A 55,407-nucleotide genomic window follows, 5' to 3' on the forward strand; every position below is an offset into this window, starting at 1 on the left:
GGCCCGCGCCGCGTGGGATCGCGCGGCCGGCCGGTTGCCCGGGGACGCGCCGTTGCCGCACACCCCGGCTCGTAACCTGCCGCCCGTCGAGCACCGGCACAACGGGATGCATTACAGCCCCGACGTCTGACTCAGCGCCGACAGCTGGCTCTGAGCGTGGCAGCGGTCACCGGCTACGGTGGAACCATGTTCGCCCCCGAGTTGCTCGGCGGCCGCTATGAGCTGCGGGGCATCCTCGGCCGTGGTGGCATGGCCGAGGTCCGCGAGGGCTGGGATGTCCAGACCGGGCAACCCGTCGCGATAAAGCTGCTCTATCCGGGCTACAACACCCATCCCGACTACCTGCGGCGGTTCTGGGGGGAAGCCCAATCCGCGGCATCCTTGCGACACCCCAACATCGTCACCGTGTACGGCAGCGGGCAGCACCACGGCACGCCCTTCATCGTGATGGAGCGGCTGCCCGGACGCAGCCTCGCCGACCTGATCGCGCAAGGACCCGTGGCGCCGGAGGCGGTGCGCACGATGCTCGACAATGTGCTCGACGCGCTGGCCACCGCGCATGCGACAGGCATCCTGCATCGCGATGTCAAACCGGCGAACATCCTGTTCTCGGCCGCCGGTGACGCGCAGGTCGCCGATTTCGGACTCGCCAAGGGGCCCGACACCCACCGCACCGAGACCGGTCAGATCATGGGCACGATGGCCTATATGAGCCCGGAGCGGCTCGCCGGCCGTGACGCCACCATCGCCGACGACCTCTACGCGGTCGGTGTGGTCGGGTACGAGGCACTCACCGGACGGCGTGCTTTCCCGGAGGAGAACCTGGTGGCGCTGGCACAGGCGATCACCGTGAACCCGCCGCCTCCGGTGTCGGTGCTGCGCCCGGATATCGATCCGCAGCTGACTGCCCTGGTGGACCGTGCGATGGCACGGGAAGCGGCGTCGCGGTTCGACGACGCCGAAACGATGCGTGCCGAACTGAACGATGTCGGTGGTGATCCGGTGACCGAACCGCTGCCGATCGCGCGACCGTCGGTTGCGGCGGTGCTGCCGCCGGTCTCGCCGCCGGTTTCGCCGGCGCCGATGCCGATGCCGCCGCTGACAGTGCCGCGCCGCCGCCGATCGGGTGCCACGGTGCTGCTCCTGGCATTTGTGGTGTCATTCCTGGTTGCGCTGTTGGTGGCCGCAGGTGCGTTCCTGGTCGGTGCCGCCACGCAGCGGTCGCAGGGCGATGCCGGGCTGTTCCCGGCATCGTTGCACGACACCTCCGGTTAGCTCAGCGGGCAGCCCAGACGTTGCTGCGTCAGTTCGATTGCGGTGTGCCCGATATCGATCCCGATCCAGGATCTGTCGAGCTGATCGGCGGCCAGCAGCGTTGTGCCACACCCGCAGAACGGATCGAGCACGACGTCGCCGGGGTTGCTCGAAGCGGTGATCACGCGTTCGAGCAGGGTCAGCGGCTTCTGGGTCGGATATCCCAGCGCTTCGGGCTGGTTACCGCGGATCGCGTCGATGGTCCAGACATCACGCAGCCCGACCAGCGTGTAGTGCCGGGAATCCGGCGCCGGCTCCTGATGGATCTCGACATTCTTGAAGCCGTACTTGTGGCTCAGGTAGGACTTTTCCTTGCCCGGGTTGAAAGTGTGTGCGGCAGTGTCTTTCACGTACAACAGCAGGGTGTCGTGTTTACGGCTGAACCATCGCTTGCTGGTGCCGCCGGTGCGGTAGCTCCAGACGATCTCGTTGAGGAAGCCGCCACGGTCCTCGGCGAACACCGCATCCAGCAGGATCTTGACGTAGTGGCTCATCGTCGGGTCGCAGTGCAGATACAGCGACCCGGTGGGCTTGAGCACCCGGTGCAGTTCGATCAGTCGCGGTAGCAACGTGACCAGATAGGCCATCGCCGCGCCGGGACCCAGCAGCGTCTGAAAGGCGGTCACGGTCTGCGCCAGCCGCGCCGGCAAGGCGTCGACGAGCTCGGTGCAGGCACGTTCGGTTTCGGCGGTCCAACGCCAGGTGTCGACAAATGTCGCGTAGTCGCGGTTGGAGTTGAACGGTGGGTCGGCGTACACCAGGTCCACCGAGGCATCGGCGACGTGACGTCGCAGGATCGTCAGGTTGTCGCCCTGGTAGAGGGCCCGCAGCCGCTCGGGTGCCACGGTGTCGGGGGCCTACCGCCCGATGATGGTGGCGTACTGCGGGCAGTAGAGGTTCACCGCGGCGCGCATGACTGGGACCGCCTGGCCCTTCTTCAGGCCGTTGTTGGTCAGAGTGCTCACCACGCCGCGCACCACCGGTACCGGGTTGGGGCCCGACGCGCCGCCATGGGTGAGTAGGACGCAGATGTCGTTGCCGAGCTTGACGGCCTGTTCCGGGGACTCGACGGGGATGCCGAGCGCCGCGACGACCTTGGTGAACTGTTCGTCTTGTGCGGTGGTGGCGGCCGCTGTCCCGGCGCCTACCAGCGCGGTAGCGCCCAGCACGACGGCGGCGATGGCCGAGGCGGTGGTACGGGCGGTGTGGCGGCTGGACATCGGGGCTCCTCGGGGTGCGGCGGCTGGAGTTGAGGATAGTGGGCGTGTGACGGGTGTCTCTCGGTGAGTATCGAGAACGGCTGACGTGTCGTTACTCGCGCCTCACCTGCCCGTCGTGTCACGCGCGGTGTCACGCGCGGTGTCACGCGCGACACCGCCGGTTCTGCCAGGTGGCATCGACGAGGAGCTGCAGCGTCCGGCGTCCTCGGAGTAAGTAGGAGCAGGGGGCGACGGGCTGCTGTCCAGGTGGCGCTCTGGCCGATTCTGTTGTGCAAAAAGGTGAGTCGGTGACCACGCAAGCGCGGTTGGTCGGCAGAGCCCGGCGCCCGGAGTGCAGACACTCGATTCGGTTCGGCCGAGCGACCAGCTCGCCGCTGCGGTGCTGGGGTCGGAAGAAGTTGTCGACGAGGCCGGTTTTGCTGGAAATCAGCTCGGCTACAGCAGATTACCGCTAGCTGTGACCGACCCCTGGTGGCGGCGTGATCGTGGTGGCTGTCACGGAACCCGATTCGCTCCCGGGTGTTGGGTGGCCGGCTCGGCACGCCTGAATGTCCGTGCATTTATGCACGTCCATCTGCAGTACTGTCCGTTGACGCACCACTACCGGTCGGTTGAGATGTAACTAACCTCACTTGATGAGAGGTCGTGCCGCAGTCCAGTGTGTGTTCGGCCACTCGAGGACTCCGGCCTTGGATGACGCACGCCGTGGCAGCGTGCATTTCGCCTCCGCCCATGGCGGTGGTGAGAAAGGGAGTCACACAACGAGCTTCAGCAATTACTTTCGGGGCCCTGCCACAAGCCTCGATGACCAGATAGAGAGCTACGCGACCACGCGAGTCCCCGACAGTCAGCGATGGCGGCGGCCGGCGATCCTGCTCGTTCTCACCGGGAACGTGACTGCGATGTTCTGGTTTGCCCTCGGTGGCCAAATGGGCTTCCTGGTGGGATGGCCGATGGTGCTCGTGCCGATCGCCTACATGGTCATCGGCGCCACCATCGTCGGCGCGCTGGTGATGAGAATCGCGAGCCAAGAGGGCCTTTCATTGCCGCTGCTCTCGCGCGGCCTCGGGTTCGGCGGGCGGGGCTCTGCGATCGCCTCGTTTGTCTACGCCGTCAACTACGTTTTCTACTTCATCTTCGAAGGCAGTATCGTCTCGCACGGTCTCAGCGAGATCGCCGGAATATCAATCAATTCGGCGGGCGCCAGTGTGGTGTTCGCAATCGTCGCCCTCGTTGCACTCTATTGTTCTTGGCGCGGTATGCATTCCATGAATCTCCTGCAGAAATACGGGATGCCGATATTCCTGGTCTTGTTTGTCATCGGCATGGTGATGCTGGCCAACGGCTACGTGCTGGTTGGGCCGGGGGAGTGGGTCGTTCAGGACGGGGTGTCCGCCACCGCGATGTGGCAGGCGTTGAGCCTGGCCAACGGGCAGGTCGTGTTCCAGGCTTTGATCGCCACCGACTACGGGCGCTTCGTGAAGCGATCTGTTTCGTATGTCGGCACCGGCGGAGTGATGCTTGTCGAGCTGCTGATGATCGCTGTGGTGATGATCATCGGCGTGTTCCTCGGTTTCACCATGATCTCCCATTTCGACGGCACCAGGGCTGAACAAGAACTTGCAGCCACCGATCCGGGCCTCATATTCGCGATTGTGATGGGAGTCCTGGGCGTCATATTCGCGGTCCTTACGCAGGTCCGGATCAATGTGATGAACCTCTACTCGGGTTCGTTGGCATTGGCGAACGCCTGGGATGTGCTGTCCGTCAAACGTGTTGGGCGACAATGGTGGATGGTCCTGCTGGTAGGGCTCGGCATCTTGCTGTACCCGATCAACGTCCTGCAGTACACCGACAAATTCCTTGCTGTCACGGGCGTCATGACCAACACGTGGATCTTCATCCTGCTCAGTGACTACTTCATCTGTCGTAAATTGCTGAAGCTGGCCCCGGGAAGCAACATCGAATACCGCGAGGGCCGGGTCAAGGATTGGAACCTGTGTGGCATGACGGCGCTGGCCGTCGGCGTGGCCATCGGGGCACTCGGAGTTCTGGGTGTCTACCCGATGCACTTCGCTTCGTTCGCCGCGATGGTGGTGGGGCCGCTGGTGTACATCCCGCTCACCATCATGACCAAGGGCTCGCAGTACGGTTCCTACACGGGGGCTGCTGACGACGACGCCCCTGATGACCAGGCCGGGTTGGCGGAAGCAGCCGACGGACGTGCGTGAAACATTTTTCCTGATAGGGAGATTGACGACATGACTGATGAGAACTCGGCAAACGACCTGCAGTACCGGGAGATCAGCGAGGTGGTCGACCTGCTGGCCGGCGGCGACGTCACCTCGCAGGGGCTCACCGAATTGATGTTGGACCGGATCTCCACGGTGGGTGAGCGCCTTGGGGCGTTCGCCTTCGTGGCCGGTGAGCAAGCGATGGCCCAGGCTGAACAATCCGACGCACGACGTCGCGCCGGGGCGGCACGTGGCCCCCTCGACGGAGTGCCTCTGGCGATCAAGGACATTTTCGACAAGGCCGGGTGGCGCACCGAGGCCGGTATGGCGGCCCGCGTCGGGCAGGTGGCGACGACGTCCGCGACGGTGGTGGACCGGCTCGAGGAGGCCGGCGCCGTCATCGTGGGCAAGGTGCACACCACCGAGGGGGTCTACACCGAGCACACGCCCCCGTTCCGGGCGCCCCTGAACCCCTGGGATGCCGACCGTTGGGTGGGTGTCTCCTCGAGTGGTAGTGGGGTGGCTCCGGTCGCCGGGTTGTGCTTCGGGGCTCTCGGCTCCGACACGGGCGGCTCGATCCGGATGCCGTCGGCCTCCAATGGCGCAACGGGTCTGAAGCCGACCTGGGGCCGGGTCAGCCGGGCCGGTGCCGTCGAACTCGCGGCAACGCTGGACCATATCGGGCCCATCTGTCGATCCGCGGTGGATGCCGGCCTGGTGCTGGCCGCGATCGCCGGCGCGGATCCCCGGGATCCCACGGCGTCATTGCGCCCGGTACCGGAATTCGGTACTCGAGCCCCGGTGTCGCTGAAGGGGATTCGGATCGGCATCGACCCGGAATGGAGCTATCGTGAGGTCAGCTCTGACGTGGAGAAGGCGCATCGGGAGGCCGAGCAGACGCTGCGCGACCTGGGTGCTGAGCTGACACCCATCCGTCTGCCTGATCCGACCGAGGCCATCACCGATTGGTTCGGTGTGTGTGCAGTGCAGACGGCACGTGCGCACCGCGATCTGTACCCCGCGCACAAGGACACCTACGGACCCGCCCTCGCCGAACTCATCGAGCTCGGGATCGCGATGTCGGGCATCGACTACGACGTGCTGCTGCAGCGCCGGCTGGCGTTCAAGGCGCAGATGGAAGCGGCAATTGCTCAGGTGGACGGGACGCTGATCCCGGCGATGTCGTTCATCGCGCCGCCTGTCGAGAAGATGATTCGTATGGACGACGAGACGACGGCAGGGGTGCACCGCTTCACTGTTCCCTTCACCCTCTCTCAACTCCCGACCATCACCTTCCCCGGTGGCTTCACCACCACGGAGGCAGGACTGCCGTTCCCGGTCGGGCTGCAGATGGTCGGCAGCGCGTTCGACGAGCATCGGCTTGTCGACATCGTGGGTGCGTTCCAGGCGGCGACGCCGTGGAACAAACGACACCCCGCGCTGTGAGGTCGGCTACCAGCCCTGCGTGAGGTACGGGCTGGAAGTCGCCAACGAGCGAAGGAACTGCGCGACGGCGCGGACTCGCCCGACTTGCTGGAGTTCCCGCGGGATCACCAGCCAGTAGCTGCGACGCACCGAGAATGATTCCGGCAGAACAACTCTCAATGATTCATCTGGTTCACCCACGTACTCCGGCAGCGGGGCTATGCCCAGCCCGCTCCGGGCTGCGGTCCAGTGACCGGCGATGTTGTTGGTTTGGATGGCGACTCGTTGCTTGTGGGGCAGCTGGTCGAGGATCCGCAGCGGGGCCACATCGAGCAGGGCGTCGATGTACCAGATCAGGGTGTGGTCTTTGAGGTCCGCGAGTTCCGATACCGGTGGTGCCGCGGACAGATAGTCGTCGGAGGCGTACAGCCGCAGGTGGTAGCTGGCCAGCTGCTGGACGTGCACGGACCGTGGCGGCGGCTCTTCGAGTGTGACGGCGACGTCGAAGTGGCGGGCCGACAGCGAGCCGTGTTCGGTGGCGGTGACCAGTTCGATCTCGAGGTGGGGGTGCTGGCGTCGGAGTTCGACCAGATGTGGCGCGACCACAAAGGCGCCGAAGCCGTCGGTGGTGGCGACGCGGACGGTGCCGGTCAGCGGTCCCAGTTTCGACGTGCGGGACGCGTATGCGGCCAGCACCGCTGACTCCACCGATTCCGCGCGCGGAAGCAGGGCCGCGCCGGCCTCGGTCAGCAGCCACCCGCCGGGGGAGCGGTCGAACAACCGCTCTCCCAGGGTTTTCTCGAGTGTGGTGATCCGCCGCCCCACCGTGGTGTGATCCACCGCCAGATTTCGGGCGGCTTCGTTGAGTCGCCCGGTACGGGCAACTTCGAGGAAGAAGCGCAGGTTGTCGGCACTGACCATGCCTACAACTTACATGTGCAAATTTGCACGTCATAGTGCGGTATTCGTCATTGACCGGTGCAGAAACGAGATCGATCATATGGATATGACTGAAGTCACTCAAAGCAATCGTGTCGTCCCCATCTCCCATTGGCGCAACAATGTGGTCTTCCCGGGTACCAGCGGTGCGACCGCTCCGGTGACCAATCCCGCCACCGGCGAGGTCACCGGGGACGTGGCACTGGCCAGCGTCGCCGATGCCCAAGCGGTCATCGATGCGGCGGCCGAGGCGTTCCCGGCCTGGCGGGACACCAGCTTGGCCAAGCGAGTCCAGATCCTGTTCAAGTTCCGCGAGTTGCTCAACGAGCGTAAGGGCGAGCTTGCCGCGATCATCACCGCCGAGCACGGCAAGGTGCTCTCAGATGCTCTCGGTGAGGTCAGCCGCGGCCAGGAAGTTGTCGAGTTCGCCTGCGGTATCCCGCATCTGCTCAAGGGCGGGATGACCGAGAACGCTTCGACCAACGTCGACGTCTACTCGATTCGCCAGCCGCTCGGTGTTGTCGGCGTCATCTCCCCGTTCAACTTCCCGGCCATGGTGCCGATGTGGTTCTTCCCGATCGCCATCGCCACGGGTAACACCGTGATCCTCAAGCCGTCGGAGAAAGACCCGTCGGCGGCGCTGTGGATGGCAGAACTGTGGGCCGAGGCCGGCCTGCCCGCCGGAGTGTTCAACGTGCTGCAGGGGGACAAGGTCGCCGTCGACGAGCTGCTCACCAACACGAAGGTGCAGTCCGTCAGCTTTGTCGGATCCACCCCGATCGCGCAGTACGTCTATGCCACCGGGACTGCCGCGGGCAAGCGTGTTCAGGCCCTCGGCGGCGCCAAGAACCATGCGGTGATCCTGCCCGACGCCGACCTGGATCTGGCCGCCGACGCGATGGTCAACGCCGGCTTCGGTTCCGCCGGGGAACGCTGTATGGCGATCTCCGTCTGCGTGGCCGTCGGCCCCATCGCCGACGAGCTGGTCGCCAAGATCGCCGAACGCACCACGACCCTGAAAATCGGTGACGGCACCAAGGATTCGGACATGGGTCCGCTGGTGACCAAGGCGCACCGGGACAAGGTGGCCTCCTATGTCGACGCCGGCGAGGAGGTCGGCGCCAAGATCGTCGTCGACGGCCGCAACGTCACGGCCGACGGCGGCCAGGACGGTTTCTGGCTGGGCCCGACGCTCATCGACAACGTGACACCGGAGATGAGCATCTACACCGACGAGATCTTCGGTCCCGTCTTGTCGGTGGTGCGTGTGGACACTTACGACGAGGCCGTTGCGCTCATCAATGCCAACCCCTATGGCAACGGCACCGCCATCTTCACCAACGACGGCGGCGCGGCCCGGCGGTTCCAGAACGAAGTCCAGGTCGGCATGGTCGGCGTCAACGTTCCGATCCCGGTGCCGATGGCCTACTACAGCTTCGGGGGCTGGAGGGCGTCGCTGTTCGGCGACAACCATGCCCACGGCATGGACGGCGTGCAGTTCTTCACCCGCCAGAAGGCCATCACGCAGCGATGGCTTGATCCCAGCCATGGCGGCATCGAACTCGGATTCCCCCAAAACACCTAAAGGACAGATGAACTAATGGTCACCAACATCGCGCTACCCCGTTTCTCCAAGTTCGGCGCAGGTTCGATCGATCAGCTTGGATCTGTGGTTGCTCAGCTCGGCATCACCAGGCCGGTGCTGGTCACCGATCGGTACCTCACCGAAACGGGGCAGACCGAGCGCCTCGTCAAGATCCTGCAGGCCGCGGGATCGGAGCCGGCGGTCTTCTCCGAGACGGTGCCGGATCCGACGGTCGCCTCCCTGGAGGCCGGTTTGGCGCTCATTCGAACGCATGGCGCCGACGGCGTCATCGGTTTCGGCGGAGGCAGTCCGATGGACACCGCCAAGGCGCTGGCGGTGTTGTCTGCCAATGGTGGGGGGATCGCGTCGTACAAGGCGCCCAGCAGCTACGAAGGTCCGGCGCTTCCCATTGTGGCTGTGCCGACGACATCGGGAAGTGGTTCGGAGGCAACTCAATTCACGGTCATCACTGATGGTGAGACGGACGAGAAGATGCTCTGTCCGGGACTGTCGTTCCTGCCGGTCGCCGTGGTCGCCGACTTCGAACTGACGATGTCGATGCCGGCTCGCCTGACCGCCGATACCGGGGTCGACGCGCTCACCCACGCCATCGAGGCCTATGTGAGCCGGCGGGCCAGCCCGTTCTCCGACGCGTTGGCGTTGGCGGCGATGCGGTCGATTTCGCTGCACCTGCGCCGGGCGTACGTCGACGGAACGGACCGCGACGCGCGTGAGGCGATGATGCTGGCATCAACACAGGCCGGGATGGCGTTCTCGAACGCCAGTGTGGCGTTGGTGCATGGGATGAGCCGGCCCATCGGTGGGCATTTCCACATTGCCCACGGCTTGTCCAACGCGATGCTGCTGCCGGCGGTCACCAAGTTCTCGATCGCCTCGGCAGTCGACAGATACGCCGATTGTGCAAAGGCGATGGGGATTGTCACCGAGTCTGCCGGCGATGACAAAGCCGCGGAAGCGCTGGTGACCGAACTGCAGCAGCTGTGTGTCGATGTGGAAGTGCCGACGCCCAAGTCGTATGGCATCGACGCGGCGACCTGGGAGGCGCGGCTGGACACCATGGCAACTCAAGCGCTGGCCTCTGGGTCTCCGGGCAACAATCCGCGCATTCCCAGCCACGATGAGATCGTCGAGCTCTACCGCGAGATCTTCTGACGGGTGACGCGGGGAGGTCCCACTAGACGAGGCCGCAAAGAACCGTAAAGACGTTGTGCCGCAGCGATAGCAGGACTTTGCGGGGCACACGGCTGCGCTACTTGAGTTGAACGGTCGAGGCGCTGCCACCTGGTAGCGCCTCGACGCCGTTTGTATACCCGTGCCCTGGGCGCCACCAGTGCCGCGGTGAGAATTCCTGCGGCGGACGGCCGCCCCTGTTTCCCGGGCCAGAACACACCGACGGCTGTGGTGGTCTCGCCGCGGATCGGCAGTCCCGGCTGAGAGCCCGGCTGCCCGCTCTTTGACGGTCCGGGGCGTGGGCCGTGACCTGATGGCCCATCTGGGGCCGCCAGCGGCCTGTCAGGCGGCTGTACTGGTCGACCGGGCAATTTACCCTCAGTGCATCCGAATTGTGGCGCAGCGGCCCATGCCGGACCTCTGCCCAGTCGGTGAGTAAACGATGGCCTTTCGGCCGTTGTGGTGCCCCCAGTAGGACTCGAACCTACGACCTGCGGATTAAAAGTCCGTAGCTCTACCAACTGAGCTATAGGGGCGCGATGCACAAGAATAGCGTCTGTCTCGCGCGCTCCCGAATCGACACCGGGTGATGGCGGCGTGAGGCCGAAGATGGCCTGAAAAACACGCGTTGTCGTGGTCATTTGAGGATTCCGGGGCCTGTGCCCTAAGCTATCGGAGCTCCCAACGTGAAAGCGTTAGCGAGTGCCCCGGAGAGATTCGGATTAGGCCCCCATCGTCTAGTGGCCTAGGACGCCGCCCTTTCACGGCGGTAGCACGGGTTCGAATCCCGTTGGGGGTACGCGCAACGACGGCAACGTCGGGGTGTAGGTAGTAAGAGGTGTGAGTAGTAACGCAGGAAAGCAAGGCCCTGTGGCGCAGTTGGTTAGCGCGCCGCCCTGTCACGGCGGAGGTCGCGGGTTCGAGTCCCGTCAGGGTCGCAGTAATGTGACGAAAGGTCTGCCGTTCTTCACCGAACGGCGCCTTCCGGCCAGGTAGCTCAGTTGGTACGAGCGTCCGCCTGAAAAGCGGAAGGTCGCCGGTTCGATCCCGGCCCTGGCCACCATAAAGCCCACCTGGTAGCAGGTGGGCTTTCTCGATTTGGGGCAACGCGCTGATGCATTTCGGGGCCCCGGCAGCTCTTTCTCGGCGACTGAGGAGCAGTGCCCGGCCCTGACCAGTTGTCGGGGTGGTGCGCGAAGACTCCGCGGAGTGCTACCGAGAAGGTCTTCGCGTCACCTCACGTGAACACTGTCGGCGGTTAGGCGTTCATCGGGTAGGGGTGGTTGTCATCGACCTCGTAGCAGATGCCGAATGGCTTGTTGGTGATGAATAGCAACGTGACGTCGTTGGTTGCGGTGGCGCCGTGTTCCATCCAGCCGCCCTCCGGAAACCAGACGAAGCTTCCGGGGCCGTACTCGCCCTTGTGGGTGTGCAGCACGCCGTCGAGTATGTACATCCCGTGAGCATGGGGATGGGTGTGCCAGGTGTTGACGAATCCGGCGGCGTAGCGGATGAGGTAGATCTCCATGCCGGTGTCGGGATCGCTGAAAAGCACCTTGACCGGGATCTGTGCATTGATCTGAGGAACCTCAAGGGTGTCCCACGGCATCCGACTCGTATCGACGACGGTCAGATCGAGCTGGTTGGAGGGCACAGCAGACATTGATGGATCTCCTTGGGGGTACGTGTGAGATAGGAGTGGTGCAGATCACATTTTGTTGACCTGCCGGGGATCGTAGAGACGTAGGGGTTGCATCGGCGTTGCACCGGCGACTGGTGTCACCGGCGGTCGATTCGAGTTGTCGCCAGTCCAGGGGGCGCGGACGCCGACCTGGATGCCGCCCTCATGTATCCCACTTCTGCCGTGGTACTCGTGGAGGTTGCTGCGCAGCAGCACCATCAACACCACGGTCACCCCGATGAGCGCGACAAGCGCACAGACGGCGAAGTCGATCCACATCTGGTCGCGCATGTCGGCCGACAGCGAGGCCAACCCGGCGACCGCGAAGTGAGCCGACGTCAGTGAGGTGTCGGTGGCGGCCAGTGCCGCCGTGGCTGCGATCTGGGGTACCGCGTCGAGTGCGTCGGAGCCGTACGGGTTGATCTGCCAGACCGCCACCATGCGGGCGGTGCGGCCGTCCGGAGTGAACAGCAGTTCGTGGCCGGCCTGGAAGGCGGGATCGGCGAACGCTTGTGGCGGGACGTAGAAGCCGGCCGCGGTGCCGGTGCTGGTCGCGCCGCCGAGATCGTCGAGGTAGTCGCCGACCAGGCCGCCGGTGAGGTCGGCGATCTGAAGTCCGTCGCGCAGTTGGGTCATGCCTGCGGTGAGCCGATCGGTGCTGGCGATGAGGCGTTCGAGGTCGTGGCGGGTCTGTTGCGGGGAGCGTTGTGCGGTTTGGTCCAGTAGCGACTGGAGTTGGGTCAGGAAGCGCACGTAGGCGATTTCGGGCAGTGCGGCGATCGCGGCGGCGATGTGGTCGAGTGCTGCCAGGTCGCGGAGTACGGGACGGTCAGCGACACCGCCAGTGCGATCAGGATCGCCACCACGATCGGGGGTCCGGCGGCCCGGAACAAGCCGAGTTCGGCGAAACCCATTGCGGTGGCGGCCGCCGCGATGGTCAGCGCGGAGGCGACGAGGATGGGGTTGGTTCGTCGGGCGGCCAGCTCCAGGCTGTGTTCGGCGGTCAACCCCCGGCGCCGGCCCTCGTGGTAGCCGGCGAGGGAAAAGATCGCGTAGTCGGTGGTGGCGCCGAGTAGCAGCGCCGTCATCAGCGCGATGGTGAAGTTCGACACCGCCATCGTGTCGGTGAGTCCAGGAGCGAGACGACGGGCCGGGCGGCGGCCAGTGCGATGCCGATGGTGACCAGCGCCACCAGCGCAGGCCCTCGGTGTGGCAGGTATCCAGCACGTAGGCGACGTTGTCGGTGTCGGCGCGCAGGGCGGCGACCAGCTCCCGGTAGGCGTGTTCACCGGCGGCGTCGAAGCCGTCCTGCGATGTCAGGATGATGCTGGCGATGGACGACGACGGCGGGACGCCAAACGCCTCGGACATGTCCCGCAGCGTTTGGGACGACGGAATGTTGTGCGGCAGAAAGGCACCTGAATGCTCACTGACAGTTTCTTCGAGTTGGGGGATGCTGAGGTTGAGGGCGCCGGCAACGACGACCCAGCCCACCAGCACCATGCCAGGGGGAGCGCACACCGAAGCGGCTCAGCGCTGCGAGCGCTGTCGAAGACTGCTGCGCCATTGCGGATCCCCTTGATCACCAGTGCTATTGCCCTCATGCGCAATGTCGGTATCGCCGGAGCGAGCGTGTCCGAACTGCTCAAGCACGCCGGACCCTGTATCTGAACTTTCCCGGCGGCAAGCCGGAACTCATGGCCGCTGCCACCGAGACCGCTGCGGCTGCCGTCAGCGCCGCAGTCCGCAGCCACATCGCCGACCCGGACCCGGTTCGGGCCTTGGCCGGGTTTGTCGAGATGTGGGAGCAGATGCTCGACGACAGTGACTACACCGCATGCTGTCTCATCGTGGCCGCGACACTCGGAAGGGCCGAGGCACCCGCCGACACCGTTGCGCCGCGCCGGAAAGCGACTTGTTGCCCTCGTCGGTGACGAGGTGTCGGCATCGGCACCGTCGAAGCGCCCGTGAAGAGGTTTGGCCAGCGCGGTTATTGGCAACAAGAGGGGCCGGTTCTGTCATCAACTTTCTCCACGACCAAGTAAAGGTGGGCCATGAAGAGCTTCTCGATGTTGGCGGTGTCCGGGCTGGCTGCAGTGGCGTTGCTCAGTGGCTGCTCGGGCGGCGTCATCAACCAGGGTGGCGACACCAAGTGCAAGGACTTCCTCACCGCGGAGGAGAAGGACCAGAACGAGTCGGTGAGCAAGATGCTCAAGGACGAAAAGGGCACGGACCCGTCGAACCTGGAGATCACGGCGACCCGGGTGGCCGCACAGGGCTACTGCCAGGTCCTGGGCAACGAGGACACCAGGATCAAAGAAGCCCCGCACACCTGACCGGGGCCGGGCAGGTGGGCGGGGCGTGAACTTCGAGTTGTGAGGCTCGGACTTCTCAGCTGTTGTGTTCTTCGGCAGTGTCGGCGTCCTGGGCGGTGGCACCGCCTTCGTCGGCCCAGTCGGAACGCTCTCCCGCCCCCTTGCCCGGATCGCTCATCACGTCCGAGTTGGCAGGCACGGTCTCAGGCTTGTTCTTGTCCATTGCAGGGGAGTACCCACCTACTTGATGGTGTACCCGCCATCGATGACAAGATCGGCGCCGTTGACCATGCCGGCGGCATCGGAGGCGAGATAGACTGCCGCGGCGGCGATTTCGTCGGGGTAGGCGAACCGGCCGGTGGGGATCAGTTTCTTGAGGGCATCGCCCTTGGGGTTGTCCCAGGCTTTGATGCCGAGGTCGGTCAGTACGACTGTCGGTGAGATGCTGTTGACCCGAACACCACGGCCGGCCCATTCCGCGGCCAGGACCTTGGTGATCCCGACGACCCCGAACTTCGAGGCGCAGTAGGCCACGTGCTCTTCGATGGCGACCGTGGCGGCCTGTGAGGCCATGTTGATGATGACACCGCGTCCGGCGGCCAGCATGTGCTTGCCCACGGCCTGGCTCATCTGGAAGGTGCCGGTGAGGTTGACGGCGATGGTGTCGTCCCAGTACTTCTGTGAGATCTCGTCGGCCGGTGCCAGCCGGGCGATGCCCGCGCTGTTGACCAGGATGTCGATCTTGCCGAACTCCGCGAGGATTCCGTCGACGGCCTGACGCACCGATTCTGGGTCGGCGACGTTGCACTGGAATCCGCGGGTGCCGTCGGCGGGTTCGGAGAGGTCGGCCACGACGATGGTGGCACCTTTGGCTGCCAGGGCGGCGCCGATGGCGGCGCCGATTCCGGAGGAACCTCCGGTCACAACGGCGACTCGGCCGTCGAGGCGGAAGTCGAGATCTACCGAGTGGTCAGGCATGTTGGCACCAATCTGTTGTTGTGGACGGATTTCACGCCAGGATCGCGGAGGCGATCTCGGCGTCGGTGACCAACGACGAGACCAGCCCGGATCGCAATACTGCACGCGTCGCGGCGATCTTCTTGCTGCCCGTCACCAGGGCGATGACTGTGGGGATACCGCGCAGGACGTGCTCGTCCACCCCCATCCGTCGTTGGTCGAGTCCGGGAAGGCGGACGCCGTCGGCGTCGAGCAGCAACGCGCATGTCTCTCCGCACACGCCGGCCTCGTTGAGCTCCTTGGTTTCGGAGTCGGTGAGCAACTCGTAGACCTGCGACGCACCGGGCAACCAGGCGCCGACGGACACGATCGCGCAGGTGACCTTGCTCTGCCGGGCCAGGGTTTCCTGGATCTGCGGGGTGCCGGTGAGGCTTTCGGCCGTCCGCGCATCGGAGACCACCAGAGGTGCGTACATGGGCCAGGACCGGCCGCCGCTGATCTCGGTGATTCGGCGCACCAGATCGGCGCCATTGGAGGTGAGGGTGCCCGCCATGCCGGTCAGCTGGACCACATCGGCTCGGGGCAGCGTCGTCAGGTGGTCGGCGATCTTGGTCAGGGTCCGGCCGCAGTCGACCCCGATGACGTCCTCGGGCTGCACCACCGACTGGAGTAGTTCGGCCGTCACCTTCGCCACGGCGTCGGCCCGTTCCTGCGGGCTGTTCTCGTCGGTGGTCACCACATAGGCGTGTTTGAGGTCGAAGCGCCGTTGCAGCTCGGTGGACATCTCGACATCGATCGAACCGGGGCTGTGGATCGTGATCTCGACCATGCCCGTTGCCAGTGCTTCGTCGAGTTCGCGGGCAACCTTGAAGCGGGAGATGCCGAATTCCTCGGCAATCTGGATGCGGGTTCGGCCTTCGAGGTAGTACCGGCGCGCGATGACGGCGCGTTGAAAAAGCTCATCCGGACCCATCGATGCCCTCCTCGCGGTTCCAGTTGGCGCAGCTCATGTGGTCGAAATTGACCCTCATTGATCGGCTGTGCTCATATGCGCATGCGTGTTGACATGTGAGCATAGACCCTGCATGATCTGGATCACAAGATCATCTGAGTATCGGAGAGATCAAATGAGCATGGACGACACGGAGCTGGCCGGGCTGGCCAGTGATGTGCTGTCCCGGGAGTCCCGGGCGCTGTCGGCGCTCGCAGGCGCCGTGGAGGCGGGGGTGGTCGATGTGGCACGCCGCGTCCTCGCCACCCCCGGCAAGGTCGTGACCACCGGCTCGGGCACCTCGGGCATCATGGCCGAGCGCCTGGCTCATCTGCTGTCGGTGTGCGGAACGCCCGCGGTCTACCTGCCCGCGATGGACGCGCTGCACGGCGGCATGGGCGCGGTGACCGCCTCCGACCTGGTGCTGGGAATCTCCAAGACCGGTCGCTCCAGTGAATTGACCACTCTTGTCGAGCGTTTCGTGCGCCGCGGTATCGACGTCGTAGCCGTCACCGAAAACGCCCTCTCTCCGTTTGCTCAAGCAGCCACCACCGTGGTGGCCTTGCCGGCCACCGCGCCGGACGCAGATCCCGGTGACATGATCGCGATGGCCAGCACCCTGGTGGTCGGCGCCTGGGGTGACGCTCTGTCGGTGGTCACCATGGCGATGCGCGGCCACACGTTGGCCGACGTCGTCGACAGCCACCCCGCCGGTGGGGTCGGCCACCGCGGTGTCCGCCCCGGCGACGAAGCTGTCTCGGTGGTGCAGTCATGACGGACGGCTCCACCTCCAGAGGTGTTGTACTCGGTGTGGATTCGTCGACCCAGTCCTGCAAGGTCGAGATTCGTGACGCCGACACCGGCCGGCTGTACAGCACCGGCTCGGCTCCGCATCCGCCGGCCTTCCCGCCCAGCAGCGAGCAGCATCCGATCGACTGGGTGACCGCATTTGTCTCGGCGACTCGGGCCGCACTGGCGGCCTGCGCCGAACCGATTGCCGTGCAGGCGATTTCTGTTGCCGCCCAATGTCATGGACTGGTGCTGCTGGACGGCGCGGGACAGCCGCTGCGGGCTGCCAAACTGTGGAATGACACCACCGGTGCGCCCAACCTGGCCCGGCTGGTCGATCGCATCGGATCCCGTCGCTGGGTGCTGCGGATCGGCTCGCTGCCCACGGCCGCGTTCACCATCGCCAAACTGGCCTGGATCGCCGAGCACGAGCCGAAGCTGCTCGACCGGGTCGGCGCCGTTCTGCTGCCGCACGACTATCTGACCTACTGGCTGACCGGCAACCGGGTCACCGATCGTTCGGATGCCTCCGGGACCGGTTACTTCGATGCGACGGCCGGTGAGTGGATCACCGAATACCTGAATCTGGCTGCCGGAGCCTGTGATTGGGTGCCGAAGCTGCCGACGGTGCTGGGGCCGACGGAGGCTGCGGGTGTCATTCGCGAAGCCGCCGCCAGCGAGCTCGGTTTGCCTGCCGGTGTGGTGGTGGCCCCCGGTGGTGGCGACCAGCACGCCGGTTACCTCGGTCTCGGTCTCAGCGACGGTGACCAGTACTTCGGGATCGGTACCTCCGGTGTGGTGGCGACTTCCTCGCGGAGTCCGGTGTTCGACCCGACGGGCATGGTCGACGGGGTGGCCGACCTGACCGGTGGCTACCTGCCGCTGGTCAGCACGCTCAACGCCGCCCGTGTCGGCGACGTCGCCGCCCGGCTGTTGGGTACCGATCGCGCGGGTCTGGAAGAGTTGGCGCTCAGCGCCGGTGACACCCGGGGCCCGGTTCTGGTGCCCTTCTTCGACGGCGAACGCAAGCCCGACCGCCCCGATGCCCGAGGCGCTTTTGTCGACATGACCTCGCACACCACGCGGGAAGAGTTGGCGCGCGCCTTCGTCGAGGGCCCGCTGTTGTCGCTGCTGAGCGGTCGCGATCACCTGCGTGCAGCCGGTGTCGAGTTCTCCGGCGGTATCACCGCGGTCGGAGGTGGCGCCCGGTCGAAAGCCACCCGCCAGCTCCTGGCAGACCTGTCCGGCGACGAGGTTGTCACCCTGGATGCCGACGAGGCCACCGCCCGGGGCGCCTGCGTGCAGGCTGCGGCGGTGGCTGCCGGGGGTGGCACCAGCACCCTGATCGACGTGGCCAAGCGTTGGCAGCCGGCGGTTTTGGGTGCGGCCTCGCCGCGCGAGACCGGTCGTGATCTTGCCGCGTTGCGGGCCCGCTGGCACGCGGTGGCGGAGTCGCCACTGATCGACGGAGCCGGCGCATGACCGCCGCGCAGCTGCTGGCGCCGTGGCACCAGCGCTTCCCGGGGCGGTTGGCAGGCTCGGTTTACGCGACGTCCCCGGAATCCAGAGTGGAGGCGGCCCAAGCACTCTCGGAAGCCGGGCTGGACATCCACGTCGATGTGATGGCCGAAGCCGAAGGCCTGCCGGCCGGGGTGAGCCTCGCCGAGCTCAACCGCATCTCCGTCACCGTCGACGAGGCTCGGATCGGGGTGCATCTCATCGGGTCGGCGAATTTTGTCGACACCATCTTGGCATCCGTGCTGGCGGTCCGGCCCGGTGTCGTTTTCCTGCCGTGGGCGGCGTTCTCCGCCGAACGGGCCGATGCCATCCGGGCCGCCGGGGCGCAGGCCTGGATCGCGCTCTGGCAGGAGTGGGATGGCCTCGACGAATCATCATCGCCGGCTTGGCCTTCCATGCCCGACGGTGTTCTTGTCATGCTCATCGAGCCCGGCACCCGGGATCGATGTGCACTCGGACAGCTTGCTGTCGTCACCGCCTGCGCCGTCGACCTCCCGGTCGCGGTGGACGGCGGGGTCACCGAATCAGTAGCAGAACTGTGTGTCACCGCTGGGGCGAGTTCCATCGTTGTCGGCCGAGCGCTGCTCGCCGGTCCGCCCGCAGCTTCGAAGGAAGGGACAAAATGAGTACTGCAGAAACCATGCGCGCCAGCGTGATGACCGGGGTGGGTAGCCTCGTCATCGAGGAGCGCCCCGTGCCGTCGCCGGGCCCGAATCAGGTGCTGGTCGAGGTCGCCGCGGTCGGCGTGTGCGGCTCGGACGTGCACTACTACCGGCACGGCCGCATCGGGGACTTCATCGTCGAGGATCCGATGATCCTCGGCCACGAGCTGTCCGGAAAAATCGCCGCCGTCGGTGACGGAGTCGATCCCGGGCGGGTGGGTCAGCGGGTTGCGGTGGAGCCGCAGCACCCGTGCCGGCGCTGCAAGCAGTGCAAGGCCGGCCGGTACAACCTGTGCCCGGAGATGAAGTTCTACGCCACCCCGCCGATCGACGGTGCGTTCTGCAAGTACGTCACCATCGACGACGACATGGCTTATCCGGTACCGGATTCCATGTCCGATGATGCCGCGGCCCTGCTGGAGCCGTTGTCGGTGGCGGTCGCCGCCATGCGCAAGGCGGGCATTGTTCCCGGTTCGTCGATCCTGATCGCCGGCGCCGGCCCCATCGGCGTGATCTGCGCACAGGCCGCACGGGCCTTCGGTGCCTCCCGCATCGTGGTTTCGGATCTGCTGCAGGCGCGCCGGGACCGGGTGCTGCAGCTCGGTGCCACCGAAGTGATCGACCCCAGTGTCGACGACGTGACCGCGCTGGACCCGAAGGTGGACGCGTTTGTCGACGCCAGCGGTGCCGCACCCGCGGTCGTCAGCGGCATCAAGGCCGTCGGCCCCGCCGGCAAAGTGGTGTTGGTGGGTATGGGTGCCGAGGACGTCACGCTGCCCGTCGGCTACATCCAGAACTGGGAGATCACGGTCACCGGGGTGTTCCGCTACACCGATACTTGGCCTGCGGCAATTCATCTCGTAGAGTCTGGCGCCGTTGATCTCGACGCTCTGGTCACCGGCCGCTACGACCTCGAACACGTCGCAGACGCACTCGACAGTGACACCGATCCTTCCAGCCTCAAATCGATTGTGAACCCCGCATGAGCAACCCCTTTGATCTGACCGGCCGCACCGCGTTGGTAACCGGTGGCAACCAAGGCCTCGGCCGGGCCTTTGCGTTCGGCCTGGCCCAGGCCGGCGCGCGGGTCGCGATCTCCGGCCGCAGTGCCGAGCGCAACGCCCAGGTGGTCGCCGACGCCGCCGAAGCCGGATACACGTTCCACCCCATCACCGCCGACATCACGCAGTCCGCGGACGTGGAGCGGATGACCGATGAGGCGATCGCCGCACTGGGGCATCTCGACATCCTGGTCAACAACGCCGGCACCTGCTACCACGGTGAGTCCTGGACGGTGACCGAGGAGCAGTGGGACAACGTTTTCGACCTCAACGTCAAAGCGCTGTGGGCATGTTCGCTGGCGGCGGGCAGGCACATGCGTGAGCGGGGCAGCGGTTCGATCGTCAACATCGGCTCGATGTCGGGCATGATCGTCAACCGGCCGCAGATGCAGCCCGCCTACAACGCCTCCAAGGCTGCGGTGCATCACCTCACCAAATCGCTGGCCGCCGAATGGGGTCCGCTCGGCATTCGGGTGAATGCGCTGGCGCCGGGTTACTGCAAGACCGAGATGGCCCCGGTGGACAAGCCGGAGTTCAAGCGCCACTGGATCGACGACACCCCGATGGTGCGTTACGCCCTGCCCGAGGAGATCGCTCCCAGCGTGGTGTTCCTGGCCAGCGACGCCGCGTCGTTCATCACCGGTTCGGTGCTGGTCGCCGACGGGGGCTACACGGCATGGTGAGCCACGACGCCGGTGTGAATCGGAGAGTCGTCGTGGCTGCCCTCGACGATGTCACCATCGAATCGGTGGCCGAGGATCAGCCGGCCGCCGGACAGGCTCGGGTGCAAACCACCGTCGTCGGTATCTGCGGGTCGGATCTGCACGCCGCCTGCGGGCGGCACCCGTTCATCGATCTGCCGTACCGCCCGGGCCATGAAGCCGTCGGTGTCGTCGACGCCGTCGGTGAAGGGGTCGACGGCTCGTGGGTTGGCAAACGTGTTGTGGTGGAACCGAACCTGGCCTGCGGTCACTGCACGCAGTGCAAATCCGGTCGCTACAACATCTGTAAGGATCTGCTGGTCCTCGGGTGCCAGACCCCCGGTGCGCTGGCAGATTCTTTCACCGTCGCGGTGGACCGGTTGGTGCCGCTGGCCGACGACCTGGACGATCGGCACGCCATCCTGATCGAGCCGCTGGCCACCCCGGTGCACACGGTGCGCCGCGCGGCCGAGGCGGTGGGTGACCTCAACGGCCGTCCGGTCGTGGTGATCGGCGCCGGTCCCATCGGGCTGTTCGTGCTGCTGGCCGCGCGCCAGGCCGGAGCCAAGGTGGTGGTCGCGGACCTGCTGACCTCCAAGCGTGATCGAGCCCAACGCCTCGGAGCAGCCGGCACCTTCGATCCGACCGAGCCGGATGCCGTGCAGACCGCGCTGGAACTGCTGGGTGGGCCCGCCGCCGTCGTGATCGACTGCGTGGCGCGGGAGTCCTCGGTGGCGCAGGCCGTCGATCTGGTGGACAAGGGCGGCGCCGTGATGATCGTCGGTGTCGCGGAGGGTTCCACGCCGGTGCCGTTGGGTTTGATCCAGGACCGCGAGCTGGCGCTGATCGGCAACCTGATGTACGTCCGCGAGGACTTCACCGCGGCCGTCGATCTGCTCGCCTCCGGGGCGGTGCCCGTCGAAGAATTCATCAGTGCCGAATTTGCTTTCGAGGAGTCAGCTCGGGCGTTCACTGCCTCTGCCGACCCAGAAAATGTCAAAGTGCTTGTGACGGTTGGGGGCCAGGTATGACTCAGGCACTGCTGCAGTGCGTGGACATCCATAAGGGATTCGGCGGTGTGCCGGTCCTGAAGGGCATCACGTTGGATCTGGAGCCGGGCACGGTGACGGCACTGGCCGGCGAGAACGGTGCCGGCAAGTCGACGCTGATGAAGATCATCAGCGGTCAGTACACCGCCGACCGCGGCACTGTCACCGTGAAGGGCACCGAAATGTCCTCGGGTAACACCAAGGACGCGGTGAAGCACGGTGTGGCCATCGTGCCGCAGGAACTGGCATCCATCGAGGACATGACCGTCTACGAGAACCTGTTCGTGGGACGGGAGATCACCACCGGTCCGTTCCTGAACCGGCGGGCCATGATCGATGAGGCGCGTGATTCGCTGGCCGTGTTCGGCGTGACGATCGATCCGGCCGCGCGGATGGGCAGCCTGCCCGTCGGTCTGCGCCAGATCGTCGAGATCGTCAAGGCCGCCCGGACAGGCGCGCAGGTGGTGATGCTCGACGAGCCGACGTCGGCCATCTCCGAGCGTGAGGTCGAGGGGCTCTACAAGATCGTCCGCCAGCTCAAGGATCACGGGGTGGCGATGGTGTACACCACCCACAAGATGGCCGAGATCCGCGCCATCGCCGACCGGGTGGTGGTGTTGCGTGACGGCGGGCTGATCCTGGACAAGGGCATCGCCGATGTTTCCGATGACGACATCGTGACCGCGATGATCGGTCGAGAACTCGACGCGCTGTTCCCGGACCGCCCCGAACCCGGCAATGATGTGGTGCTCGAGGTGAAGGACCTCCAGGTCGACGGCGCTTCGGGGCCGGTGTCGTTCACCGTGAGGGCGGGCGAGATCGTCGGTCTGGCCGGACTGGTCGGCGCCGGCCGTACCGAACTGCTGGAAGCCATCTTCGGTGCCAAGCATTCCTCGTCAGGCGAGGTCTTGGTACGGGGCAAGCTGGTGAAGCGCAACGCGCCGGCGGCGGCCATCACCGAGGGTATGGCCATGGTGCCGGAGGACCGCAAACTCTCCGGTGTGGTGCTGTCGATGAGTGTGCTCGACAACGGTTCGCTGCCGCGGTTGTCCGCGTTCTCGGTGGGGGGCTGGCTCAAAGGCAAGTCCCGCTCCAATCTGGTGTCCGAGGTGATGAAGTCGGTGCGGCTGCGCAGTCGCGGGCTGTCCCAGGAAGTCGGCACCCTCTCCGGCGGCAACCAGCAGAAGGTGGTGCTGGCCCGTTGGCTCACCGGCACGGTGAACGTGCTGTTGCTGGACGAGCCGACCCGTGGCGTCGACGTCGGCGCGCGTAGCGAGATCTACCGCATCATCACCGAATTCGCAGAACAAGGCATGGCCGTGCTGATGGCGTCGTCGGACATGCCCGAAGTCGTCGGGTTGTCCCACCGTGCATTTGTGATGCGCGGCGGCGAACTCGTCGGCGAGCTCGATCGAGACGCACTTGACCATCCGGAGGTCCAGGAGTCGGTGTTCCGGCTGGCGACCGCGCTGGAGGCCAAACCCGATACCAGGAACCAGGAGGCGCAGCAGTGAGTACGAAGGAAGACACCGCACCGGAGTCCGGAGGTGCCGCGACAGTAGTGGCATCGCCGATCACCGGTGAACCGGTGAAACTGTTCTCCCGAGATTGGTTCGGTGCCATGGCATTGCGGTACGCCATGTTCATCATCCTGTTGATGGTCATCTTCTACTTCAGCTACCGCAGCGCCCGGTTCTCGACGGTGGAGAACCTCATCACCATCCTGGTGGCGGCGGCACCGTTTGCGCTGATCGCCCTGGGACAGACCCTGGTGATCCTGACCGGCGGCATCGACCTGTCTGTGGGCAGTGTCATCGCGGTATCGGCGATGGCGGGTGCGGCCACCGCAAAGGCCAATCCCGGCCAGGTCTGGATGACGGTGCTGGTGGCGATGCTGGTCGGCCTTGCCGTCGGCTGCCTCAACGGATTCATGGTGTCGCGGTTGAATGTTCCACCATTCATCGCGACATTGGGTACGTTGACAGCGGGCTCGGGTGCGGCGTACGTGATAGGTGGCGGCGCGCCCATCAACGGGTTGCCCGCGGAGTTCGGCACGATCGCCAACACCAAGATCTTCGGCCTGCAGATCCCGGTTCTGCTGATGATCTTCGGGATCATCGCACTTGCCATCGTCATGAAGCGCACCACCTATGGCATGCGCGTCTACGCGGTCGGCGGTAACCGCAATGCCGCCGAGATCGCCGGTATCAACGCCAAGAACGTGCTGTTCAGTGTCTACGCGCTGTCGGGCCTGCTGGCCGGACTCTCCGGCGTCATGTTGGCCTCCCGCGTCATCTCGGGCCCGCCCAACCTGGGTCAGGGCTATGAGCTGGACGCCATCGCGGCCGTCGTCATCGGTGGCGCCAGCCTGATGGGTGGCCGCGGGTCGATCTGGGGAACGGCCTTGGGCCTGCTGATGATCCAGACGCTGAACAACGGTTTGGACATCCTCGTGGTGCCCGCCTACTGGCAGGACGTGATCAAGGGCGTTCTGATCGTCTCCGCTGTGGCCATCGACGTGTGGTCCTCGAAGCGACGAACTTGACGCAGTACAAGAATTCAGTAACAACCACCGAAAAATAATGGGAGAGAAGATCACATGAGATTGGCAACAAAGATGTTCGCCATTGCCTCGGCCACAGCGCTGGGGTTCGGTCTGACGGCTTGTGGGGCGGGTGACAAGGCGGCCGAAAGCGACTCCACCCGGATCGGCGTCTCGGTGTACGACATGAGTTCGTTCATCACCGCAGGCAAAGAGGGTATGGATCAGTACGCCAAGGACAACAACATCGAGTTGATCTGGAACTCGGCCAATCTGGACGTCGCGACCCAGGCCAACCAGGTCGACTCATTCATCAACCAGGGCGTCGACGCCATCATCGTGGTTCCGGTGCAGGCGGATTCGCTGGCCCCGCAGGTCGCGGCAGCCAAGGACAAGGGCATTCCGCTGGTCCCGGTGAATGCCGCTCTCGACAGCAAGGACATCGCCGGCAATGTGCAGCCGGACGACGTGGCTGCCGGTGAACAGCAGATGCAGATGATGGCCGACGAGCTCGGTGGCCGCGGCAACATCGTGATCCTGCAGGGGCCGTTGGGTCAGTCCGGTGAGCTTCAGCGCACCGAGGGCATCAACAACGTGCTGGCGAAGTACCCGGACATCAATGTGCTGGCCATGGATACCGCGAACTGGAAGCGCGACGAGGCCGTCAACAAGATGAAGAACTGGATCTCCGGATTCGGTGACCGCATCAACGGTGTGGTGGCCGAGAACGACGATATGGGTCTTGGTGCCTTGCAGGCGCTCAAGGAATCCGGACGCACGGTGCCGATCGTCGGCATCGACGGTATCGAGGACGGTCTGAACGCTGTCAAGAGCGGCGAGTTCATCGGCACTTCGCTGCAGAACGGCACCGTGGAGCTGTCGGCCGGCTTGGCTGTCGCCAACGCGCTGGCCAAGGGTGAAGAGATCAACTCCGAGCCCGTCTACATCATGCCCGCCATCACCCAGGAGAACGTCGACGTCGCGATCGAGCACGTCGTCACCAAGCGGGCTGAGTTCCTGGCAGGTCTGACCGAGCTGACCAACCGGAACCTCGAGACCGGCGACATCGCCTACGAGGGCATCCCCGGACAGACGGCTCCGTAACACCCCGTACTCCGCGATACCCATCAGCAAGGAAAGAGATCGAATGAAACTGACCACCAAGATCGGCGCGCTCGCAGCCGCCGGTGCACTGGGTCTGGGCCTGACCGCCTGTGGCGCCGGTGACACCGCGGCCAACGAGGACACCACCCGCATCGGTGTCACGGTGTACAACATGAGCTCCTTCATCACCGAAGGCAAGGAGGGCATGGACACCTACGCCAAGGCCAACAACATCGAACTGGTGTGGAACTCGGCCAATGACGATGTGTCCACCCAGGCATCCCAGGTCGACTCCCTGATCAACCAGGGTGTCGACGCCATCATCGTGGTTCCGGTGCAGGCGGATTCGCTGGCCCCGCAGATCGCGGCGGCCAAGGACAAGGGCATCCCGCTGCTGGCGGTCAACGCCGAGCTCAACAGCGACCAGTTGGCCGGCAGCGTGCAGCCGGACGACGTGGCCGCCGGTGAGCAGGAGATGCAGATGATGGCCGACGCTCTCGGCGGGCGCGGCAACATCGTGATCCTGCAGGGCCCGCTCGGTGGCTCGGGTGAGATCAACCGCGGCAAGGGCATCGACAACGTGCTCGCCAAGTACCCGGATATCAGGGTGCTGGCCAAGGACACCGCGAACTGGAAGCGCGACGAGGCCGTCAACAAGACGAAGAACTGGCTCTCGAGCTTCGGCCCGGAGATCAACGGTGTGGTGGCGCAGAACGACGACATGGGCCTTGGTGCTCTGCAGGCGCTCAAAGAGGCCGGCCGCACCGGAGTCCCGGTCGTCGGTATCGACGGCATCGAGGACGGTCTGAACGCCGTCAAGAGCGGTGACTTCATCGGCACCTCGCTGCAGAACGGCACCGTGGAGCTGTCGGCCGGTCTGGCCGTGGCCCACAAGCTGGCCCTGGGTGAAGAGGTCGACACCAAGCCGATCTACATCATGCCGGCCATCACGCAGGACAACGTCGACGTCGCGATCCAGCACGTCGTCACCGACCGCCAGGCTTTCCTCGACGGCCTGGTCGAGCTGACCAACAAGAACCTCGAGACCGGAGATATCGCCTACGAGGGCATTCCGGGTCAGAAGGATCCCAGCTAACCGATCTACTCCGAGTTCGGGCCGGTCACCTTCGGGTGGCCGGCCCGTTCTGGTATTCAGAGATCATGCATCCCTTCCGTGCCGCCGTCGAAGCCGGCGACTTCGCTGCAATTCCGGCGCTGTGCTCGCAGGACGTCGTCTTTCGCAGCCCCATCGCGCACCAGCCGTATCAGGGCCGCGAAACCCTGGCGGTGATCCTGGCGGCCGTTTCCCGGGTGTTCGAAGATTTGACCTACGTCCGGGAGTTCGGTGACGACACGAACCACGCGCTGATCTTCACCGCCCGGGTGGGGGAGTTGGAGATCAACGGTTGCGACTTCCTGCACACCGGCGCCGACGGGCTCATCGACGAGTTCACGGTGATGCTGCGCCCACTCAAGGCGGTGACCGCCTTCGCCGAGAAGATGTCCGTCGAGTTCGCGGCGGCATTGAACCAAGCGGCGGCATTGAAACAAGCCGAAGGCGCTCCGTAGCCCGACCACAAACGGGCCTCGGGTAGCGAACTACGCGTGAGTCGTTGCGTCATCCGGCCGACCATCGGAGGATGGCGCGCATCGGCGAGGATCACTTGATCGTCTGTCGGGAACAACGCGACGACAACAGTTGGCTGTTCACCGTCAGCTACACCGCGCACTTCACCGCAGAGGATCTCGGCAGGCGGTTCGACGACACGGTGGCCATCCGGGAGATCCACGGCCAGAACAAGATTGCCGAGGCTCCATACGCGGTGCCCTTCACCGCCACCGGCCCGGTGGTGCTGCGTAAGAAGCGGATAGTGGTGCGTGGGTCCAGCATCGAGGCGGTGTGTGCCGAGATCCGGCTGTACCCGGCCCCGACTCAGTCGCCGCGGCGTTGAAGCTGCTCGTACCAATCCTCGGGAACGCGGCCGCGTGGACCGGGCACGGTCTCATCCGCGGGCCGGGAGTGGGGCGGCGCCAGCTGCGGCCCGTCCGCGTAGTCATCGGTGGAGAAGTCCCAGAACCAATCCTCGCCCGGTTCGAATGACTGGATGATCGGATGGCCCGAGTCCCGCCAGTGTGCGCTGGCATGCCGTTTCGGGGAATCGTCGCAGCAGCCGATGTGGCCGCATGCCGCGCAGCGGCGCAGATGCACCCACCAGCCGCCGGCTTCATCGCATTCGACGCAACCGGTCCCGCTGGGTGCCGCGGCCGGGTTGATATCGGTGCTCATAACCGCTGAGCTTAATGGCGATGAGCCAAACCTGACGTGTGTCTGACTCGAGCTCGCTAACGTTGCCGTCATGGCAGTCAACGATTCGCGTGAAGTGACCATCGAAGCGACTCCGGCGGAGATCTTGGACGTCATTGCCGACGTCGAGAACACCCCGAGCTGGTCCCCGCAGTTCCAGAGCGCCGAGGTCCTCGATACCCACGATGACGGCAGGCCCAGACAGGTCAAGATGATCGTCAAGGCGGCCGGGCTCACCGACGAGCAGGTCGTGGAGTACACCTGGTCGGAGAACCAGGTCAGCTGGACGTTGGTGTCGGCCGGGCAGTTGAAGGCACAGGACGCCAGCTACACGCTGACGTCCACCGGTGACACCACCAAGGTGAAGTTCGACATGGCGATCGATCTGTCGGTACCGCTGCCCGGGTTTGTGGTCAAGCGGACCATGAAGGGCGGGATGGAGACCGCCACCGACGGGCTGCGCAAGCAGGTGCTCAAGGTCAAGAAGGGCTGACCGCCTCAGTGACGAATACGGGTCCGCTGTCCGGGGTCAAGGTCGTCGAACTCGGCGGTATCGGGCCGGGGCCGCATGCGGGCATGGTGCTCGCCGACCTGGGGGCCGATGTCGTGCGGGTGCGACGTCCGGGTGGGCTCACGATGCCTGCCGAGGACGTCGACCTGCTGCACCGGGGCAAACGGATCGTCGATCTGGATGTGAAGAAGCAACCCGAGGTCCTGCTCGAGCTGATCGCCAAAGCCGATGTGCTGCTGGACTGTTTCCGGCCCGGCACCTGCGAGCGGCTCGGTATCGGACCCGAGGGATGCGCCGCGGTGAACCCGCGGCTGATCTTCGCGCGGATCACCGGCTGGGGGCAGGACGGCCCGCTGGCACAGACCGCCGGTCATGACATCAACTACCTCTCGCAGACGGGTGTCTTGTCGTCGATCGGCTACCGGGATCGGCCGCCGGTGGCGCCGCTGAATCTGGTGGCGGATTTTGGTGGAGGATCGATGCTTGCATTGTTGGGCATCGTGGCGGCCTTGTTCGAGCGGGAACGGTCGGGTCTCGGGCAGGTGATCGATGCGGCGATGGTCGACGGTGTCAGTGTGCTCGCCCAGATGATGTGGACGATGAAACTGACCGGTGCGCTACAGGATCGGCGGGAGTCGTTCCTGCTCGACGGTGGCGCCCCCTTCTACCGGGCGTACGAAACCGCCGACGGTGGGTACATGGCCGTCGGCGCCATCGAACCGCAGTTCTTTGCGCAGTTGGTGGCCGGACTGGGATTCGCCGAGAGGGAGCTGCCCGGCCAGTTCGAGCTCGCCCGGTACGACGAGATGCAGGCGGCGTTCACCGAACGTTTTGCAAGCAAGACGCGCGACGAGTGGACGGCGGTTTTTGCCGGCACGGACTCATGTGTGACGCCGGTGCTGACCTGGTCGGAGGCAGCTGACAACGCGCACCTGCTGGCACGCGACACGTTGGTAGACGTCGACGGTGTTCGGCAGGCCGCTCCGGCCCCGCGGTTCTCCCGCACCCCGGCGGGGCCGCCGGGTGTGCCGCCGCAGCACACCACCGCACTGGAGGACATCGGCTGGTAGGCCCGATGTCGGCGGCATGAGCGGGCTTGCGTCGCAAGGGTTCCGATCAGCTGGAGTAAAGGGAAATGGTCGCCGCCGGCAAGCCCGTTGGCTGGAGTATGCCGACAGGAGTTGTACTCAACCCGGACCCGTCCGCCGCGAACACCGTCGATGACGCGATCACCCAGGCCAGGCGCGCGTACGACGCCGGCGTGCGCCAGATCTGGCTCGCGCAGCTGGCCGATGTCGACTCCATCGCTCTGGCCGGGCTGATCGGCGCCGCAGTCCCCGGCCTAGGGGTCGGAACCTGACATATTGCGCTGTGCAACAACTACTCCGATGCCGCTGCTTCACCATCTGGATTCGCTGATCGTCAGATTGCCGGTTTGGTACTCCGCTTGCCGATCAGATGCTCGTGACTTTTCGTGTAGGAAACGTGTTGAAACGATACGGGGACAGCTCTGTTCCAGAGCCGCTGTCGTGGGGTGCGGAGAAGGGCAAAATCCTGGCCGTCGTTGGCGATTCGTGGCTCTGGCGGTGCCTGAACTGCAGCGCCGAGGCCTCTTCAGGGACGAGTACAACGAGGCGACCCTGCGGCAGCGGTACGCCAGAAAAGTGCTTCGGTAGCTTCCGCTGCCCCGGCGAGACGTAACCTCATCTGTCACTTCTGTTTTGGCCTTTTCTGGCGGACATATTTGTCGGTGGGCCATGGCATCATCGAATGTATGTTCGATCAGTTGCCGGATTCCGCGTCTCGGGCCGAGATGAGTGACGCAGAGATCGATGCTGCCATCTCGGCGTGGACTGCTGCGGTGGCTGCTGGATCAGCGCATCGTTTTTTGCTCATCGCAGAGAAGACCAGTCGCAATTACAACGAGGACTGGGAAATCCTCGAAGACACCGAAGCGGCATGGAATTCCGCTGCCGCCGAGATCTCGCTGGCTTCTGGAATCTCCCATGGACGCGCCTGTGGCGACATGGAAGTGGGGCTGGCGCTGGCGGTCCGTTTGCAGAGCGTCGCCACGCTGCTGTTGACGGGGCAGATCTCCGAACGGATCGCCCGCCGCATAGTTCAACGCACCGCCAACATCCAGGACCCGGATCTGCTGGCCTTGGTGGAGGCCGACATCGTTGAGTGCGCGATCCATTGGGGTGGGTTGTCGCAGCAGAAGCTCGACGCCGCGATCGATGTGTGGGTGGATCGTCATGATCCGGGTGCCCTCAGGCAGACCCGGGTTCGGGTCCGCGACCGTGGGGTGCAGATCGTCGAGAGCAAGGGCGGTGTCACGGAACTTGTCGCCCGTCTCAAAGGCCCTGATGCGGCCCTGTTGATCCGTCGGCTGTCGGTGATGGCCAGGGGTGTCTGCCCTGACGACCCGCGCACTTTCCAGCAGCGGCTCGCCGATTCAGCTGGGGCGTTGGGGGCCGGGTACTTTCACTTGGCGTGCGACTGCGGAAACCCGGAATGTACCGCTGCCGTCGAGGACGGGCGGGCTTCCAGTGTGGTGGTCTATGTCTACGCTGAGGGCGCCACCCTGGCGGCCCAGCCGGACCCGCTGATGGATGGCGACGGCTCGCTTCCCGATGAGGGCGACGTGGCTCCTGTTGATAGCCCCGCCGCGAGTGTTGATGGTGCTCCTGACGCGATCGCTGATGGTTGTCCAGACGGGAGTGCTGAGAGTAGCCCCGACGCGACTGCTGCCGGGAGTCCCGACGCGACTGTCGTTGGTAGTCCTAGCGACGGACCGTCTGGCGGACCGCCTCCCGGCGACGGACCCCAACCTTCGCGCAGCTCGGGCACGCGGCGTCAACGATCCTCACCTGTGCGGCGGCCGCCACCGGGGATCATCCCCGGCTTCGGTCACACCCCCGCTGAAGAGATCGCCGCAAAGATCGCCGCCGGGGCCAAGATTCGCCATCTCACCGCGCCAGGAAAAGAACCCGAATCCCGATACCGCCCGAAGGTCGCCCTCGACGAGTGGGTCCGCGCCCGGGATTTGACGTGCCGCTTTCCCAACTGTGATCGGCCCGCCCAGTTCTGCGACTGGGACCACACCGTGCCCTGGCCGGCCGGCCCCACCCACGCTTCCGGGGGCAAGATGCTGTGCCGACTCCACCACCTCGGCAAGACATTCTGGGCCGGCTGGTCCGATGTTCAGCATCCGGATGGCACCGTCGTGTGGACCACTCCAACCGGCCAGACCTATACCACCAAACCGGGTAGCAGCCTGTTCTTTCCGTCCGTCGACACCACGTCGGCAACGATTGTCACCGGCACCCCATTCCCCAACGGCGCCGACAAGCTCCAGAAGATGCCACAACGGCAAAAGCGCTACCGGTCCAGAGAACGTGCCGCCCGCATCAAGGCAGAGCGCGCGCTCAACGACGCCTACGTCGCCGAGCGCAACAGACCCCCGCCGTTCTGAGCGGGACCGCGCTGCGCTGAGCGCCGCCCTGAGCACCGAAACCGGGCTCAGCTGGCGAACAATCGCTGGGTCCGGGCCTCATGCCGCATTCCGGCGATCTCGAGTTGCAAAGTCGTGCTGGAGATCTTGGAGATCGGTCGCAAACAGCACTCCGCGGCAAGGGCCACCACCGCGTCGACATTGCGGATCTGGATGCGCTGCGCCTCCAATGGGCCCAGTCGGCCCAGTCGTACCGCAGCGCTGAGCGCCGAGGACAACGCCGACCGCAACGACCCCAGCACTGCCGTCTCGACGCCCACGCCGAGCTGAGCCTGAATGGCGCCTTCGACCACCGCCAGATTCCCGGAGGTCGACCCGGCAGCCACGGCAGCAAGATAGCCGTCGCAGGAACACAATCCGATCTGCTGTGCCGTCACCGCCAACTGCAGGCCGGCGGACTCGGAAGCCACTCGGGCATTGCCGGAGAGCTTGTAGGACGACAGCAACGCATCCAGATCGCACAGTGACACCAGGGCCGGAGCTGACCGCCACGCCGCGGCGGTCACCGTGCCGTCAAGGGTGGCTGTCCCGTATGCCAGGTAGTCGAGCGCCGCGGTCTCGATATCGCCGGCACCGGCGGTGGGACGCTGCAGCAACCATTCCTCGAAGCCATTGCTGTGTACCAGGCGCCCGGCAGGAAAAGCGCTGTCGTGCAGCTGCATCCACAGTGCCAGTGCGGCGGGACTGTCAGTCATGAGAGTGCGAGTGGCCGGCCGAGGTTCGCGACCAACCTCGAGCTGCCAGCGGAATGTCGGCGACTTTCCCGGTGACGCCGAGATCGGCCAGCAGGTGCTCAGCGGCGTGCGCACTGGTGAACAACGGGGCCGCCACGGAGTCGGCGTCGATGTCGACGGGGGCATGCTGATTGCCCAGGACGTAGCCCAACAGCAGCATGCTGCGCGGATCGTTCTGATCGAACCGCACGGTGACTGCCGGTTCGGCGGGACGGCGCACCACAACCACCTGCTCGCCGTCATCGGCGATCACCGTACCGTTGTCGAGGAAGGTGCCGCGTGGCAACAAGATCCGCACCTGCAGACCGGTGTCGGCGGTCACCAGCTGTCGCGGCTTGGCGGCATCACCCCAGCCGATGTCGACATGATGGCGGCGCCGGCCGGCGAATGCGGGATCGTCGATGGAGCCCAGGATGGTGTCGGCGTTCACGTCAGAACCCTCTCTCGAACGGTGTCGAGCAGTAGCTGCTGAATACGGTGCAGGTCCGGCGCGTGATCGGTGGTGATCCGGACCAGAACTCCCACGGCAGCGGGCAGCTCGCTGGCGCCACCGCGGACCGGACTCGCAGCCAGAACGTGGCGCACCGCGTCCAGCAGCGCGGCCGAGTCGGTGGCGGGCGCGACCACCAGCAGCGTCGCCAGATAGTCGGCGTCGACCAGGCGGGCGGCTGACGGCGGCTCCAACAGAACGAGGTCGCGGGCCACGGTTCGGCCGTCGACGACGATCCGCACGGCACTGTTGTAGCTGTGATAGCGGAAGCGTTCCCCGTGCCCCAGCCGGCCCGCCGCGAGCGCTTCCCAGCCGATATAGCAGCCGGCCGCGTCGACGTCGATGTCCATCACCTGGGTGTAGTGCGAATCGGCGTGGGGGATAAGAGTTTTTGGTAGATACTCCAGCGTGGCGGCCCGGTCGACACCAAAGCTGAGGCGGTGCCGCGCCCCGTGGCCGCTGCCGGAGAACACCTGAGTGGCGGCCTGGGTGGTCAGCCGGAGGTGGCTGCCGGGTTCAGCCTGAACCGTGGTGGTGAGGTCATCATCGGAGAATGTCCCGCCGCTGGGGCTCTGCACACACACCGTCGCGGCGTCGGGATAGGTCTCATCGCAGTAAAGCGGCGTGGTCATCCGTTGTGGATAACGCTGCTGCATCAGGGCGGTGCGAGTCCGGCCGGTCGCATCGGCGACCACCCGCAGCGTCAATGCTCCGGGCCGGATAGCCGTGATCACCGTGCCGCCGGTTCCAGCATCGCGCCCGCCACCAGCTCGGACACCACGTTGTCGAGACCATCTCCCGATCGCAGATCGGTGAACACCGTGGGCTTGACCGGCCGGGCGACCGCACAGTCACGCCGCATCCGCTCCAGGTCAGCACCGACCAGAGGGGCGAGATCGATCTTGTTCACCACCAACAGGTCTGACTGCAGCAGCCCGATCCCTTTCTTGCGTGGGATGTCGTCACCGGCGGCGGTGTCGATGACAAAAATCCAGAAGTCCACCAGGTCAGAGGTGAAGGTCGCGGCCAGGTTGTCGCCGCCGGATTCCACCAGGATCAGATCCAGGTCGTCGAACTGTGCGCACAACCGCGAGATGGCGGCCAGATTGGCGGACGGATCCTCCCGAATCGCGGTGTGCGGGCACGCACCCGTTTCGACCGCCAGCACCCGCGCCGGGTCGATCACCCCGCTGCGCCGGACTCGTTGGGCATCCTCGTCGGTCACCAGGTCATTGGTGATGACGGCGACGCTGAAACCCGCCCGGGTCAACTCGGGGACCAGCGACTCCACCAGTTTCGTTTTCCCGGAACCGACGGGGCCGCCGATCCCGATCCGAATGACGTCCGGCATGGATCCTCCTATTTGATCGAGTAGCGCCGGCCCAGCGGGACCTGCTGCATCGGGACGCTGTCGCAGACTTGGCCGTCGACCTCCACCCGGTAGGTGTCAGGGTCGATGGTGATCTGCGGCAAGTAGTTGTTGTGCAGCAGATCGGCTTTGGTCAGTGCTCGGGCTCCCCGGCACCCGATCAACGGAGTCTCCAGGTTCAGCCGTTGTGCAAGATCGGATTCGGCGGCCGCGGCGGCCACGAAGTTCACCGACACATCGGCCGGGGTCTTGCCGAATGCCGCCCACTGCGGCCGGTACTTCAGTGGCTCACACGTCATGAGGGAGGCGTTGGCCTCACCCATCACCGACCAGGCCGGGAAGCCGCCCTTGAACACCACCTCAGGCCGGATACCGAAGAACTTCGGTTCCCACAGCACGATATCGGCGAGCTTGCCCGGTTCCAGGGACCCGACGATGTGGTCGATCCCGAAGAGTCGGGCCGGGTTGATGGTGAGCTTGGCGATATAGCGCAAAATCCGGGCGTTGTCGGCACCGGTGCCCTCATCGCCTGGCAGCGCACCACGGGTGACGCGCATGTGAGAGGCCAATTGCCAGGTACGGGCAATGGTTTCGCCGATCCGACCCATGCCCTGGGAATCCGATCCCATCGCCGAGATGGCCCCCAGATCATGCAGCACGTCCTCGGCGGCAATGGTTTCGCGTCGGATCCGGGACTCCGCGAAGGCGACGTCCTCGGGAATCCGGGGATTGAGATGGTGGCACACCATCACCATGTCCAGGTGTTCGTCGAAGGTGTTCAGTGTGTACGGGTTGGTCGGATTGGTCGATGACGGAAGGCAATAGGATTCACCGACCACCCGCATGATGTCGGGGGCGTGGCCGCCGCCGGCGCCTTCGGCATGGTAGGTGTGGATGGTCCGGCCGCCGATGGCCCGCATGGTGTCCTCGAAGAACCCGGACTCGTTGAGCGTGTCGGTGTGGATCTGCACCTGCAGGTCCAGCTCGTCGCCGGCATCCAGGGAGGCCTTGATCGCGGCCGGGGTGGCGCCCCAGTCCTCGTGGATCTTGTACCCGATGGCCCCGGCCAGGCCCTGCTCGATCAGCGGAGCGGTGCTCGACGAGCTGCCGTTGGCGATGAAGCCGAAGTTCATCGGGAACGCCTCGGCCGAACGCAGCATCCGTGCCAGGTTGTTCGGACCCGAGGAGGTGATGCCCACGGTCACCGGTCCCAGCCCACCACCGATCATGGTGGTGACGCCGCTGGAGATGGCCTCTTCGACCAGCCCCGCACTGTCGAAGTGCACGTGCACGTCGATGGCGCCGGCGGTGGCGATCATGCCCTCGCCGGAGCGGACGTCGGTGCCGGCGCCGATGACCAGCTCGGGATCCACCCCGTCCATGGTGCGGGGATTGCCGGCCTTGCCCACGCCGGCGATCTTGCCGTTGCGAATACCGATGTCGGCCTTGCGAATCCCCAGCACCGGATCGACGATCAACACGTTGGTGATGACAAAGTCCAGAGCGCCCTCGGCATTGGTGATGTCGCCGTGGACTGCCATCCCCTCACGCATGGTCTTGCCGCCGCCGAATACAGCCTCGTCGCCGTGCACCGTGTGGTCGTGCTCGACGCGGGCCAGCAGTTCGGTGTCGGCCAGCCGGACCCGATCTCCGGTGGTGGGACCGAACAGTTCGGCGTAGCGCGCGCGGCTGATGCGGTATGTCATCTAGTCTTCCTCGTCCAGGTAGCCCGCGGTACGCATCGTGGCCAGCAGCTGCGGATCGGGAGCATCGGCAGTCGGCCCATTGGTCATCGAGTTCTGTCCGATCACCACACGTTCGCCGCCGTAGCTGGTCAGCGAGATCTCCTGTGTCTCTCCGGATTCGAAACGGACCGCGGTGCCCGACGGAATGTCCAGGCGCATTCCGAACGCTGCGGCCCGATCGAACCGCAGCGCCCGGTTGGTTTCGAAGAAATGGAAATGTGAGCCCACCTGGACCGGGCGGTCCCCGGTGTTGACGACGGTCACGGTCACGCTTTCGCGGCCGGCGTTGAGCTCGATCTCACCCTCTTCGGGGATGACTTCTCCGGGACACACCGTGGACGTGGAGGTTCCCGGTCTGATGGCGTCGTGCACCGTGACCAGCTTCTGCCCATCGTCGAAGAACGCCTCCACCTGCACCGACCCCAGCAGTGCCGGTACTCCGGGCAGTACGTCGTCGTCGCTGAGGATCTGGGCGCCGTGGGCGGCGGCCTCGGCGACGGTGGCGCCCGCTCGCGCGGCCTCGATCACCTCGTCGGCGATCAAGGCGCGCGCTTCGGGGTAGGTCAGTGCGAGCCCGGCCGCCCGGCGTTTGCGCGCCAGTTCGGCGGCCAGGAACAGCAGCAGCCGGTCCTCGTCCTTCGGTGTCAGGTGCATCAGCCCGTGATTCCCTCGGCCCACGGGTAATTCGTCAGGAACGGATCAGGGGTGATGGGTTGCGGCGATTCCCACACCTGGTCGATCAACCCGTTCGGGGCCACCTTGCCGATCCGTGCGGTTTTGGTCACGTGCTGGTTCTCGCCGTCGATGGTGACCGAGCCCTCCGGTGCGTCGACGGTGACCCCGCCGGCGACATTCTGGATGTCGGCGACCTCGAACGAATCAGCCTTCTCCACACTGGCTTTCCACAGGTAAACGCCGGTGTAGGCCGATTCCATCGGATCCGAGGTCACCCGGTCCGAGCCGTACTTGGCCTTGAAGTCGGCGACGAACTCGGTGTTGGCCGGCGTGTCGAGGGTCTCGTAGTAGTTCCACGACGACAGCTGCCCCAGCAGGGTGTCGGCGCCGATGCTCTTGACTTCCTCTTCGCCGACACACATCGACATCACCGGCATCACTTCGGGATTCAGTCCGGCACTGTTGTATTCGCGGAAGAATGACGTCAGCGACGCGCCGACCACGACGTTGAAGATGGCGTCGGCGTCGGCGGTGCGGATCTTGTTGACGATGGTGGCGAAGTTGGTGCTGTCCAGCGGCACGTAGTCCTCACCCAAGATCTCGATGCCGTTGGCCTCGGCGTAGGCCTTCACGATCGCGTTGGAGGTGCGCGGGAACACGTAGTCGCTGCCCACCAGGTACAGCGACTTCACCCCCTGTTCCTTCAGATAGTCCAGGGCCGGGATGATCTGCTGGTTGGTGGTGGCGCCGGTGTAGTAGATGTTGGGGGAGGACTCCAGGCCCTCGTATTGTTGGCCGTAGTAGAGCAGTGCGTTGGCGTCTTCGAAGACCGGCAGCATGGCTTTGCGGCTGGCGGAGGTGTATCCACCGAATACAGCTGCGACACAGTCGCTGTTGACCAGCTTCTGAGCCTTCTCGGCAAACACCGTGGGGTCGGAGGCGCCGTCCTCGCTGAGCAGCTTCAACTGCTTACCGAGCACCCCGCCGCCGTCGTTGATCTCGTCGACGGCCATTGCGATGGCGTCGTGGATGACGGATTCGCTGACTGCCAGTCCTCCAGACAGCGAGTTGATGGAGCCGACGGTCACGGTCTCACCGGAGGTGTCGGTGCAGCCCTGCTGTTCGACGGCGGCCTGGTCGCCGGCCCGGCTGCCGCAGCCTGCGGCGAACACGGAGGCCGCCGCCAGTAGCGCCACGCTGACGTGTGTTCGTTTCATGTTTAGTCGCCCTTGTGTGGAGGTGTTGGCGTCCGCACCGCACTGTGCGTCGTGTCTTTCGGTGGCGCCCAGCGTAGGAAGGGCCGCAAGGGGACCGCTATGGGAGGAATCTCCCAATTCCGGCGGTTTCCGGCGAACCGTTTCTTCCCGGCATCGGCAAGGAAACGTGGTTGAAACATCGGCTGCCGATGATGGCCGGACGGGACCGAGGACGTCGGCGGAGGAAGCGGGTTATGACCGGGATCTACGGTGATGTGTTGGGCAGCGCCACCAGCATCGAGACCCGTGCCCATGACCTGTTGGACACGTTGGCCGCCCGCGCCGAATCGTCGGCGTCGGCGATCTGTCTGTGGGACCCGATCCAGAACCGTCATGTGGGAGTGGCCAACCACGACTATCCAGAACCGGTGATGGAGCACTTCAACTCGTGGTTCGTCGACAAGGATCCGCTGTTCGACGCCATGCGGGTTCAGGGGCTGGGAGCGCTGCGGTGGCGCGATTTCCCCGACTATCGCCAGGGCTACTCGGTCAACAACGTGTTCCGGCCGGCGGGATTCGACGAAGGGCTCTCCGCGCGGCTGGTCACCGCCGACGGAACCTACGTCGGCACCATCCACGTCAACTGTGACGACCCGCGCCACCCCAGCGATGATGACGTAGCGGAGATCAACGCGTTACGTGCCCAGATGGCAGAACAATTGAACTTTTCGGTGCGGCCACGGATGGTCGCCGAGCTGGTAGCGCCCGACGCGCAGGCCTGGGCCGTAGACGATGCCGGGCGGGCACACCTGCTCCGTGGTGGCGACAGTTTCGAGACCGCCCTGGATTCGAGTCTGGTCGGCGATCTTGCCGTCGCCTTTCTTGCTGCCGCGCCCGCGGTCAAGCCGGAGGTGTTGCGGCACCACGACGGCACATCGTGGCTTCACGTACGCCGGATCGCCACGTCACCGCGGTACCGGGGTGACAGCCTGGGGGCGGTGCTGTTGGTGACCCGGTCGGCGTTGCCGTTGGGAATCACCCCCCGCGAGCTGGACGCTCTCACCTTGTCCGTGTCCGGGTTGACCAACGCCCAGATAGCGGCTCGGTTGTTCATCAGCACCCGCACCGCCGGCCACCACCTGGAGAGTGCCTCGGCAAAACTCGGTGCCGCGAACCGGGCGTCGTGCGCGTCCTATGCGGTGTCGATGGGGTTGCTGTCGGCGCAGATCCTGCGAGACTTCAGCGGCGCAGTACCTGTAGCCGTTTGATCGCCTCGGTCATGGTGTCGTCACGTTTACAGAAAGCGAAGCGCACCAGGTGATTCCACTGTCCGATGTACGGGCCGCCGGGATCGCAGAACGCTGACAGCGGGATCGCGGCCACCCCGGCACGATGGGGCAGTTCGGCACAGAATGTGGTGCTGTCGTCGTAACCCAGTGGCCGGGGGTCGGCACACACGAAATACGTGCCCGCGCTGGTGTGGACGTCAAAACCGATGTCGGTGAGCGCGGCGGTCAGGTTGTCGCGCTTGGCCTGCAGGTCATCGCGTAGACCGGCGACCCAGCTGTCCTCGGTGTCCAGTGCGTGCGCCACCGCAGGCTGGAACGGTGCGCCGCCGACGTAGGTGAGGAACTGTTTGGCGGCCCGAATACCGGCGATGAGATCCGCAGGGCCGCAAGCCCATCCGATCTTCCAGCCGGTGACATTGAACATCTTGGCCGCACTCGAGATGGTGACGGTGCGTTCGGCCATCCCGGGATAGGCGGCCAGGGGGAGGTGTTGTGGCGTTGTTCCGTCCTCGGAGAACACCAGGTGTTCGTACACCTCGTCGGTGATCACCAGGAGATCGGCCGACACGGCGATATCGGCGATCGCCGCAAGTTCGTCCGGGCTCAGCACCAGACCGGTCGGGTTGTGCGGCGAGTTGATGATCAACGCCTTGGTGCGGGATGTCACCGTGGCTCGGAGCGCGTCGACATCGAGTGCAAAACCGCGGCCGTCGGGCACCAGAGGTGCGGTGACACGGTGGCAGCCCGCCATCGCCAGCACGGGAGAGTAGGAATCGTAGAACGGTTCGATAAGCGCGACTTCGGAGCCCGGCTCGACGAGACCCAGGACGGCCGCCGCGATGGCCTCGGTGGCCCCGACGGTGATCAGCACTTCGGTGTCGGGGTCGTACTCGACGCCGTAGTGCCGCTTACGCTGCCGTGACACTGCCTGGCGCAACATCGGGATCCCGGGACCGGGCGGGTACTGGTTGGTGCCGTCGGCGATGGCGTTCTGGGCCACCTTCAGCATCTCCGGCGGACCGTCTTCGTCGGGAAAGCCCTGGCCGAGGTTCACCGCGCCGATGCGTGCCGCCAAGGCTGACATCTCGGCGAACACTGTGACCGAGTAGGGGCGCAGCCGGTGGACCGTCATGACTGTCGAGCGTAGGGGGTACGTCAACACGTGCAGCCAGAGGCCTGCAGGCGGGGTTGGGCGCAGCTACTGGATTCGCTTCTCCTGACCTTCCCAGGCGTTTTCCCGCAGCAGATACTTCTGGACCTTTCCGGTGGACGTCTTGGGCAGATCCCCGAAGATGACGTGCTTGGGAGCCTTGAACCGCGCTATCCGCCCCCGGACGTGCTCGATGATGTCATCGGCAGTGGCGTGGGCACCGGGCTTGAGGGTGACGTGGGCACCCGGCACCTCGCCCCACTTCGGGTCAGGCATCGCGACGACCGCCACCTCCAGGACCGAAGGGTGTTCCATGATGGCTTGTTCCACCTCGACGGACGCGATGTTTTCACCGCCCGAGATGATGACGTCCTTGCTGCGGTCCCGCAGTTCGATATAGCCGTCGGAGTGGCGCACGCCCAGATCACCCGTTCTGAACCACCCGTCGGGTGCCGCCGCAGTCGTGGCGTCGGGATCGTTCAGGTAACCCATCATCACGTTGTTCCCGCGCAGTGCGATCTCTCCGATGCTCGAGCCGTCAGCGGCAACATCGCCGCCGCTTTCGTCGAGCACTCTGATCTCACACGAGATCATGTTCGCCACACCCTGTCGCGCCTTCATCCTGGCCTGGGTGTCCAGGTCGAGGCCATCCCATTCCGGGCGCCAGTCGCAGATCACCGCGGGCCCGTAGGTCTCGGTCAAGCCGTACAGGTGTGTGACCTCGAAACCCAGGGCCGCCATCCGCCGCAGGATCGCCGGCGACGGCGGTGCTCCGCCGGTTGCCACCCGAACGGCTCGGCCTTCGACGGGGGCCGCCTGTTCGGCGTACGCGAGCATGGACAACACCGTGGGAGCGCCATTGAGGTGTGTCACACCTTGCTCCCGGATCAGTCGCCACACCTCTGTTGGGTCGATCTTCGGCAGACACACGTGGGTGCCTGCAGCGGCGGTGACTGCCCACGGGAAACACCATCCGTTGCAATGGAACATGGGAAGGGTCCACAGGTGGACAGCGGATGCCGACAGGCCGGTATGGGCCACCATCGCGAGCGCCTGCAGATAGGCGCCGCGGTGGGAGTACATCACGCCCTTGGGTTTTCCGGTGGTCCCCGAGGTGTAGTTGATCGACAACAGCCCGAGCTCATCCTCCTGGACCCGCCGCAGCGGAGCAGCAGTCGACAACAATTCCTCGTAGGCACCGCCGTCGCCGCTGCCCGCGATGACGAGGGCCGGGGGATCGGCCATCTGAGCGCACGCCAGCTCCACGACCTCGGCGTACATCGGGTCGAAGATCAGGACGGCGCTGTCCGAATGCTCTAGGAGATGGCTGATCTCACCTGCCGACAGCCTGGTATTGAGCGCCACCAATGGTGAACCCGACCACGGGACGCCAAAATGGGCCTCCAACAGCACATGTGAGTTCGGGGCCAAAACCGCGACGGGCCGTCCGCCGGACAGCGCAGCCAGCGCACCGGCCAGCCTCATCGATCGATCGTGGAGTTGCGCGTAGGTCCACCGGCGGTCCCCGTCCACCACGGCGATTCTCTCCCCGTGACAGCTGGCGGCGCGATCGAGATACGCCGTCGGAGTCAACGGCTCGTAATGCATCGACGGAAGGCTGGGTGCCTGCCTGTTACGACTCATCGTGTAGTCCCTTCTTCAGGGCAGCCCATCGGGCGCAATTGCACAATTGCCAATCGGCAGCAACAGGAGGTGAGTCAACAGTGCGCCGGCAGCGCCGGGCAATTCCGGTACGCCAGGACAAGCATGTTGCTCACGATCGACGTCGAATCCGGCAGTCAGGTAAGCAAATCGCTCACCACGACAATGGCAGGGGCCGTTGGGGTCCCGACGTTCACGAGTCGACACTGCCGTTGATCCTGTCGAGCAACGGCATGAGCCGGTAGTCCACCAGCTTTCGCATCACCAATGAGGTGGTGGTCTGCTCCACCCCGTCGATGTCGAGGATGAGGCCGGCGATCCGGTAGAGATCCTCGGTTTCCCGCGCCACCACGTGAATCAGCAAGTCGGTGACTCCACCCAGACCGTGAACTTCGACCACCTCCGGCACCTGTTCGAGGGAATGGGCAATCTGAGCGAGCTTGCGCTGGGTCACCCGGGTCAGGATGAACGCCGTCAGTGGATAACCCAATGCCGCCGGGTCGATGCGGCGATCAGATGACCGCAGTGTGCCCTGGTGTGCGAGCTTGTTGAGGCGGGCCTGAACGGTGTTGCGCGACAATTTGGTGGTTTCGGCCAGCGCCAGCACCGTGGCCCGGGGGTCGTCGTTGAGCGCTTTGAGGATTCTGGCATCGAGAGCGTCAACGCGCGGCGTGGTGGTCAAAGTGACAATCTCCAACAGCTAGTCAGGGACCCCAATTCGCAGAATGCTGAAAAGCGGGTGCACCCCTTGCTCGAATTGTAAGCCGGTGATCGACTGTAGGTGTTTACTGCGCACCCGGATGCGAACCTGGCGATGTCTCGTCGACCTGGGTCCGAGTGGCCCCCACAAGGGGTCCCACGGGCGGTGCGTCCGCACTCACGACCTGAGTGATGGGTGACAGTTCTCTTGCGATGTCGACTCTCGTTGCTCTTGATCAAACTGTTGATCAACGCCCACCAGCAAGGACGCTTCATGCCCGGCACCACCGTAATGGACCCCATCTCCTCGCCCGCCGAGGAGCCGAACACCCCGTTGCACGAGATCGAGCAGCGGGTGTTGTGGCTGTCCACCGCGATCGTCCACTACGCCAACCGCGTTCGCCCCAACACCAGTGGCCTCAAAGTCGGTGGGCACCAGGCCTCGTGCGCGTCGATGGTGTCGATCATGACCACGTTGTGGTTTGACCAGCTGCAATCCGGGGATCGGGTGTCGGTCAAACCGCACGCGTCGCCCGTGCTGCACGCCGTCAACTACCTCCTCGGTGAGCTCGACGAGAAGTATCTGCCGACGCTACGCGAGTTCGGTGGGCTGCAGTCCTATCCCAGTCGGACCAAAGATCCTGACCCGGTGGACTATTCGACCGGCTCCGTCGGAATCGGCGCCACCGCACCGATCTGGGGAGCGATCGCGCGCCGCTATGTCGACACCCAGATCAGCGGTGCCGGCAAAGGCCGCCAATACTCGCTGGTGGGTGACGCCGAACTCGATGAAGGCGCAGTGTGGGAGGCCATCCTCGATTCGTCGGTGGCCGAACTCGGCGAGATCGTCTGGATCGTGGACCTGAACCGGCAGTCGCTGGACCGCGTGGTGCCCAACATTGCCGCCGACCGTCTCGAAGCGATGTTTGCTGCGGCGGGCTGGCAGGTGATCACCGTCAAATTCGGGACGTTGCTGGAGTCGCTGTTCACCCGTCCCGGCGGACAGGGGCTGCGCACCCGGATCCTGGAGATGCCGAACCCGGAGTATCAACGCCTGTTGCGATGCGACGCAGCCGAAGTCCGGCGGCGTCTGCCCGGGGCAGGCCCGGAGGCCGACAGCATTGCCGCACTGGTGGCTGAGCTCGACGACGCGGTGGTGCTGCGTGCGATCCGCAACCTGGGCGGCCATGATCTGGACGCGCTCCGCGCCGCCTACGCGCAGATCGACGACACCCGACCGACGGTGATCATCGCCTACACCATCAAGGGGCGGGGACTGCCCACCCAGGGGCATCCGCAGAATCACTCGTCGTTGCTGACAGTGGAGCAGTACGAGCAGTTGGCCGCTGAACTGGGGATGGACGCCGACGCCCCGTGGGCGCGATTCGAACCGGGCAGTGATGCCGAGAAAATCTGTTCGCAGACCGCGCGGCGCCTCGCTCGTGAACCGGTGCGGCTCACGACTCCTCCGCCGGTGCCCACCGATCTGGGCCGTACGACGTCGGGGACCGCCACTACCCAAGCAGCTTTGGGCCGGGCCCTGCTCGACCTGAGTCGTCAGGCTCCGGAGGCCGCAAAACGTGTGGTGACGGTCAGTCCGGACGTCAGTTCATCGACCAACTTGGCCGGCTGGCTGAACAAGGTCGGTGTGTGGTCGCCCACCGAGCGGCGAAACTGGTTCGACGACGACCCCGAGACGATCATGCACTGGCGGGAAAAGCCGACGGGTCAGCACATGGAACTCGGTATCGCCGAGACCAACCTCGTTGGCCTGATGGGAGAGCTGGGTGCAACCTGGAGCCGCTGGGGACAGCCGCTGTTCCCCATCGGCGTCCTGTACGACCCGTTTGTCGAGCGGGCGCTGGAACCGTGGTCCTACGGTATCTACGCGGGCGGGCAATCCATCCTGGTCGGCACACCTTCCGGGGTGAGTCTGGCTGCCGAAGGAGGCGCACACCAGTCGATCAAGACCCCCTCCATCGGTCTGGAACAGCCCGGCTGTCTCAGCTACGAACCGGCGTTTGCGATCGACGTCGAATGGACGCTGCTGTCGTGTCTGGGCCGCCTCGGGCGCCCGGACGGCACGTCGTCCTACATCCGGCTGTCGACCAGACCGGTTGACCAGGCACTGGCGGCGGTCCCGGAGGACCCCGCAGCCCGGGAGCGCCGGCGTCGGCACGTGATCGCCGGCGGATATGTGTTGAGACGGCCCGACAACCCGACGGTGACCCTGGTCGGGATGGGTGCCATGGTGACCGAAACCCTCGCTGCGGCTGATCGTCTCGCAGAGCAGGGCGTGAGCGCCGACGTGGTGTGTCTGACCAACCCCGGACTGCTGTTCGAGGCCGTGCAAGCCCGCCGCGGAGGCGGCGCGGGCGAGACCTGGATCTTGGATCAGTTGTTCCCGGCGCATCGAGCCGCTCCGATGGTCACCGTTCTCGACGGTCACCCGCACACGTTGGCGTTTCTCACCGGGATCAACGGGGTGCCCGGGACCGCGCTGGGCGTGAGTCGCTTCGGTCAGGTGGGTTCACTCGAGGATGTGTACCGCTACCACGGCATCGACACCGACAGCATCGTCAGCGCGGCCCTCGACCTGATCGGGAGGTCGGCATGACCACCGTGACCACCGGAACCGCTGTCACTGTCCCGGCATTGGGCGAGTCCGTCACCGAGGCGACCATCACCCGATGGCTCAAATCAGTTGGTGATGCTGTGCAATTCGACGAGCCGCTACTCGAGGTTGCCACCGACAAAGTCGATACGGAGATCCTCGCTCCTGCCGCGGGGATCCTGACCGAAATCCTCGAAGCCGAGGACGCTGTTGTCGTGGTGGGCGCCACGATAGCCCGGCTCGACGGCGCCGCGCCCGCCCCGGAGGCACCCCCGATGTCGGCACCGGCACAGGACGTGCCGAACGTCGCCACAAACCAGGGGGACCGGGTCGAGAAGCTGCCTCGAATTCGTCGCACCATCGCCCGTAAAATGGTCGAATCACTGCAGGTGTCAGCACAGTTGACCACGGTCGTCGAGGTCGACCTCACCGCGATCGCCAACCTGCGCGCCACCGAGAAACAGGCGTTCCTCGACAGAACTGGGATCAAGCTGTCCTTTCTGCCGTTTGTGGTTGCCGTCGCGGTCGAGTCGCTGGCGCAGCATCCGGTTGTCAATGCTTCGCTGGACCCGGACTGCACCGAGGTGACCTACCACCGTGCGGTGGACCTGGGTATTGCGGTCGACAACACCAAAGGGCTGATGGTGCCGGTGATCCGCGATGCCCAGGACAAGAGCGTCGCCGAGCTCGGCCGTGCCATCGCCGAGTCCGCGGCCGCGGTTCGCAACGGCACGATCACCGCCGACGACCTCAGCGGCGGCACGTTCACGATCACCAATACCGGTAGCCGCGGGGCATTGTTCGACACGCCGATCATCAACCAGCCGCAATCGGCGATCCTCGGTGTCGGTTCGGTCGTGGAACGTCTTGTGCCGCAGCGTGACGATCACGGCAATCTGCTCATCTCCACGCGATCGATGGCGTTTCTGTCACTGTCCTATGACCACCGCATCGTCGACGGCGCGGACGCGGCGCGATACCTGTCAGCGGTCCGGGCACGATTGGAGTCGGGGTTTGCGCCCGCGGACTTGATGTGACATCTGGGAACAACCGGCCGCCGCACGGCGGCCGGTTTGCCACTTTCTACGCTGTGAGTGCGGTGAGCGCCTGAAACGCCGCCGTGGACATCGTTTTCACCACGGACTCGTGGTCCAGGCCCTTGTTGAGGGTTCCGGCTGCGTTGAGCATCGAGAACACCGTCTGCGTGAGCAGCCGCACCTCCGGTTCGGCGAGGTCTGGTCTCAACGCCGAGACGATGGAGATCCATTCCTCTGCATAGAGGTTCATCGCACGCCGGATGCGCCGTCGATCGGCCTGTGGGAGGGCGTGTTCGTTCTTCAAGAAGATCAGTGGCGTTGGTGGACCCAGCAGCACACTTCGGATGTGAAACTCCACCAGCGCTGAGAGAGCAGCGCGCGGATCGGTTTCCTCTTCGGCGGTCTTTCGGGCGAACTCGTGCAGTGAATCCAGTGGATTCTCCACCACGGCAATCAGGAGAGCCTGTTTGTTCTGGAAGTGGTTGTAGAGCCCGGGGCCGGAAATACCGGCTTTGGCGCACACCATCTCGACGGTCACCGCGTCGTAGGAGTTCTCCACGAAGAGGTCGGCTGCTGCCTTCAGCAGCACCTCCCGGCGCGAGCCGCCGGCGTTCGGCTTCGGTGTGCGGGGCCGGTCAGTCGTCATGGCGATCACGATAGCCAGCGCGGTCTCGGGGTCGGCATCGGCATCGGCGACGACTGTCTGTCCCACCTCGCCCTCCGGGCTGGTGTTTGGTGACCCTCATGCAACAAGACATTAATTGACATTAACCTCCATGTCTCGAAGCCTGGGCGCCGAGATCGACGCGAGACCGCCCGGCTCCGGGGCCGCTGGAGCGCTCTGAACTGCTGTTAACACAGGATTTACCTGGTTTCGAAGCAGCTTTCCCGGATTGCCGTTGACAACCCAATGTGGCGCGGCTTACGTTAATCCTCGTTCACTTCGACGAAAGTTGTATGACTATGCGGTTCATTTTCATGAGCGAAGGCGAGACCTCTCCCGGCCAGACCCACGAGCACCGATACCGAGAGCTCGTCGATGAAGTGCTCCTGGCCGAAGAGGTCGGGTTCGATGCGTTCGGAACATCGGAACAGCACGTCGCGCTGGGCACGGCCAGTACGTCCGCACCGGAGGTCATCTATCCGTATCTGATGGCATTGACCAACCGCATCAGGTTCATTCACCTGGTCACGTTGTTGCCCACCCGAATCAACCACGCGCTGCGCGTTGCCGAGCGGGTTGCCACCGAGGACATCCTGTCGAATGGGCGGATCGAGCTCGGTGTGGGCCGGGGCAACACCACACTCGCGTTGCGGGCTTTCGAGGTCCAGCCAACGGAGAACAAGGCCCAGCTGATCGAAGGTATCGAGGTGATCCGCCGGGCCCTGCACAACGACGTCTTCTCGTTTGTCGGCGAACACTACAAGATCCCGCCACGCAGCCTGGTGCCCAAGGGAATTCAACACCCGTATCCGCCGATCTCGATGGCGACCGGCAGCCCTGAGTCGGTGCGAACCGCCGCCGAATTGGGTATCGGCGCGATCGTCGGCGGGTTTTACCTCGGGTTCGAATTTGTCGAGAACATGCTGCGCATCTATGACGAGGCACTGGCGGATGCGACCCCGAACTTCCCGCTGCAGGCCCAGAAGACCGTTGCGATCGCCGGTGGCATGCACTGTGCCGAGTCGCATGACGAGGCGATCAAGTGGGCGCGAACGCTGACCGAGACGGTGGCACTGTCCACCGATGCCTACGAACGCCTTTCGAAGCTGTCAGCCGACTACCAGTACATGGGCGCGGTGAAGCACCTCGATTTCCGCGACGAGCGATACATGTTCGAGGAATCAGCGGGATTCATCGTCGGTGATCCCGATGAATGTGCGGCGCAGGTACAGCGATTCGCCGACCTCGGTGCAGATTCCATCGTCATGCGTATCGACGGACTTCCGCACCGAGAACTGATGAAGTCCATCGAACTGTTCGGCAAGTCCGTCATCCCGAGATTCAAGAATCCCAAAGCCGTGGTGCGCACGCCCGACGAGATCCTCAACGACATTCGTGCGGCCCGACCTGCGCATTACGCAGAGCTGGAGAGATTCGAACAAGCCAGAGCGACCGCGAATGGTTCGAAGAACGTTGTCGAGATTGGAGAAGCACGATGAGCATTCTTGCCGCAGATACCGATGTCTTCAGCAAGTACCCGGAAGAGCTGTTGATCGAACGGAAGCCCAATGGGGTCCTCCTCATCACGATCAACCGTCCGGATCGGTTGAACTCGCTGACGATGCCCATGTTCGAACATCTTTCGGAGATCTGGTCAGACATCGACCGAGATCCGCAGACACGGGTCACCGTCATCACCGGTGCCGGCCGCGGCTTCTGTACCGGGATGGATGTGCGCCAGCCGGACCCGACTCTCGACGAGGCGATCGCGCTCATGGAATGTGAACGCCGGCGCATCACCGGCATCCTGAACATGGACAAGCCGCTGATATCGGCCATCAACGGGCCGGCAGTGGGTTGGGGTCTGTCGATGGCGCTGCTCGCCGACATCAGCGTCGCCGCCGAGGACGCCGTGCTCATGGACGGCCACACCCGCGTCGGTGTGGTTGCCGGCGACCACTCGTCGCTGATCTGGCCGCTGCTGGTCGGAATGGCCAAGGCCAAGTACTACCAGCTGACGTCGGCGCGGATGACGGGCGCCGAGGCCGAGCGTATCGGCCTGGTCAGTGTGGTCGAGCCGAGAGAAAAGGTCCTGGAGCGGGCCTTGGCGATCGCCGACGATCTGGCCAGCGGATCCCAGCAGGCCATCCGCTGGACAAAGCGTTCACTGAACACCGGCTGGATCACCAATGCGCTTCCGCAACACGAGTTGTCGGCGGCGCTGGAAACTCTCGGCTTTGCCGGTGCGGACTACATCGAGGCCCGGCAGGCCTTCCGGGAAGGCCGCTCACCGGAGTTTCCTTCAGCGCGTGGCGAGGGGCACTCGGTTCTGCTGCGGGCGGAAGACCAGCGGCCGGGGACACAATGACGGGGCCGGCGACCGGCCTGACGGTCGGATTCCGCACCGAAGACCACCAGGGCGTGCTGGTGGTCACGCTCGACCGTCCACCGGCCAATGCACTCGATCGTGCACTCATCCGCGATCTTGCCGCACTGTTTGCCGAACTCGCCGCCACGCCGGCTGCGCCGCCGGTGGTCCTGACCGGACGGGGTGAGCGGTTCTTCTGCGCCGGCGGCGACATCAAAGCGCTCGACGGGGCCGATCAGTGTGAACTGGATTCCCGGATGCGCGAGTTCCACGAGCTCCTGGTGCAATTGGACCGCTACCCGCGGCCGGTTGTGGCAGCGATCAACGGTCATTGTGTCGGTGGCGGTATGGAGATCGCGCTCTTTGCGGACACCGTTGTCGCTGTTGATCACGCCCGCTTCGGGTTTCCCGAGATCAATCACGGACTGTTGCCCGCCGACAAGGGAGTGCAGCGCGCCACCCGACTTCTCGGCGTCCGCGCTACCCGGTCGATACTGTTGACCGGCAATCTGTTCGATGCACGCCATGCTACCGAGATCGGTCTGGTCGATCGTATCCTGGACCCCGACGAGCTGATCGGGGCCGCCGTGAGCGCTGCCCGAGACGCCGGTGAGAAGGCTCGGGTGCTCTACGGCGCCTTGAAACTCAGCATCAACGATCCAGACGACGCACTCGACGATACCTATCTGAGCCGCACTCTTGCGGCGGCGGCCACGTACTTCGACGATCCGCAGGCCCGTCGGCTCCGGGAAAACTGGAACGGCGGATCGGGTGCACCAGCACAGGCGCAACCGTGTTGATCGTCGTGATGGCGGGCCTGGTCAGCGGCGCGGTCCTGCTGCTGGCCACGGTGGGTTTTGAGCTCGTCCGCCGGGTAGAGGGCTTCCTGAACATCGCCCACCCTCAACTTCTGGTGCTCAGCGGCTTCAGCGCCTACGGATTCAATGTCCTGCTCGGTATGCACTGGATAGTGGCCTGCTTGCTTGCCATCGTGGTCACGACCGTGGTGGGTGTGGTGACGGCCCGTCTGATCTTCTGGCCGATGCGTGGCCGGCCACACCACATTCCGATGATCGCCTCCGTTGGGCTGGCGTTCTTCATCCACGCGGCAGTCGAGTTCTTCACGGGGTACGGCGTGAAGACCATGGACTTGCCGCTGCAGGAGACGTTGCGAGTGGGCGGGGTCGCAGTGGCGGGCCTTGACCAGATTGCTGTCATCGTCGTGGGCGCGCTGGTGGTCGTGGCACTGCACATCTGGCTTTCACACTCCTACAGCGGCCGGGCGCTGCGTGCGTTGGCGAACAATCGCGAACTGGCGCAGGTTCGTGGAGTCAACACCTCGTACTTGCAATATCTCACCTGGGCAGTGGCCAGTGCCTTGGCCGCACTGGCGGGGACGCTCATCGCCGTCACCGCCCGCATCTATCCCGAGCTGGGGTGGGACCAGGTGCTGGTGATCGCCGCCGCCGCGATCATCGGTGGCCTCGGAAGTATCTACGGCGTGATGATCGCAGCGGTGCTGGTCGGTCTGACATCAAGTGTGGCAACGCTTGTCATCCCATCCGAGTACACCCAGATGGTGGTATTCGCGGTCATCGCCCTGGTGGTCTTCGTACGGCCCGATGGTCTCTTCAGCGGTCCGAAGGAGCGTGTCGCGTGAGCTTGCTGTTGATTCTGGGCGGCCTGGCCACTCTCATGGGGATCTACGCGGTCACCGCCCTGGCGTTGAACCTCCAGTTCGGGGTCGGCGGCATGGTGAACTTCGGCGTGGCCGCGTTCTTCGGTGTCGGCGCGTACGCGTATGCGTTGACTGTCATGCCGGCCCAGTCAGGTACCTACACCTACATTCTCGGGCTGGGCCTGCCCTGGTGGGCCGGCACCATAGTCGGGGGGCTGGCATCGGCGTTGCTGGCGCTGGTTGTCGGCTGCGTGCTGGTGCGGGTGGGCGGCGAGTACCTCGCGGTGGTGGCCCTGGCGATGGCCGAGGTGATCCGTCAACTCTTCATCAACCAGCCGGCGATCGCCAACGGTGCGCGCGGGCTTCTCGACGCACCGGTTCCGACTTTCGACGGGGTTCCGGGGCGAGCACAGTCGTTGGTCCTCGCCGTGATTGTGCTTGTCGTGTTGGCCATCACCTATGTGGTGTTCCAGCGTGTCACCCGTTCCTCTTTCGGCCGCAGCCTGCTGGCGCTGAATCAGAACGAGGCCGTTGCGAAATCACTTGGAGTCAACGTCTATGCGGTCAGGTTGAAGGCGTTTGTCTTCGCCGCCTTCTTCATGGGCCTGGCGGGTGTCATGTATGTCTGGTACCTGTCGATACTCACGCCGACGTTCTTCAACGTGAACATCACCTTCACGGTGTTCATCGCGTTGATCATCGGTGGGATGGGCAGCAACACGGGAGCAGTTCTCGGGGCGGTTGTCCTCCTGGGATTGCGTGAGGGACTCACCTACATCCACGTCGACTTCATCACGCCGGAACTCATGGCAAGTGTGCAAGACGCGCTGCAGGGACTCGTGCTCATCGTGATCCTGCTGTTCTGGCCGGGCGGTCTGTTCCGGCCGAAACTCCCGGTCTACGAAGTTCCGGGCAACCTGCCCGGAGCTCCATCCATCCTGGCCACTTCCTCCGCCGGAGAGCGCTCATGAATTCCATCGACCATCTGCTCGAAATATCGGGTCTGGTCAAGTCATTCGGGCAACTCCGGGCGTTGAACGAGGTCGACATGACAGTGGACCGCGGCAAGATCACCGGATTGATCGGACCGAACGGTTCCGGAAAGACGACGCTGTTCAATGCCGTGTCGGGGTTTCTGACACCGGATTCCGGCGTGGTCACCTTCGACGGGCGCGACATCACCGGTGCGCCGACGTATCAGCTGGCACGGGCGGGGCTCAAACGCACCTTTCAGAACATCGCCGACTTCACCGACATGTCTGTGATGCAGAACCTGTTGACCGGTGTGCGCACAGTGCCCGGTGAGCATCTGTGGCGCCTGTTCGCTTCCCGGGGCGACGTGCGGTCCGGCGAGCGTGATCTGGAGCACCGCGCGTGGCGGCTCCTGGATCGAATGGGGCTGACCGCATTGGCGAACGTGCGCGCCGGGGATCTGTCGATCGGGCAGGGGCGGCTGCTTCAGATCGCGCGGCTGTTGATGGATGCGCCCTCGTTGCTGATGCTGGACGAGCCATCGTCTGGGCTCAATCCCGAGGATCAGCAACGGCTTTCGACGACGGTGCGTGGCCTGCGCGACGAAGAGGGCATGACGGTGCTGGTGATCGAGCACAACATGTCATTCATCAATGCGATCTGCGATGCGCTGTATGTCATGCACGACGGTCGGGTCATCGCGAACGGCCCACCTGCTGCGGTGATCCGTGATCCCCACGTCATCGAGACCTATCTGGGAGTGCGTAGTGCCACTACTTGACGTCGAGAACCTGACCAGCGGCTACGGTCGCAACAACATCATCCGTGGCGTTTCCCTGTCAGCCGACGAAGGGGCGATCACCGCGATCATCGGACCCAACGGCGCCGGCAAAACGACTCTGGTGCAAACCATCGCGGGGGTTGTCGACGCCCGCGGCGGAAGCGTGAAACTCGACGGTGCTGCCCTGGAAGGGCAGGCGCCGCGCGAGCGGGCGCGCCGCGGTCTCGGCTACACCCCGCAGCTGCGCAACGTCTTCGGCACGCTGTCCGTAGAGGACAACCTCGAAGTCGTCACGCGGGCGATGCGGCTCCCGCGAAAGCGTATGGACGAGGTGCTCGAGCTGTTCCCGATTCTCGCCGAACGCAGCAAGCAGCGGGCCGGAACTCTGTCGGGCGGTCAACGACAGCAACTCGCGATCGCATCGTCACTGGTGATGCGCCCACGGCTGCTGATCCTCGACGAACCGACCACGGGACTGGCCCCGCAGATAGTCGACTCGCTGATCGAACAGATCCGGGTCATCGAACAGGGCGGAACGGCAGTTCTCTGGGTCATCGAAGAACATCCGAGCCAGATCCTCCCGCTGTGCGAGCGCGTGTACCTGATGGATTCGGGCCAAGTTCGCCACGAGGCCAACGGACCGGAGCTGCTCGCAGACCCGGGCTTCGCCGAGATGTTTCTCGGCGCGCGCATCTAGCTGCTGACCTCGGCTCTCCTTCGGAGGGAAAAGGCCAGATCAACCTTCCTACCCGGAACAACTCTCATCCAGGAGATGTGAACATGAACATACTCGGCACAACTGCTCAGAGAGTGCTCACCCTCGCGGTGGCGGCGGTGACCGGCGCAGCGCTGTCGGGCTGCGGTGGTGACGGTGGCGACACCGCTGTGATCGGGGTGGCCGCGCCGCTGTCCGGAGAGGCAGCGGTTTTCGGCGGGCCCGTCGACACGGTCACGCGAGCGGTGGTGAACCACGCCAACGAACTGGGCGGTATCAACGGCACGATGCTCAAGGTTGTCAGCGAGGACGAGAAGTTCAACGCCGAGGACGGGGTCCGTGCGGTGACCAAGCTGATCAACAAAGACAACGCCCAGTTCATCGTCGGTCCGACGTCAGCGACGTTCATGGCGACGCTGAGTCAAGCCGAGCGCAACGGAGTCGCCATCGCCTCGCCCTACTCGGGCATCGTCGAGTTCGACGGTCAATCCAACCCGTACACGTTCCGGACGGTGGGTCCAGACACCCTCGATGGTCTGACGGTTGCAAAGAACGTCTGGGACCAGGGATTCAAGACGCTGGCGATCCTGTACGAGAACTCCGACTCGGCCCGCAGCACGTCGTCCTGGGTCGAAGATTTCTACACCAAGCTCGGTGGTGAGGTTGTTGCCAAGGTTGCCTTCAACGGCGGGCAGGGGTCCTATCTGCCCGAGATGCGCAGCGCCTTCGAGCCCGAACCCGAGATGGTGTTCCTTGCGGGATCAGTCGAGCCGGCGGTGACGCTGGTGCGCGAATGGGCGAGGCAGGCAATCCCCGGCAATTGGTCGTTCATCGCCGAACTGACCTATCCGGTGCTGCTCGACGAGGTGGGGCCGCAGTACCTCGAAGGGGCGTTCGGGCAACTGCCGCTGGCCGCGGAGTCGCCGGCCGTGGATGGAATGCGTGAGCTGTTGGTCCAGGCATATGGCGAGCAGGAGGGCATCGACATCGCCGGCCAGGTCTCTGCCGGAACCGCCTATGACGCGGTCGTTTCGGCCCTCCTGGCGATGGCTGCAGGCGGAGAGGCCACTGGTGTCGCGGTGGCCGAGAACCTGCACAAGGTAACCGATCCCGGCGGCACGCCGGTGTACACCCTGGATCAGGGCCTGGAGCTTCTTGCCGCGGGTGAGACCATTGACTATCAGGGCGTGACGGGCTCGGTGGACTTCACGGACACGAACACGGCCACCCCGGACTACGGCGTGTATCAGGTTGTGGATGGACAGTGGAAGGTGGCGCAGCGGTACTCGGGCCGCGAACTGTACGACTTGGCTGAGGAACTGGGCTGACAAACATGAAAGCGAACCCTGTCGCGATGACTTCACGAGCTGATCGGGGCGCTTACGCGCCCGTGCTGTCGAGTGTCTCAGGATACGAGGCGGTCAATCGTACGTTTCCGCAAATGCTCTGCGACCGCGCCGAACACGAGCCCACCGCCGTTGCATTCTGCAGCTGGGAGGGCGGCGCGGTGCGCCCGACGAGCTGGCGTGAATACAGCTGCGAAGTGCGTGAGGTTGCGCTGGGCCTCCACGACATCGGTGTCGCAGCGGGGGATCGGGTGGCCATCATGGCCTCCACCCGTCGCGAATGGGTGATCGCCGCCATGGCGATTCTCAGCGCCGGGGCCGTCCCCGTGGGGGTGCACCAGACGAGCTCGGGCCCCGAAATCGAGCATGTTCTCGGAAACAGTGGAGCCACTGCTGTTTTTGTCGACAATTCGGGTGATGTTGCCAAGGTTGCCGCTGTCGCCTCGACTTTGCCGCTGCTTCGGGCCGTCATCGGTTTCGACACCGATCCCGCGGGTCTGCCTGCCGGCGCCATCGCGCTGACATGGGAGAAACTCCGCGGCGCCGGAAGAACTGTGGCCGCAGCAGATCCCGAACTCTTCACCAGGCTCGTCGAGGCGGGCGACATCGACCAGC

General features: G+C 64.9%; 56 protein-coding genes, 4 tRNA genes and 2 pseudogenes (1 of these 62 only partly in view). 40 read left to right on the forward strand and 22 right to left on the reverse strand.

From position 1 onward, the window contains the following. Together WBB07_RS07675 and WBB07_RS07680 are read left to right on the forward strand one after the other, a co-directional pair. Positions 1 to 130: pseudogene (locus tag WBB07_RS07675) on the forward strand (oxygenase MpaB family protein); the annotation flags it as partial. A 56-nt stretch (positions 131 to 186) separates the two neighbouring features. Then, positions 187 to 1,275: a serine/threonine-protein kinase gene (locus tag WBB07_RS07680; RefSeq protein WP_526306329.1), complete on the forward strand. Its 1,089-nt coding sequence runs from the start codon at positions 187 to 189 to the stop codon at positions 1,273 to 1,275. On the opposite strand, the gene WBB07_RS07685 is transcribed toward WBB07_RS07680, so the two are convergent. After that, positions 1,272 to 2,159 carry a DNA-methyltransferase gene (locus WBB07_RS07685; RefSeq protein WP_526306331.1) on the reverse strand — a complete coding sequence of 296 codons (888 nt, stop codon included), beginning with the start codon at positions 2,157 to 2,159 and terminating at the stop codon, positions 1,272 to 1,274. The genes WBB07_RS07680 and WBB07_RS07685 overlap by 4 nt on opposite strands. 12 nt (positions 2,160 to 2,171) lie before the next feature. Then, positions 2,172 to 2,534, reverse strand: coding sequence for a DUF732 domain-containing protein (locus WBB07_RS07690; protein ID WP_526306333.1), 363 nt, complete (start codon positions 2,532 to 2,534; stop codon positions 2,172 to 2,174). 902 nt (positions 2,535 to 3,436) lie between these two features. Between WBB07_RS07690 and WBB07_RS07695 the strand changes: the two genes are divergently transcribed. Together WBB07_RS07695 and WBB07_RS07700 are read left to right on the forward strand one after the other, a co-directional pair. Continuing rightward, entirely contained in the window at positions 3,437 to 4,765 is a 1,329-nt protein-coding gene (locus tag WBB07_RS07695; RefSeq protein ID WP_526306335.1) for a purine-cytosine permease family protein, read from the forward strand. Positions 4,766 to 4,795: 30 nt separating this feature from the next. Next, complete coding sequence (locus WBB07_RS07700) at positions 4,796 to 6,214, forward strand: amidase (protein ID WP_526306337.1); 1,419 nt, start codon at positions 4,796 to 4,798, stop codon at positions 6,212 to 6,214. Positions 6,215 to 6,220: 6 nt separating this feature from the next. Here the strand turns inward: WBB07_RS07700 and WBB07_RS07705 are convergent, their stop codons facing one another. Beyond that, positions 6,221 to 7,114, reverse strand: coding sequence for a LysR family transcriptional regulator (locus tag WBB07_RS07705; RefSeq protein WP_526306339.1), 894 nt, complete (start codon positions 7,112 to 7,114; stop codon positions 6,221 to 6,223). An 85-nt stretch (positions 7,115 to 7,199) separates the two neighbouring features. Between WBB07_RS07705 and WBB07_RS07710 the strand changes: the two genes are divergently transcribed. Beyond that, on the forward strand, positions 7,200 to 8,717 hold the full coding sequence (locus WBB07_RS07710; RefSeq protein WP_526306341.1) for a CoA-acylating methylmalonate-semialdehyde dehydrogenase: 1,518 nt from the start codon (positions 7,200 to 7,202) through the stop codon (positions 8,715 to 8,717). Positions 8,718 to 8,732: 15 nt separating this feature from the next. Further along, the gene (locus WBB07_RS07715; protein ID WP_526306343.1) at positions 8,733 to 9,890 is read left to right on the forward strand and encodes an iron-containing alcohol dehydrogenase; all 1,158 of its coding nucleotides are present in this window, start codon (positions 8,733 to 8,735) and stop codon (positions 9,888 to 9,890) included. A 478-nt stretch (positions 9,891 to 10,368) separates the two neighbouring features. Here WBB07_RS07715 and WBB07_RS07720 read toward each other — a convergent pair. After that, positions 10,369 to 10,444, reverse strand: a tRNA-Lys gene (locus WBB07_RS07720). Positions 10,445 to 10,634: 190 nt separating this feature from the next. On the opposite strand from WBB07_RS07720, the gene WBB07_RS07725 reads away from it, so the two are divergent. From WBB07_RS07725 to WBB07_RS07735, 3 genes are all read left to right on the forward strand, one after another. Next, a tRNA-Glu gene (locus WBB07_RS07725) sits at positions 10,635 to 10,707 on the forward strand. Between the two features lie 65 nt (positions 10,708 to 10,772). Next, positions 10,773 to 10,846 (forward strand) — tRNA-Asp (locus tag WBB07_RS07730). Between the two features lie 48 nt (positions 10,847 to 10,894). Continuing rightward, positions 10,895 to 10,971, forward strand: a tRNA-Phe gene (locus tag WBB07_RS07735). A 195-nt stretch (positions 10,972 to 11,166) separates the two neighbouring features. Here the strand turns inward: WBB07_RS07735 and WBB07_RS07740 are convergent. From WBB07_RS07740 to WBB07_RS07750, 3 genes are read right to left on the reverse strand one after another with little or no spacing between them, the layout of a single operon-like run. Continuing rightward, positions 11,167 to 11,571: a cupin domain-containing protein gene (locus WBB07_RS07740; protein ID WP_526306345.1), complete on the reverse strand. Its 405-nt coding sequence runs from the start codon at positions 11,569 to 11,571 to the stop codon at positions 11,167 to 11,169. A gap of 45 nt (positions 11,572 to 11,616) precedes the next feature. Next, a complete protein-coding gene (locus tag WBB07_RS07745; RefSeq protein ID WP_526306347.1) occupies positions 11,617 to 12,342 on the reverse strand; it encodes an MMPL family transporter in 726 nt (241 codons plus the stop codon). After that, entirely contained in the window at positions 12,330 to 12,707 is a 378-nt protein-coding gene (locus WBB07_RS07750) for an MMPL family transporter (RefSeq protein ID WP_526306349.1), read from the reverse strand. The genes WBB07_RS07745 and WBB07_RS07750 overlap by 13 nt, the downstream gene beginning before the upstream one ends. A 304-nt stretch (positions 12,708 to 13,011) precedes the next feature. Between WBB07_RS07750 and WBB07_RS07755 the strand changes: the two genes are divergently transcribed. The 3 genes from WBB07_RS07755 to WBB07_RS07765 all read left to right on the forward strand — a co-directional run bounded on the left by WBB07_RS07755 (position 13,012) and on the right by WBB07_RS07765 (position 13,925). Further along, positions 13,012 to 13,260, forward strand: coding sequence for a hypothetical protein (locus WBB07_RS07755; RefSeq protein WP_526306351.1), 249 nt, complete (start codon positions 13,012 to 13,014; stop codon positions 13,258 to 13,260). Positions 13,261 to 13,286: 26 nt separating this feature from the next. Further along, a complete protein-coding gene (locus WBB07_RS07760; protein WP_526306353.1) occupies positions 13,287 to 13,523 on the forward strand; it encodes a hypothetical protein in 237 nt (78 codons plus the stop codon). 120 nt (positions 13,524 to 13,643) lie between these two features. Further along, the gene (locus WBB07_RS07765) at positions 13,644 to 13,925 is read left to right on the forward strand and encodes a hypothetical protein (RefSeq protein WP_526306355.1); all 282 of its coding nucleotides are present in this window, start codon (positions 13,644 to 13,646) and stop codon (positions 13,923 to 13,925) included. A gap of 55 nt (positions 13,926 to 13,980) precedes the next feature. Here the strand turns inward: WBB07_RS07765 and WBB07_RS07770 are convergent, their stop codons facing one another. The 3 genes from WBB07_RS07770 to WBB07_RS07780 are packed head-to-tail and all read right to left on the reverse strand — an operon-like array spanning position 13,981 to position 15,834. After that, entirely contained in the window at positions 13,981 to 14,103 is a 123-nt protein-coding gene (locus tag WBB07_RS07770; RefSeq protein WP_526306357.1) for a hypothetical protein, read from the reverse strand. Positions 14,104 to 14,144: 41 nt separating this feature from the next. Further along, complete coding sequence (locus WBB07_RS07775) at positions 14,145 to 14,882, reverse strand: SDR family NAD(P)-dependent oxidoreductase (RefSeq protein WP_526306359.1); 738 nt, start codon at positions 14,880 to 14,882, stop codon at positions 14,145 to 14,147. A 31-nt stretch (positions 14,883 to 14,913) separates the two neighbouring features. Then, positions 14,914 to 15,834 carry a sugar-binding transcriptional regulator gene (locus WBB07_RS07780; protein ID WP_526306361.1) on the reverse strand — a complete coding sequence of 307 codons (921 nt, stop codon included), beginning with the start codon at positions 15,832 to 15,834 and terminating at the stop codon, positions 14,914 to 14,916. A 154-nt stretch (positions 15,835 to 15,988) separates the two neighbouring features. Between WBB07_RS07780 and WBB07_RS07785 the strand changes: the two genes are divergently transcribed. The 12 genes from WBB07_RS07785 to WBB07_RS07840 all read left to right on the forward strand — a co-directional run bounded on the left by WBB07_RS07785 (position 15,989) and on the right by WBB07_RS07840 (position 27,230). Next, the gene (locus WBB07_RS07785) at positions 15,989 to 16,627 is read left to right on the forward strand and encodes an SIS domain-containing protein (RefSeq protein WP_526306363.1); all 639 of its coding nucleotides are present in this window, start codon (positions 15,989 to 15,991) and stop codon (positions 16,625 to 16,627) included. Continuing rightward, positions 16,624 to 18,123 carry an FGGY family carbohydrate kinase gene (locus WBB07_RS07790; protein WP_526306365.1) on the forward strand — a complete coding sequence of 500 codons (1,500 nt, stop codon included), beginning with the start codon at positions 16,624 to 16,626 and terminating at the stop codon, positions 18,121 to 18,123. The genes WBB07_RS07785 and WBB07_RS07790 overlap by 4 nt, the downstream gene beginning before the upstream one ends. After that, on the forward strand, positions 18,120 to 18,785 hold the full coding sequence (locus WBB07_RS07795) for a beta/alpha barrel domain-containing protein (protein WP_526306367.1): 666 nt from the start codon (positions 18,120 to 18,122) through the stop codon (positions 18,783 to 18,785). Before WBB07_RS07790 ends, WBB07_RS07795 begins: the two co-directional genes overlap by 4 nt. Then, a complete protein-coding gene (locus tag WBB07_RS07800; RefSeq protein ID WP_526306369.1) occupies positions 18,782 to 19,807 on the forward strand; it encodes an NAD(P)-dependent alcohol dehydrogenase in 1,026 nt (341 codons plus the stop codon). The genes WBB07_RS07795 and WBB07_RS07800 overlap by 4 nt, the downstream gene beginning before the upstream one ends. After that, complete coding sequence (locus WBB07_RS07805) at positions 19,804 to 20,565, forward strand: SDR family NAD(P)-dependent oxidoreductase (protein WP_526306371.1); 762 nt, start codon at positions 19,804 to 19,806, stop codon at positions 20,563 to 20,565. Before WBB07_RS07800 ends, WBB07_RS07805 begins: the two co-directional genes overlap by 4 nt. Beyond that, positions 20,559 to 21,614, forward strand: a complete 1,056-nt coding sequence (locus WBB07_RS07810) for a zinc-dependent alcohol dehydrogenase (protein WP_526306373.1) — start codon at positions 20,559 to 20,561, stop codon at positions 21,612 to 21,614. The genes WBB07_RS07805 and WBB07_RS07810 overlap by 7 nt, the downstream gene beginning before the upstream one ends. After that, positions 21,611 to 23,146 carry a sugar ABC transporter ATP-binding protein gene (locus WBB07_RS07815; RefSeq protein WP_526306375.1) on the forward strand — a complete coding sequence of 512 codons (1,536 nt, stop codon included), beginning with the start codon at positions 21,611 to 21,613 and terminating at the stop codon, positions 23,144 to 23,146. The genes WBB07_RS07810 and WBB07_RS07815 overlap by 4 nt, the downstream gene beginning before the upstream one ends. After that, positions 23,143 to 24,177: an ABC transporter permease gene (locus WBB07_RS07820; protein ID WP_526306377.1), complete on the forward strand. Its 1,035-nt coding sequence runs from the start codon at positions 23,143 to 23,145 to the stop codon at positions 24,175 to 24,177. Before WBB07_RS07815 ends, WBB07_RS07820 begins: the two co-directional genes overlap by 4 nt. Before the next feature lie 54 nt (positions 24,178 to 24,231). Next, entirely contained in the window at positions 24,232 to 25,278 is a 1,047-nt protein-coding gene (locus tag WBB07_RS07825; RefSeq protein ID WP_526306379.1) for a substrate-binding domain-containing protein, read from the forward strand. Positions 25,279 to 25,321: 43 nt separating this feature from the next. Further along, a complete protein-coding gene (locus tag WBB07_RS07830; RefSeq protein WP_526306381.1) occupies positions 25,322 to 26,374 on the forward strand; it encodes a substrate-binding domain-containing protein in 1,053 nt (350 codons plus the stop codon). 65 nt (positions 26,375 to 26,439) lie between these two features. After that, complete coding sequence (locus tag WBB07_RS07835; RefSeq protein ID WP_526306383.1) at positions 26,440 to 26,847, forward strand: nuclear transport factor 2 family protein; 408 nt, start codon at positions 26,440 to 26,442, stop codon at positions 26,845 to 26,847. Positions 26,848 to 26,918: 71 nt separating this feature from the next. Then, complete coding sequence (locus WBB07_RS07840) at positions 26,919 to 27,230, forward strand: hypothetical protein (RefSeq protein WP_526306385.1); 312 nt, start codon at positions 26,919 to 26,921, stop codon at positions 27,228 to 27,230. Here WBB07_RS07840 and WBB07_RS07845 read toward each other — a convergent pair. After that, positions 27,212 to 27,565, reverse strand: a complete 354-nt coding sequence (locus WBB07_RS07845; RefSeq protein ID WP_526306387.1) for a UBP-type zinc finger domain-containing protein — start codon at positions 27,563 to 27,565, stop codon at positions 27,212 to 27,214. The genes WBB07_RS07840 and WBB07_RS07845 overlap by 19 nt on opposite strands. 70 nt (positions 27,566 to 27,635) lie before the next feature. Here WBB07_RS07845 and WBB07_RS07850 point away from each other — a divergent pair, with 70 nt between their 5' ends. From WBB07_RS07850 to WBB07_RS07865, 4 genes and pseudogenes are all read left to right on the forward strand, one after another. Next, on the forward strand, positions 27,636 to 28,076 hold the full coding sequence (locus tag WBB07_RS07850) for an SRPBCC family protein (RefSeq protein ID WP_526306389.1): 441 nt from the start codon (positions 27,636 to 27,638) through the stop codon (positions 28,074 to 28,076). Positions 28,077 to 28,084: 8 nt separating this feature from the next. After that, positions 28,085 to 29,164: a CaiB/BaiF CoA transferase family protein gene (locus WBB07_RS07855; protein WP_526306391.1), complete on the forward strand. Its 1,080-nt coding sequence runs from the start codon at positions 28,085 to 28,087 to the stop codon at positions 29,162 to 29,164. 98 nt (positions 29,165 to 29,262) lie between these two features. Continuing rightward, positions 29,263 to 29,451: pseudogene (locus tag WBB07_RS07860) on the forward strand (LLM class F420-dependent oxidoreductase); the annotation flags it as partial. A 417-nt stretch (positions 29,452 to 29,868) separates the two neighbouring features. Then, positions 29,869 to 31,569, forward strand: a complete 1,701-nt coding sequence (locus WBB07_RS07865) for a DUF222 domain-containing protein (protein ID WP_526306392.1) — start codon at positions 29,869 to 29,871, stop codon at positions 31,567 to 31,569. A gap of 47 nt (positions 31,570 to 31,616) precedes the next feature. Here the strand turns inward: WBB07_RS07865 and WBB07_RS07870 are convergent, their stop codons facing one another. The 7 genes from WBB07_RS07870 to urtA are packed head-to-tail and all read right to left on the reverse strand — an operon-like array spanning position 31,617 to position 37,838. Then, positions 31,617 to 32,303 (reverse strand): urease accessory protein UreF, encoded by a 687-nt coding sequence (locus tag WBB07_RS07870; protein WP_526306394.1) that lies wholly within the window; start codon positions 32,301 to 32,303, stop codon positions 31,617 to 31,619. Beyond that, positions 32,296 to 32,772: an urease accessory protein UreE gene (locus tag WBB07_RS07875; protein ID WP_526306396.1), complete on the reverse strand. Its 477-nt coding sequence runs from the start codon at positions 32,770 to 32,772 to the stop codon at positions 32,296 to 32,298. Before WBB07_RS07875 ends, WBB07_RS07870 begins: the two co-directional genes overlap by 8 nt. Next, positions 32,769 to 33,566 carry an urease accessory protein UreD gene (locus WBB07_RS07880; RefSeq protein WP_526306398.1) on the reverse strand — a complete coding sequence of 266 codons (798 nt, stop codon included), beginning with the start codon at positions 33,564 to 33,566 and terminating at the stop codon, positions 32,769 to 32,771. The genes WBB07_RS07875 and WBB07_RS07880 overlap by 4 nt, the downstream gene beginning before the upstream one ends. Continuing rightward, positions 33,563 to 34,183, reverse strand: a complete 621-nt coding sequence (ureG, locus tag WBB07_RS07885; RefSeq protein WP_526306400.1) for an urease accessory protein UreG — start codon at positions 34,181 to 34,183, stop codon at positions 33,563 to 33,565. The genes WBB07_RS07880 and ureG overlap by 4 nt, the downstream gene beginning before the upstream one ends. A gap of 8 nt (positions 34,184 to 34,191) precedes the next feature. Then, positions 34,192 to 35,907 carry an urease subunit alpha gene (ureC, locus tag WBB07_RS07890; RefSeq protein ID WP_526306401.1) on the reverse strand — a complete coding sequence of 572 codons (1,716 nt, stop codon included), beginning with the start codon at positions 35,905 to 35,907 and terminating at the stop codon, positions 34,192 to 34,194. Next, entirely contained in the window at positions 35,908 to 36,600 is a 693-nt protein-coding gene (locus WBB07_RS07895) for an urease subunit beta (protein ID WP_526306403.1), read from the reverse strand. Then, the gene (gene urtA, locus WBB07_RS07900; protein ID WP_526306405.1) at positions 36,600 to 37,838 is read right to left on the reverse strand and encodes an urea ABC transporter substrate-binding protein; all 1,239 of its coding nucleotides are present in this window, start codon (positions 37,836 to 37,838) and stop codon (positions 36,600 to 36,602) included. The genes WBB07_RS07895 and urtA overlap by 1 nt, the downstream gene beginning before the upstream one ends. Positions 37,839 to 38,071: 233 nt before the next feature. On the opposite strand from urtA, the gene WBB07_RS07905 reads away from it, so the two are divergent. Then, positions 38,072 to 39,085, forward strand: a complete 1,014-nt coding sequence (locus WBB07_RS07905; RefSeq protein WP_526306407.1) for a helix-turn-helix transcriptional regulator — start codon at positions 38,072 to 38,074, stop codon at positions 39,083 to 39,085. On the opposite strand, the gene WBB07_RS07910 is transcribed toward WBB07_RS07905, so the two are convergent. The 3 genes from WBB07_RS07910 to WBB07_RS07920 all read right to left on the reverse strand — a co-directional run bounded on the left by WBB07_RS07910 (position 39,057) and on the right by WBB07_RS07920 (position 42,600). After that, positions 39,057 to 40,238, reverse strand: a complete 1,182-nt coding sequence (locus WBB07_RS07910; RefSeq protein WP_526306409.1) for a pyridoxal phosphate-dependent aminotransferase — start codon at positions 40,236 to 40,238, stop codon at positions 39,057 to 39,059. The two genes, WBB07_RS07905 and WBB07_RS07910, sit on opposite strands and share 29 nt — an antisense overlap. Before the next feature lie 66 nt (positions 40,239 to 40,304). Beyond that, complete coding sequence (locus WBB07_RS07915; protein WP_526306411.1) at positions 40,305 to 41,900, reverse strand: acyl--CoA ligase family protein; 1,596 nt, start codon at positions 41,898 to 41,900, stop codon at positions 40,305 to 40,307. Between the two features lie 211 nt (positions 41,901 to 42,111). Then, positions 42,112 to 42,600 carry an Lrp/AsnC family transcriptional regulator gene (locus WBB07_RS07920; protein ID WP_526306413.1) on the reverse strand — a complete coding sequence of 163 codons (489 nt, stop codon included), beginning with the start codon at positions 42,598 to 42,600 and terminating at the stop codon, positions 42,112 to 42,114. Positions 42,601 to 42,891: 291 nt separating this feature from the next. Between WBB07_RS07920 and WBB07_RS07925 the strand changes: the two genes are divergently transcribed. Both WBB07_RS07925 and WBB07_RS07930 read left to right on the forward strand, forming a co-directional pair. Beyond that, a complete protein-coding gene (locus tag WBB07_RS07925; RefSeq protein WP_526306415.1) occupies positions 42,892 to 45,234 on the forward strand; it encodes a thiamine pyrophosphate-binding protein in 2,343 nt (780 codons plus the stop codon). After that, positions 45,231 to 46,268, forward strand: coding sequence for a 2-oxo acid dehydrogenase subunit E2 (locus WBB07_RS07930; RefSeq protein ID WP_526306417.1), 1,038 nt, complete (start codon positions 45,231 to 45,233; stop codon positions 46,266 to 46,268). The genes WBB07_RS07925 and WBB07_RS07930 overlap by 4 nt, the downstream gene beginning before the upstream one ends. Positions 46,269 to 46,314: 46 nt before the next feature. On the opposite strand, the gene WBB07_RS07935 is transcribed toward WBB07_RS07930, so the two are convergent. Beyond that, entirely contained in the window at positions 46,315 to 46,980 is a 666-nt protein-coding gene (locus WBB07_RS07935; RefSeq protein ID WP_526306419.1) for a TetR/AcrR family transcriptional regulator, read from the reverse strand. Between the two features lie 251 nt (positions 46,981 to 47,231). Here WBB07_RS07935 and WBB07_RS07940 point away from each other — a divergent pair, with 251 nt between their 5' ends. The 9 genes from WBB07_RS07940 to WBB07_RS07980 form a co-directional block, all read left to right on the forward strand. Beyond that, positions 47,232 to 48,431 (forward strand): LLM class flavin-dependent oxidoreductase, encoded by a 1,200-nt coding sequence (locus WBB07_RS07940; RefSeq protein WP_526306449.1) that lies wholly within the window; start codon positions 47,232 to 47,234, stop codon positions 48,429 to 48,431. Then, entirely contained in the window at positions 48,428 to 49,300 is an 873-nt protein-coding gene (locus tag WBB07_RS07945; RefSeq protein ID WP_526306421.1) for an enoyl-CoA hydratase/isomerase family protein, read from the forward strand. The genes WBB07_RS07940 and WBB07_RS07945 overlap by 4 nt, the downstream gene beginning before the upstream one ends. Then, entirely contained in the window at positions 49,297 to 50,100 is an 804-nt protein-coding gene (locus tag WBB07_RS07950; protein ID WP_526306423.1) for an enoyl-CoA hydratase/isomerase family protein, read from the forward strand. The genes WBB07_RS07945 and WBB07_RS07950 overlap by 4 nt, the downstream gene beginning before the upstream one ends. After that, a complete protein-coding gene (locus tag WBB07_RS07955) occupies positions 50,094 to 50,960 on the forward strand; it encodes a branched-chain amino acid ABC transporter permease (protein ID WP_526306425.1) in 867 nt (288 codons plus the stop codon). Before WBB07_RS07950 ends, WBB07_RS07955 begins: the two co-directional genes overlap by 7 nt. Continuing rightward, positions 50,957 to 51,949, forward strand: coding sequence for a branched-chain amino acid ABC transporter permease (locus WBB07_RS07960; RefSeq protein ID WP_526306427.1), 993 nt, complete (start codon positions 50,957 to 50,959; stop codon positions 51,947 to 51,949). Before WBB07_RS07955 ends, WBB07_RS07960 begins: the two co-directional genes overlap by 4 nt. Continuing rightward, complete coding sequence (locus WBB07_RS07965) at positions 51,946 to 52,731, forward strand: ABC transporter ATP-binding protein (RefSeq protein ID WP_526306429.1); 786 nt, start codon at positions 51,946 to 51,948, stop codon at positions 52,729 to 52,731. Before WBB07_RS07960 ends, WBB07_RS07965 begins: the two co-directional genes overlap by 4 nt. Continuing rightward, on the forward strand, positions 52,718 to 53,428 hold the full coding sequence (locus WBB07_RS07970) for an ABC transporter ATP-binding protein (RefSeq protein ID WP_526306431.1): 711 nt from the start codon (positions 52,718 to 52,720) through the stop codon (positions 53,426 to 53,428). Before WBB07_RS07965 ends, WBB07_RS07970 begins: the two co-directional genes overlap by 14 nt. Positions 53,429 to 53,511: 83 nt before the next feature. Beyond that, a complete protein-coding gene (locus tag WBB07_RS07975) occupies positions 53,512 to 54,774 on the forward strand; it encodes an ABC transporter substrate-binding protein (protein ID WP_526306433.1) in 1,263 nt (420 codons plus the stop codon). A gap of 113 nt (positions 54,775 to 54,887) precedes the next feature. Further along, positions 54,888 to 55,407 carry the beginning of an AMP-dependent synthetase/ligase gene (locus tag WBB07_RS07980; RefSeq protein ID WP_526306435.1) on the forward strand. 1,271 nt of this gene lie beyond the right edge of the window, so only the first 520 of its 1,791 coding nucleotides appear in the window; it begins with the start codon at positions 54,888 to 54,890; its stop codon lies off the right edge, out of view.

Origin of the sequence: Mycobacterium sp., assembly GCF_049647605.1 — a bacterium.
Lineage (GTDB): Bacteria > Actinomycetota > Actinomycetes > Mycobacteriales > Mycobacteriaceae > Mycobacterium.

Excerpts from the sequence above, each read along its gene's own strand:
- WBB07_RS07965 (WP_526306429.1), top strand. The coding sequence starts at position 51,946 with ATGAATTCCATCGACCATCTGCTCGAAATATCGGGTCTGGTCAAGTCA.
- ureG (WP_526306400.1), bottom strand. The coding sequence starts at position 34,183 with ATGCCGGACGTCATTCGGATCGGGATCGGCGGCCCCGTCGGTTCCGGG.
- WBB07_RS07925 (WP_526306415.1), top strand. The coding sequence starts at position 42,892 with ATGCCCGGCACCACCGTAATGGACCCCATCTCCTCGCCCGCCGAGGAG.
- WBB07_RS07715 (WP_526306343.1), top strand. The coding sequence starts at position 8,733 with ATGGTCACCAACATCGCGCTACCCCGTTTCTCCAAGTTCGGCGCAGGT.
- WBB07_RS07805 (WP_526306371.1), top strand. The coding sequence starts at position 19,804 with ATGAGCAACCCCTTTGATCTGACCGGCCGCACCGCGTTGGTAACCGGT.
- WBB07_RS07705 (WP_526306339.1), bottom strand. The coding sequence starts at position 7,114 with ATGGTCAGTGCCGACAACCTGCGCTTCTTCCTCGAAGTTGCCCGTACC.
- WBB07_RS07865 (WP_526306392.1), top strand. The coding sequence starts at position 29,869 with ATGTTCGATCAGTTGCCGGATTCCGCGTCTCGGGCCGAGATGAGTGAC.
- WBB07_RS07790 (WP_526306365.1), top strand. The coding sequence starts at position 16,624 with ATGACGGACGGCTCCACCTCCAGAGGTGTTGTACTCGGTGTGGATTCG.
- WBB07_RS07710 (WP_526306341.1), top strand. The coding sequence starts at position 7,200 with ATGACTGAAGTCACTCAAAGCAATCGTGTCGTCCCCATCTCCCATTGG.
- WBB07_RS07895 (WP_526306403.1), bottom strand. The coding sequence starts at position 36,600 with ATGCACCTGACACCGAAGGACGAGGACCGGCTGCTGCTGTTCCTGGCC.
- WBB07_RS07690 (WP_526306333.1), bottom strand. The coding sequence starts at position 2,534 with ATGTCCAGCCGCCACACCGCCCGTACCACCGCCTCGGCCATCGCCGCC.
- WBB07_RS07760 (WP_526306353.1), top strand. The coding sequence starts at position 13,287 with ATGGCCGCTGCCACCGAGACCGCTGCGGCTGCCGTCAGCGCCGCAGTC.
- urtA (WP_526306405.1), bottom strand. The coding sequence starts at position 37,838 with ATGAAACGAACACACGTCAGCGTGGCGCTACTGGCGGCGGCCTCCGTG.
- WBB07_RS07810 (WP_526306373.1), top strand. The coding sequence starts at position 20,559 with ATGGTGAGCCACGACGCCGGTGTGAATCGGAGAGTCGTCGTGGCTGCC.
- WBB07_RS07740 (WP_526306345.1), bottom strand. The coding sequence starts at position 11,571 with ATGTCTGCTGTGCCCTCCAACCAGCTCGATCTGACCGTCGTCGATACG.
- WBB07_RS07780 (WP_526306361.1), bottom strand. The coding sequence starts at position 15,834 with ATGGGTCCGGATGAGCTTTTTCAACGCGCCGTCATCGCGCGCCGGTAC.
- WBB07_RS07830 (WP_526306381.1), top strand. The coding sequence starts at position 25,322 with ATGAAACTGACCACCAAGATCGGCGCGCTCGCAGCCGCCGGTGCACTG.
- WBB07_RS07940 (WP_526306449.1), top strand. The coding sequence starts at position 47,232 with ATGCGGTTCATTTTCATGAGCGAAGGCGAGACCTCTCCCGGCCAGACC.
- WBB07_RS07695 (WP_526306335.1), top strand. The coding sequence starts at position 3,437 with ATGTTCTGGTTTGCCCTCGGTGGCCAAATGGGCTTCCTGGTGGGATGG.
- WBB07_RS07765 (WP_526306355.1), top strand. The coding sequence starts at position 13,644 with ATGAAGAGCTTCTCGATGTTGGCGGTGTCCGGGCTGGCTGCAGTGGCG.
- WBB07_RS07795 (WP_526306367.1), top strand. The coding sequence starts at position 18,120 with ATGACCGCCGCGCAGCTGCTGGCGCCGTGGCACCAGCGCTTCCCGGGG.
- WBB07_RS07825 (WP_526306379.1), top strand. The coding sequence starts at position 24,232 with ATGAGATTGGCAACAAAGATGTTCGCCATTGCCTCGGCCACAGCGCTG.
- WBB07_RS07775 (WP_526306359.1), bottom strand. The coding sequence starts at position 14,882 with ATGCCTGACCACTCGGTAGATCTCGACTTCCGCCTCGACGGCCGAGTC.
- WBB07_RS07915 (WP_526306411.1), bottom strand. The coding sequence starts at position 41,900 with ATGAGTCGTAACAGGCAGGCACCCAGCCTTCCGTCGATGCATTACGAG.
- WBB07_RS07785 (WP_526306363.1), top strand. The coding sequence starts at position 15,989 with ATGAGCATGGACGACACGGAGCTGGCCGGGCTGGCCAGTGATGTGCTG.
- ureC (WP_526306401.1), bottom strand. The coding sequence starts at position 35,907 with ATGACATACCGCATCAGCCGCGCGCGCTACGCCGAACTGTTCGGTCCC.
- WBB07_RS07815 (WP_526306375.1), top strand. The coding sequence starts at position 21,611 with ATGACTCAGGCACTGCTGCAGTGCGTGGACATCCATAAGGGATTCGGC.
- WBB07_RS07870 (WP_526306394.1), bottom strand. The coding sequence starts at position 32,303 with ATGACTGACAGTCCCGCCGCACTGGCACTGTGGATGCAGCTGCACGAC.
- WBB07_RS07945 (WP_526306421.1), top strand. The coding sequence starts at position 48,428 with ATGAGCATTCTTGCCGCAGATACCGATGTCTTCAGCAAGTACCCGGAA.
- WBB07_RS07840 (WP_526306385.1), top strand. The coding sequence starts at position 26,919 with ATGGCGCGCATCGGCGAGGATCACTTGATCGTCTGTCGGGAACAACGC.
- WBB07_RS07905 (WP_526306407.1), top strand. The coding sequence starts at position 38,072 with ATGACCGGGATCTACGGTGATGTGTTGGGCAGCGCCACCAGCATCGAG.
- WBB07_RS07910 (WP_526306409.1), bottom strand. The coding sequence starts at position 40,238 with ATGACGGTCCACCGGCTGCGCCCCTACTCGGTCACAGTGTTCGCCGAG.
- WBB07_RS07950 (WP_526306423.1), top strand. The coding sequence starts at position 49,297 with ATGACGGGGCCGGCGACCGGCCTGACGGTCGGATTCCGCACCGAAGAC.
- WBB07_RS07755 (WP_526306351.1), top strand. The coding sequence starts at position 13,012 with ATGCTCACTGACAGTTTCTTCGAGTTGGGGGATGCTGAGGTTGAGGGC.
- WBB07_RS07700 (WP_526306337.1), top strand. The coding sequence starts at position 4,796 with ATGACTGATGAGAACTCGGCAAACGACCTGCAGTACCGGGAGATCAGC.
- WBB07_RS07835 (WP_526306383.1), top strand. The coding sequence starts at position 26,440 with ATGCATCCCTTCCGTGCCGCCGTCGAAGCCGGCGACTTCGCTGCAATT.
- WBB07_RS07680 (WP_526306329.1), top strand. The coding sequence starts at position 187 with ATGTTCGCCCCCGAGTTGCTCGGCGGCCGCTATGAGCTGCGGGGCATC.
- WBB07_RS07975 (WP_526306433.1), top strand. The coding sequence starts at position 53,512 with ATGAACATACTCGGCACAACTGCTCAGAGAGTGCTCACCCTCGCGGTG.
- WBB07_RS07800 (WP_526306369.1), top strand. The coding sequence starts at position 18,782 with ATGAGTACTGCAGAAACCATGCGCGCCAGCGTGATGACCGGGGTGGGT.
- WBB07_RS07930 (WP_526306417.1), top strand. The coding sequence starts at position 45,231 with ATGACCACCGTGACCACCGGAACCGCTGTCACTGTCCCGGCATTGGGC.
- WBB07_RS07845 (WP_526306387.1), bottom strand. The coding sequence starts at position 27,565 with ATGAGCACCGATATCAACCCGGCCGCGGCACCCAGCGGGACCGGTTGC.
- WBB07_RS07850 (WP_526306389.1), top strand. The coding sequence starts at position 27,636 with ATGGCAGTCAACGATTCGCGTGAAGTGACCATCGAAGCGACTCCGGCG.
- WBB07_RS07750 (WP_526306349.1), bottom strand. The coding sequence starts at position 12,707 with ATGGCGGTGTCGAACTTCACCATCGCGCTGATGACGGCGCTGCTACTC.